Raw genomic sequence first — 57,671 nt, forward strand, 5'->3', positions numbered from 1 at the left:
TTATCGACAGAGGCTTTTCGCCAAATCCTAACCCGGAAGACCGGACATTCTCACTCGATACGATCCCTCATGAGTATCCGGCCTATGGCAACGGGGATTTTAGAAAGCCGGTATACCAAATTCAGCTGGATAATGGATCCGCAGTGTCTGATCTTCGTTATCAGTCTCATCGCATTTATCAGGGAAAACCTGCGTTAGAGGGCTTGCCCGCCACCTATGCGGAGAATGAGAATGAGGCGCAAACGCTGGAAATCGTCATGGAAGACCAAGCCATAGGACTGACAGTAACCTTGGTCTACACGGTATTTAGGGATTTAAATGTCATTACTCGATCCGTACGCTACCACAATCAGGGTAATGCTTCCATCAAGCTGCTTCGGGCTTTAAGCGCAAGTGTGGATTTCCGCGATAACGAGTTCGAATTACTAACGTTGTATGGCGGCCATATCAACGAGCGAAATATCGCAAGGCGTCCGCTGGTGTCGGGTATGCAGGAGATCGACAGTCGCCGGGGGGCCAGCAGTGCGCAGCAGAATCCGTTTATGGCTCTGCTCCGCAAAGGAACGGATGAGGACCAAGGCGAAGTCTATGCGTTTAATCTGGTGTACAGCGGAAATTTTTTGGCTCAGGTCGAAGTCGACCAGTTTCAAACTACACGGGCAGCGATCGGAATCAATCCCTTTGATTTCTCTTGGCTGCTGGAGCCCGGGGAAGCTTTCCAGACACCGGAAGTCGTCATGGTTTATTCCTCTCAAGGCTTAGGCGAAATGTCCCGGACCTACCACCAGCTGTATCGCACCCGCTTATGCAGAGGCGCATTCCGTGATCGGGAACGCCCCATCTTAATCAATAACTGGGAAGCGACCTATTTTGATTTTGACGCTGACAAAATCGAGCAAATTGCCAAGGAAGGTCAACAGCTCGGTATCGAGCTGTTGGTACTCGACGACGGCTGGTTCGGAAAGCGGGATGACGACAACACCTCATTAGGAGATTGGGTGGTCGATAAACGAAAGCTTCCGAACGGAATCAACGATCTTGCAAGCCGCGTTCGAAGCTTGGGAATGGAGTTTGGTTTATGGTTTGAGCCCGAAATGATCTCCATCGACAGCGACTTGTATCGCAAGCATCCGGATTGGTGTTTGCATGTGCCGAATCGTCCTTATACTTTCGGAAGAAACCAGCTGATTCTAGACTTATCCCGTAAAGAGGTATGTGATTACATCATTGACGCGGTATCCACGGTTCTCAGCAGCGCACCGATCACTTACGTGAAGTGGGATATGAACCGTCATATGACGGAGATTGGATCTGCGGCGCTATCGCCGGCAAGACAGCGGGAAACGGCCCACCGCTACATGCTGGGACTGTACCGTATCCTGGAAGAGATTACGTCCGGTTTCCCTGACATTCTGTTCGAAAGCTGCTCCGGCGGCGGGGGACGCTTTGATCCTGGTATGCTCTACTACATGCCGCAAACCTGGACGAGTGATAATACGGATGCCGTCAGCCGCTTGAAAATCCAATATGGAACAAGCCTAATCTACCCTATCAGCTCCATGGGCTCCCATGTATCGACCGTTCCAAATCATCAGGTGCACCGGGTGACCTCGCTCGATATCCGCGGGCATGCGGCTATGTCGGGCAACTTCGGCTATGAACTGGATTTGACGAAATTGTCGGAAGAAGAAAAGCAAATCGTCAAACAGCAGGTGGCGCTCTACAAGGAAATTCGGCCTTTGATTCAATACGGTACGTTTTATCGGATATTAAGCCCGTTTGAAGGGAACGAAACGGCTTGGACTTTTATATCTGAGGATCAATCCGATGCCGTCGTCTGTTATTTTAGGGTGCTGTCCCAACCAGCCGAGCCTGTGCGCATTCTCAAATGTAGAGGGCTGAACCCGGACTTTGTTTACAGGCATGTCGATACGGGCGAGGTATACGGCGGAGATGAGCTTATGAATGTGGGGATTACGATCCCTCAATTAACCGGTGATTTTAAGAGCCTTCTCTGGAGATTTACGGTTAACGAAGTTTAGTGATCATATATCAAAAAAAGCCCGGTACCAATGCGGTACCGGGCTTTTTGTTACGGCGCTAAGCGAGTTAGCGGATATCCCATTTATGAAGCGACTCGATTCGGCAATGTCCATTGGAATAGGCCTTAATCCCAAGCGCTTCCGGCCCGGGATAAATGCGTCCCGTCATTACCTTTTCACCGTCTTGAATAAAGACTTCGACAGAGGATTTATCTACAAAAATCCGAAGCGCAAGCTTTCCGTCTATGAGCTCGACTTCAGCGCTTCTCTCCCCTTTGGGTCCAATCCCCGCACGGTCGCGGTTAAACCGGAAAAGCTTGTCGTCCGGACGGTAAGACAGCACCGTCTCCTCCTCGCCGTGAACGCGGAGCTTCAGTCCGAATTCTTCCGCTTCTGACGCTTCGAAAACAACCTGCAGCTCATAGCAGTCTCCGCCGGCCTCCATATCCCGCTCCCCTTCCAGGGCCACATCATGGATCTCATAGGCGCTGCAGCGGTAGTCAGCAATTTCCTCCACGGGACGGAATAGGAGGCGATCTCCGTCGAGCAGCACTTCTCTCGGCAGGCTCATCGCACCCGCCCAGTGATGGCCTTCCTGCGTCGGCATATGGGTCTCCCACATATCCATCCACCCGATCACGATTCTTCTGCCCTTGTCATCCATGGTCGATTGCGGGGCATAGAAGTCGAATCCGTGATCGACCTGCGCATAACGGGCGTAGTGAAAACGTCCCCGTTCCGTATCTAACTTGCCCAGCATATACATCGTGGAGTGCAGGTTACGATATTCTTGTCCTTGGGCTGGCATGCGCTGTGGAGATAGCATGAATACGTCCTGTTCGCCAAGCGTAAACAGATCCGGGCATTCCCAGTTGTCGCCAAAACGACCGTCGCTTCTCGCGATTTCATTGACGTACGTCCAATGAATCAAGTCGTCGGAACGATAGAGCAGCACCGTCCCGTTGCCCGCGCCGTCGTTCGATCCCAGCACGACATAATACCGGCCGTCCCGCTCGAACACCTTGGGATCGCGGAAATCCTTTTGGCTTGCCGCTGGAGGAATTTGATCATAGCCGATGACCGGATTGTCATCCCGTTTCTTAAAGACGACGCCGTCTTCAGATACGGCAATCCCCTGCGATTGCTTATAATCCCGGTCCTTATCCGGTCCCGTCATCACATGTCCGGTATACATCAAATACAGCTTGCCGTCTTTCTCGATGGCGCTCCCGGAGAAACAGCCGTCTTTGTCAAATTCGGTGTCCGGCGCCAACGCAACCGGCAGATACTCCCATTTAATGAGGTCACGGCTTACCGCATGCCCCCAGTGCATTGGTCCCCATACCGGTTGGTAGGGAAAGTGCTGGTAAAACAAGTGATACTGCCCTTTATATTGAACAAAACCGTTCGGATCGTTCATCCAGCCAAACTCACTCATGAGATGATAATGCAGCCGGTAATCCGAACGAAGGAGATGTTTATTGTCTGCAATAAAACGGTCGGCTTTATCTGTAGTGTAAAGAATAACGCATCCTACCCTTACTTTTTATTTGATGGAGCCCTGCATAACGCCTTGTATAATATACTTCTGGGCAAACATGTAAACCACAATGACCGGTAAAATCGTCAGAACCAGTCCCGCCATCAGCGGTCCGTAGTCGACGGAATACGTGCCGTAGAAATAAAAGGTCGAAAGCGGGAGTGTCCGCTCATCAGGCGCAATAAGAACAAGCGAAGGTAAGAGAAAGTCGTTCCAAATCCACAATACATTCAAAATAGCGATGGTAACCGTCGTCGGCATTAACACCGGGAGGACGATCCGGAAGAACGATTGGATTCGCGTACACCCGTCCATCATCGCCGCTTCTTCCAGCTCTGCCGGTATGCTTTTGACAAAACCATGATAAATAAACACCGCGAGCGAGCTTCCGAAGCCGATGTACATATAGATTAATGCCCATTTACTGTCCAGCATACCGATCGATCCATAAATTTTCACAAGCGGGATCATGATGGCCTGGAAAGGGATGATCATAGAAGCGACCATGATCATAAACGTATACTGATTCAATTGGTTATTGTTTCTTACAAAATAATGGGCCGTCATTGCTGCAAAAACCGAAATGAGCAGAACACTGCACACCGTAATGATAAAAGAATTCGAAAAAGCGGCCACATAGTTCATTTTTCCAAAGGCGTCTATATAATTATCAAAGCTTAATGTCTCCGGAAGCGATAACGGGCCTGAAGTGATCGCTCTGTTTTCCTTAAACGAGTTCATCAGCACGATGGCGAAAGGAAAAATAAATAATACCAGGCACGCCGACAGAACGGACACTTTGATCCAAGGGGAAGTCGATTTGCTGCCTACCATTACGCCTCCACCTCCATTTTCTTGCTGAAGTACACCTGCAGCAAGGTAATCGTCGCCACGAGCAGGAACAAGACGAGTGCTTCCGCTTGACCTACGCCGTAATCGCGGGACAGGAAGGCTTTGCCGTACACATGCATGGATACCATTTCGGTGCTTTTAAAGGGTCCGCCCTTCGTAAGGGAAAGGTTCACGTCGTAAACCATAAATCCCCGCTGCAGCGACAGAAACACACAGACGATAAAGGAGGGAACCATCAGCGGGAGCACCATTTTTCTCAGCTGCGTCCATCTGCTCGCTCCGTCGATGCTTGAAGCCTCCAGGATATCCTTCGGAACGTTCATCAAGCCTGCAATATAGATGACCATCATATAGCCTGCATACTGCCAGACCGTAACGAGAACCAAGGACCAGAACGCCTTGTCAGGGTCCGCCAGCCATGAGGCGCTGAGCCACGGAATACTCCCTTTCTGGCCGATATACACGAGCACGTTAGAAAAAATAAACTGCCAGATAAATCCGAGCACAATGCCTCCGACCAGGTTAGGAAGAAAAAATCCGGCCCGAAACAAGGTCTGACCTCTCAATTTGTTCATTAATGCATAAGCGAGCAAAAAGGCCACGGCATTAATCAGCACCACCGTGAAAAATACGTATTTCAACGTCAAATAAAAAGATTTCCAAAAGGCCTCGTCTTTAAATACAGCTACATAGTTCTGGAAGCCGACTAACGAGTGCGTTATTGCTATGCCGTCCCAATTCGTAAACGTCAAGTAAATCCCGTAAAAGAACGGAATCATCATGACGGTGATAAAAGCAAACAAAGTAGGTCCGGTAAACAACAGCCGAGTGCGCAGCCTATTCCAGAGCCCTTTTTCCGCAATCATATCTATCCCTCTCTAACTTCATGGTGTGTAAAGAAGAAAGCAATGGAGAAGACATCCTTTGTCTTTTCCATTGCCGCTCTCTGTCTGTTGGCTTTGGGTATCTGATTACAGATTACTTCACGGATTTCCAGTAGTCCTGAATTTCTTTGGCCAATGTGGCGCGGTCTCCTGCTTTAGCCAAATACTTTTGCATGGAGGAGCCTGTTTTCGCCCAATGATCGGCCGGCAGCAGACTCATGGATTCCGAGGTTTTTCCACTCGAGATGTACTCCTGAATGGATTTTGCCAGTGGATCCTTTGCTTCCAGCGTGATGTTCTTGAATGCCGGAATAATGTTGGCTTTGTTTACAAGGAAATCGTGCCCTTTCTCGCTGTAAACCATCCATTCCAGGAACTTCTTGGCAGCCGCTTGCTGCTCAGGTGTGCTTCTTTCTTTGTCAATCACAAGACGCTTGGATACAGCAGAGGAAATTTGGGTGTTTCCAAAGTCTTCTGCGTTGTTGCTGATCGGCACCGGCAGGAAGGCATATTGCCCATTCGCGGTATCGAATGCGCTAATTTGCGGCCAAGCCCAGTTCCCCATAAACCAAACTCCAACCTCTCCTTTACCGAGAAGCTCAGGACCTCTCTCGTAAGTGCCGGACAGCGGGGATGCCTTGTCAATGTTGTACTTCGTCATCACGTCCAACGTATCGATCAAGCCGTTAAATACTTTGTTGCCGGACAAATCAACCGTACCTGCTCTCAAACCATCCACAAACTTGTTTACCTCGGCGGAATCAGGAGACTGATTCGCATAGGCAAGCGGAAGATAATGCGCTCCGAGCGACCAGTCCATCGGGGAAATAATTAAAGGCGCTTTGCCCGATGCTTCAATTTGCTTAAACAGGTTTTCCAGATCGTTCGTCGTCTTTATACTCGAAGGATCAAAAGTACCGCCAACGGCTTGGTCAACTACTGCCTTATTATAAATGAAGCCGTATCCTTCGATAGCTAATGGGAAGGCATAGTTCTTGCCATCAAACGTCGTCAAATCCGTACTTTTGGCTACGGAATCAGCCATCCACTTTTCACCGTTCAGATCAAGAACGCGGTCCTTGAACTTTTCAACATCGGCGGTGTCCAGCATAGTGATTGTAGTCGGGTTACCGGCGGCATAGAGCGCGGAAGCCCTTTCAAACGGAGATTGACCTGCCGATACAGGTATAATCTCAAGCGTAATGTCCGGATTTTCTTCATGGAACGCTTTTGCCGCTTCCTCAAGCTGCGGCAAAATCTCGCCTTTCGAGTTGAGAAATGTAATTTTCACTCCGCTGGACGGATTTGATGATTCGGTCGATGAAGGTTCCGATGAACTACTGCAAGCGCTGACAATCATAACGACCAATAGCGATAGAATGAGTACTTGAAATGCCTTTGTTCTTTTCAACTCATATTCCCCCAGTTCAATGTGTTAGGCAAAAGATTTAATCGCTTTCAGATCGTATTATAAACCGCTCAAATTCGTATGTCAATCGTTTGACATGTCAATCCTTTAACATACGATTTTCGATTTCCAGTTAAACCAAAAAAAACCTGATGGCGCTTTAAAGCGGTCAGGTTTTTGCGTTGTCTTTGACATTAGGTCATTGTTACGTCGTTGCTCTTTCCACCAGTTCTACAGCCAGTACATTTTCTCTTACCAATGGCTCATCGTCCATTTGTTTGCGGATCAGCTCCACAGCCAAACGGCCGATCTCGCCGATGGGCTGTCTCACCGTAGTAATGGCAGGAGTCAACCAGGATGCCGCTTTCACGTCATCGTATCCGACGATACGAACATCACCAGGCACATGCTTCCCTGCTCTTTCGCATTCTTTAACGGCAAAAGCCGCGATAATATCACTGGATGCGAAGACGCCGTCAATGTCTGGATGCTCCTGGAACAAGGAATGAATAATACGTTCATATTGCCATTGATCAAACACGTTCATGTCTGTCTGGATCGTCAGGTGTTTTACCGCATGCTTGGAAACGATGTGTTTAAACGCCTCACTTCTCCGGTTCGCGAGAAGATCTAGCTCTAAATTGCCGCAGATATGTGCAATTTTTCTGCATCCTTTTCGAATTAACAGCTCGGTGGCCAGCTCCCCTCCTCTGTAATTATCGGAGGAAATATAAGGGATCTTCTCTCCAATCTGCCTATCTATGGTGACAAGGGGAGAATGCAGGTTCATGTATTCTTGCACTTCCAGTGTATGACTTCCCATAATAATGCCATCCACCCGGTTCCGCCGCAGCATCTCGATGTAGTCCTTTTCTTTCACCGGATCCAAATGCGAATTGCAAAGCAGCACCTTGAAGCCGTTCTGGTAAGCATGATATTCCACATGATTCGCGAGCTCCGAGAAGAAAGGGTGTGAGACGTCAGGAATAATCAACCCGATAAGGTTCGACTGCTTCCGCAGCAGCGAGCGTGCAATTTCATTCGGTTGATAACCCAATTCATCCATCGTTTGGTACACTTTGCTCCGGGTCGCCTCGCTGATATAACCACGGTTGTTCAACACGCGGGAAACCGTCGTTACGGATACTCCCGCCTTCTTCGCCACATCATGAATAGTCGCCATAACTACCTCTTATCACGGTTTAAGGATGATTGTATATCTCAAAACTATATCTTAATGATTGCAGTTGCAGAAGGCAAGCAGTAAAGATAGTCACATGTGGACAACTTGAGCTGTGGATATGTGGATATAGATCAAAAAATATGTATACAATGTGGATAAGCTTCCTGTGAATGATGTGGATAAATCTGTGGATAATATTAAGCTTTATCAGCAGCATACCTTGTCAATGGTTATGGTGATTTAAGCAGGACGGGGGAATTATGGTATGATGTAAAGATCATGAACAGCATGGAAAGGAAGAATGAACCATGAACCACACAACGACCAAAAAACAAGATATACTGGACGCCTTCTATTTCCGACATGCCACAAAACAATTCGACCCGACGAGAAAAATATCGGAGGAGGATTTTCGATTTATTTTGGAAACAGGGAGATTGTCTCCAAGCTCCGTCGGTTTTGAGCCATGGAAGTTCTTAATCATCCAAAATGAACGATTGAGAGAAAAGCTAAAGCAAGTTTCCTGGGGAGCCCAGGGACAACTGCCAACCGCTAGTCATTTTGTGATTATTCTCGCCCGTAGAAACGTAAGATACGATTCTGATTATGTATTCAACCTGTGTAAAAATGTGAAAAACATGACCGATGAAGCGCTGGAACGCATCCCGACCGTGTATAGAAAATTCCAGGAATCAGATCTTCATTTGCTTGAAAATGAGCGCACCTTGTTCGATTGGGCTTGTAAGCAAACGTATATCGCCCTTGCCAATATGATGACCGCGGCGGCTCTGATCGGAATCGATTCCTGTCCTATCGAAGGGTTCCAATTTGATGAGGTACATCAGATCCTTGATGAAGAAGGCTTGTTGGAAAACGGGAATCTGGATATATCGGTGATGGCAGCGTTTGGATACCGGGCTCAGGACCCGCACCGTCCAAAAACAAGACAAAGCATAGAGGATATTGTTCAGTGGGTAAAGTAAGCAGCATAACCGCGTCAAAAAAAACGCTATAAGGAGCAGAGTCGTACGAAACGACCTAGTCCAGTAATGATTTACCGGAGCGAGGTCGTTTCATGGCCAAGCCTTTTTTCGACAACATCGATCACAGCGAGCACTCCAAGTAAGGAAACACCCACAGATATAGGAATGAGCCAGGAGTCAGAGCTCTGCATAAAATAAGGGATAATAGCAACGGTTAGTATCGGAGGAGCATACCAATTACCTTTCTTAATACACCAGATGGTTAATAGAATGGTAACCAGTAAAGAAAATGCGCTGGAATTGAGTACGGATAGCAGCACAAAGGCTATAAGTGGGATTTCGTGGCTTCCCATAGAGCATCGCATAGCTCGGGTGCTTTCACTTCATGCTTTGAAGTCGTTATTTTCCATTCGTTAGATTGGCGATCAATACAAACCGAATGCTCGTATTTATGTATATACGCCAGCATTTGTCCAATCGTCAGCAGTGGAAGCGACCTATCCTTCTGAACGCCGCCCAGGTAATAAATCATCTCTTCTTGTCCGCTGAAGAAGATGTATTCTCCTTCTTGCGGAATCCATTGATTACGAAGCTTTACTTCTTGTTCTTTAGAAAGCTGCTGTAAATGAGCGGCACTAATTCTCTGGATCATGACATCTTCCTTTCGTTATCTCTATATCCTTGCTTTTCCGTTTATATTAGGACCTCTTCTCTACTAGATTCTTAAGATCTCGACGACTTTTCCGTCTTTTGTTTTCATAATCATGATTGATCAAATCTCCTTATCTCAAGGAATATCCCTTCGCGACAGCGCCCCCTTTAAAGCTTACTTACCACATCAAAAAACCCGTAATGAGCAGCATGATCGTGGATTCATCCAACGGTCACTAGCTATTAACGGGCCTAAAAAATAAAAGACCCGCTATACGGGTCAATGTATATACATTTATTCGCTAAAAACGAATTTGACCCATCTAACTGCTGACGAGGTTAGCTGTCGGGCTCGGGAAAGATGGTTCCCTACAATCTTGATTCGCCCCAAAAAAATGGTTCCCCCGCTTTCCAATTAAGGTAATCGGAAATTAAGCGTATTCTAATAATACATAATAGTTAAACCTTAGTCAATCAAAGAAACACTTTCACTACTATTTATACCATTTTTTTGAAAAGATTCCTTAGAGGAACTCCTGTAAATTATCACATCCTCCCTTTTTTATCCAAAATATGATTCTGAGAGTACCAATAAAAGTAAAAGCAGCATGATCACCCAAATACCTAATCTATTCTTCTGGGGATCGGCAGGGACTTTCGTTTCCCCATCTTATGCTTTATCGTTCTTTCCTCCTGTGCCGCCTTCCTTGATCCGCGGCGGGTGTCCCCTTGTTCTCTGCTGCCTTATGGATTAGAGCTTCATTACATTAAGAACATTGTATTGCTGAACATCTTTCACTTCACTTCCACAACCGCCCATTTTGACGCTGCCTGTGGGAACAACCGTTCCTTCATATGTTCCAGAAACCGCCCCGTCAGCCGAAGAATAATCTATTCTCACCACCATGGAATGTCCTTCCTCCTTCAACACCGTGCCTTTCTTGTTGTAGTCAATCCAACTCCAACCTTCACGAATGAATATCTCACGCTCGACCATTTGCTCATATTTTCCAATACCGCCCCACCCCCGGTATTTTCGGGAAATATGAGCAAATGGCCCTTGACGAAGAACAAGCGTGTCAAGATCTTCCGGCTCCACTTGAGCCCAATAGCGCCCTTCGGGCAAATCGGCGATCGTAGGCGCATGCCGATGACCGCCAAAATGACTGACGCGCCAGACTCTGAGCTTTCCAGACGATTTCGCGGCATAATTCTCTTCAAGTATTTTATACATTGGGTAACCAAACTTACCGCAGCACACATCATGACTTCCATGTGTACAGACAAACAAATCCCTAACATGATCACCATCAAACGCATAGGGTTCAAAACGATCCATAGGTTCGGAGCCATTTAGAAGCGCCTCAGCTAACACGTTTAACTCTGCTGCGGGAACGACATATTCTTTCTTCTCATACCCTGCAAACGGGGAAGATGGCTTCTGATAATACATCACTCTTCTGTATCCTGCGGGTGAGGGATGAGCATCCGATACAAACGACAAAAAACGAAAATCCTGCTCATTCTCCGCTGCCCTTTTGAGTACTTCAATAAAGCCCTTCGGAAAATGCTTGGAAGCTTTGACATCATAATCCCAGGGAACCGGCACTTCGACGAACAAATAACGTTCATGCATGGCTGCCGAACCGATGGGATCCTCCCGAACCATTTTGGAGACCGAAGCACACAAGTCCTGCTTGTTGCAATCACCCACACACTTATCTTCAATAACAGATTTGGTTTCCACTCTTAGCCTCCTAGACCATTTAGATCGTTCATTTTCACCAACCCAAATGATATTGATAATTATTATCATTATAGTCATGAGTATATGGTAATGATAATCAATATCATTGTCAAGACTTCTCTAACCCACTGCCCAAATTAAAATCCGAGGAGAAGCAGGTTATCCACCCTGAATCTCACCGGCTCGATCATTCATTTCTGTCTTTTGGGAATCCGTAAGCCAATAAAATGAATCCAATAAAGAGAAAAAACCAGACAAAAAAGTTCTCAAAAAAATGGGAGTAATTCACGGTTCTATCCGTTCCTATTCCGCCGGAAGCATACCCTGCTGCCACCATGGCTGCAGAAAGCTTTTCAACAATTCTTTCCGCAGTGTACAATATTCCACTTGTGATCATAAAGATCATTCCCGATACCTTATATACGTTATTTCCCACTGTGCTCCTCCTTCTTATATGACCATTCATTTTTTCACTACTCATTAGACGCTTTTACTATACCGAAAAGTTGCTGCTTTGCTGCAACCAAATGATTCGCTAGAATAAATTATTCGTGGTATCTGGGGTGGTTCGAATATACGCGAGCTAATTTGTTCGCTTTAAAAATGTCCTTGTGGGCTTTGTATATGTTTCCGGCAAACGCTGGAGCTGCTGGACAGTTACACATAGCTTTTAATTATTAAAGACACACTACAGTGGGTGAACTACTCGCTACACACTTTAAGGGTCAACGATGACCAGAAGGAGCAAAGAATATGGCAGATGAAACATTGGAAACGTATGCTAAAGTTCAGGCTAATAATGATCGGTATAAAGAAAGAACCATCGTAGAGGACGGTACAACAAATGCGATCCATAATCCCGATGAAGATGCCATAGCTTCCATTAAAGGGCACATCGAAAGACAAGACCAAGAGGGCCGGTAAAATGACAGAGCGCATCCCTATCTGTAAACCTAAAAATGAGGAGACATTATCATGAAAGATAAAACCAAATCAGGAATAAACAATTTGGAGCAAACGACGGACGCAGAAGGACTGGCAGAGGAAGTTAAGCCCAAGGCCGAAAGCGACGTGCAAGCCAAACAAAATTACAAGCTGGACAATATGCATATTGAAATAAAGAATGATTAATTCAAGATCGATAATCCTCTCCAACGAGAGGTTTTTTCAAGGCGTTTTTGCAATGCAATAAGGCCGGACTATGCTATAGCTGTCTTGTCATCCACCGCTAGGCGTAAGGAGGGTTAAGTAGATGAATCTTGAATTGGAGCAAATGACACAGTGGTTAGAGCAGTGCCGTGGTCAACAGCTTCTTATCGAGAAACGTGAGCAGGACGACCGGGATCTCATTAAGCTTCGGCTCGAGCGAGTCTCGCTAGGCCATCCTGCGCTCGCCCATGCTGACGATTATATTGCCGAGAGCGAACTCGTTCTGCATGGGGTAGGCAGCATTATCTTTACGCACGACCATTCGCGGCTACCGGAGAACCAATACGAAATTCCGCTGCTTGGTAATTGGCGAGGATCGGTTCAAGAGGATGGGCTGCAGCTGGTTACGGACCGTGCCGAATATACGATTTCCAAGAAGGGATAGTTCATTGAAAGCAGGACAAACATTCTACGATTAAAATCGTTCGTTATTGACAGTAAAGCCCTCGGGTCTGCGCTGGCGGCAGACCTAAGGGCTTATTTTCTTAAATCTGCTGGACCTTGGAAGATCCTCGTCTATGCTGATTTCCATACAATACAAAAGCAATAAGCCCTATGGGTGGTATTTTGTATAGATTCTGGGGATAATTCATATGATTACATTATGTAAAGAGGTGTGAATGATTGGATAAACAGTTGCTATTACAACATGTAGAAACAGCGATTAAATCCTCAACCAAAAATCCTGATTTAATGGCAATATCATCCCTAAAACTAGCTGATATCATGAAGGTTCAACCATCCGATATTGAGCAGGGGTTGGCTGAGTTAGTGCAAGAGGGCAAATTAAGAAAAGAGCCCGTCCAGGGTTCTCACAACGAAATCTTTTTGCTGCCTAATCATTAATGGAGTTCTCGTGTTCCAAAAACAGCAGAATCGAATAAACCGTTTCTGCTGTTCATCAACAATCGTTTAATGCACAATCTTATAAAACTGAAAATTATTTTTCCCGACTTTCTTAGCTTCGTACATAGCGATATCCGCATGCTTCATTAACATTTCGCCATCTTCCCCATCATCCGGATAAAGTGAAATACCTATACTGGGTGAAATATGAATCGTATAGGAATGAATAATCGATGGAGCACGCAGTGCTTCTAATATTCTTAAGGCATCTTTCCTTACTTTTTCTTTATTCGTATCAGATATCAATATAGTGAATTCATCACCTGCTAAACGTGAAGTCGTATCCTCCTGTCGTACGCTATTTTTAATGCGCTGTGCAACATCCTGTAACAAAAGGTCGCCGACCCCATGCCCGAAACGATCATTCACTTGTTTAAATCCATCCAAATCAATAAACATGACCGCTACCTTTTGACGATTCAGTTTGGCTTCCATTAACGCTTTATTAAGATAATCCATAAACATACGTCTATTCGGTAAACCTGTCAAAATATCATGATAAGCCATCTGATGAATGAGTATTTCTGCCTTTTTGCGTTCAGAAATATCTTGAAAGAAAACCTGGACATACTGCTTTCCATTGTGTGTGATCGGCATAGCCATGATTTCAACATCAATGATTTCCTTATCTAATCGAATAAATTTCTCTTCTATAAATGACACATGCGTATCCTGTTCCCGGATGGTCTTCCATCGTCTCTTTACAATTTCATGATAATTAGGGTGTATGAAATCCAAAATATTCTTGCCGATTAACTGCTCCCCGGTTTCCGCTCCCAGAATCTTCAGACCGGTAAGATTCACATATCTAAATTCACCAAACTCATGAATGGCTATTCCATTCGGCGATAACTCAACCAATCTGCGATATCTCTCTTCGCTTTCTTTTAACTTTATCGAAGAATAACGATCCATAGAGCCACTCATTAAAATGAATATAAGAATAAAAAACAAGGATGCTCCGACACTTAAAGCTGAAAATAAATTGACCCCTACGCTTAATTTCTCTTCATATAGGTGAACATTCGTATCAGGTATAAAATGAGTGGCTGCCATTCCCGTATAATGCACACATGAGATCCCACCACCTAAAAAAATCGCGGCTACTACTTTGATCCAAAGCTTGCGATTAACATGTTCATCAGCAAACCGGGAAAATATCCATAGTGCTACATTTGACGAAACGATGCCGATCAGAATGGACAGCAAAAACAACGTCTTATCGTATTCGATTTGGGCCTTTATATGCATGGCTAGCATTCCCGTATAATGCATAGATGCAATACCAATCCCCATAATCAAGCCACTCAGCAGCAAGTACCATTTATCTCTTATACGTCGAGATACCACATAAAAACAAATACTAGATGAGATGATTGGAAAAATCACCGAGAGTATGAGTAAATACAAATCATACTCAACTTCTTTATAATTTACATAAAAAGCCAACATTCCAATATAATGCATCGTCCAAATTCCGCCACCCATGGCAATCGAGGCAGTACTAAGCCAGTACTTACGAATTAAACCATTTCCCGATTCCTTGATTCGATCGAGAAGATCAAGAGCTGTATAGGATGCGAATATCACTATAGTAATTGAAAGTAGAACCATTGCTAAATTATAGCTGCCGTCCAGATGATTCATCCAAAGCCCGTCCCTTCTTCCCCTATGCCTTATGGTCTTTTATTTCCCTTATCATTTTTTGCGTGGACATTTCCCCTTTATACCCGGCTTGATTAATATAAACAATTTCCCCCAATTGATGAACGATAATCGCATCGGGTGCGATTTCCACCAATTGAAGGTACCTTTCCTCACTTTCTTTAAGATCCGCTTCATTTTTTTCGATCCGTAATGTCTACGCAAGAGGCGATGACCTCCACCATGCGCCCACCGCGAACAACGGGACGTAAGGCGGATAAATAAAAGACTCCGTTTAATTCTCCTTCATAAGTTACTCTTTCTCCTGCCCATGCCTTTCTATAATTCCCCATCTCCCTGTGTATGAATAAGCCTACCGTTCTGTTCTTTAAATTTAAAGGTCATCCCTTGTTGAAGGCGCAATGTGGGCTAGTTCAGCATCCGTTTTTCCATGATAGGATATATATGTAACTCTTGTATATTGTCATCTAATTCTATTTCCATTGGTTCCTTCATTATATCTCCCAGCTATGACGACGTTTGCTCTTTCATAAAGCTAAATGCGTCTCCATCTTTCAATGGGTGTGCAATCATTTTATCAGAAAAATATTAAGAATGTATGAGAATAGAAATATGAAGCCCCCCATGTTTGGTTCCCTCAATTTCCCTGATGATAACCCATACACTTACCCGAATCTTATGAAATCATTGATGAGCTTCAGAGAAATGGTTATTATGGTATATGATTCGTTCAATTGTTCCTTTTAGAACAGCTGACCGATAGGCGTGCCTAATATTTTTATCCCGAAAAGAGAGGAAATCTGCATTCATGGCTTTATGGGGGACAATCATCAACGCTCTTGCTATTATTGCAGGCGGTTTATTGGGTAGCCTTGTGCTGCCCCGCATTTCAGAAGGAATCCGCAATACCGTCATGCAGGGATTAGGGATCTCGATAGCGGTTCTTGGCATCACGATGGCGCTTAAATCGGAGAATTTCTTAATTGTTATTATAAGTATTGTAGTTGGGGGCATTATTGGGGAAGTCATGAGAATTGAATATCGACTTAACCAGCTCGGCCTGTGGGTGGAGAAACAATTCCATCGTGAGGAGAAAGCCGATCCGAATACAGGCAGTATCGCGGAAGGCTTCGTCACAGCAACACTGATCTATTGTATAGGTGCGATGGCCATTCTAGGTTCGATAGACAGCGGACTGAGGCACAACCATGATATTTTATACACCAAATCGATATTAGACGGAATATCCGCCGTGATTCTCTCATCGACTTTAGGCATTGGCGTCACGCTTTCAGCAGCCCCCGTTTTCTTATATCAAGGGACCATTGCGCTTACGGCAACATTATTTACCCTGTTTATCAGCGATGCTGATTTAAGTGCCATCATCACGGAGGTTACGGCCGTCGGAGGGGTATTGATTATTGGCATTGGTCTCAACATACTCCACATCAAAAAAATAAATGTCGCCAACTTGCTCCCATCTATTTTCATTGCAGCAGTCATCGTTCTGGGTGAATTATCGCTGCGTTAGCAGAACCATGCTTGATCTATACATTGCAAGGCACGCAAGAATCCCTAGTGGACCCGTGCGTGCCTTGCTTTACTATGACTTGGTAACTGTATAAACGTATCCACAATATCCGGATCGAATTGTCTTCCCTTTTGTTCAATTAAGTATTCCAAGGCTCTCTCTTGACTCCAACAGTCCTTATAAGACCTTCTGCTCGTTAAAGCATCATATACATCTACCACGGCAACAATACGGGCTTCTATAGGTATATCCGCCCCCTTTAGCTGATAAGGATATCCTGTACCATCCCATTTTTCATGATGAAACTCAATAATATGTTTGGCAATCGCGAATTCCTCATGGAACAATTCATCATCAAGTCCTTCGGCAATTTTGGTTAATATATCAACGCCAATAAGCGGATGAGTCTCTATGATCGCCCGTTCGTACGATGCAAGCGGACCGGGCTTGTACAATATCCCCTCAGGCACACCGGACTTTCCAATATCGTGTAATATGCTTGAATTGATCGTTTGATGTAAAAACTCCCTTGATAAATTCAATTGCAATCTTAGATTATGCTGTAGAAGTAATTGTTCTGTAAGTTCTCGAACACGGATCAGATGCTCCTCAATCCCCGGGTCCCGGATTTCGCAGGAAGTAGCCAGAACCTGTAACAGGGTTCTTTGAATTCTATCCTTTCGCGCTTCCGCAATGTACATCCCTTCGGTTAACTGCTCAAGCTCCCGAAATATACCCACATAATAACCGATCCCATCCAGGATGAAAGGGGTGATGGAGATGGAGGAATGCCAAAGCTCCCCGCTCTTTTTTTTGTTTATAAATACACCCGACCAGGACTGATCGTTATGCAGCGTTTGTTTTAAGCTTTGGTACATATGATCTGGAGTAAATCTGGATTTCGTAATGCCGGCGCCTGATCCAACGACCTCTGTTTTGGAAAAACCGGTTATTTTTTCATATGGCTCGTTCACATCGATGATTATATGATTTCTGTCCGTTATCATAACCGCATCGCTTAAGCACAAAAATTGGCGTAATATTGGATTCATCCTGCTTCTCCCTCTAGTTGTCATGGTTTACGCACAGCTTATTGCTTCAATTGCTCCAGCTCTGTGGTTACTTTCTCGATCATTTGGACAAACGCCGACAGCTCCTCGGAGCTTGCGGCTTGCGTTTGTGCTTGCATGCTCGTCTGCTCAGACTCACTCTTTACTTCTTTAAGCAAGCGTGAAATGACTGCAAGCTTGGAGTGAATTTGTACTAGAGCCTCCTTGGATCTTCCAGCAAGCTTCCGAACTTCTTTGGCAACCACATTAAAACCAAGGCCATGCTCCCCCGCGCGTGCGGCTTCAATGGCCGCGTTAAGCCCCAGTAAATGAGTTTGCCCTGATATCTCTTCCATGAGTGATCCCATATGGTGAATGTGTTGAATTTCCCGGGTCAGCTCGTTCACCGAGTCAAGTGACTTCTCCTGCGATTCCGCCGTACGGATGGCGGTTTCCGCCACAGATTGGGTGCTGCTGCTTAGCTCGACCATCATAGAGGCTAATTCCTGCACCGCTGAGTTAATGCCGACTAAGAGATGGCCGCGTTCATCTGCCAGTCTTTGCACTTTTTTCTTTTCATCCGCTTCATATGCTTCAAGCACAAGCTGCGAATCCAAGTTAAACATTTTGGTCATGGCATTAATAACCGGCAGCCAATTGTTTGGAAGCACATTCTGGAGGTGGGATGCCGCCAGATCCAGATAAAGCATGTACGTTCCCAAATACCACTGCGTCGTTAAACCAATTCTGGAGTGCACGCTCCCGATAAAAAGTCTTTTTTCTATAAAAGACTCGTCGATCTTCCCGTCCGTCAAGGAGAGAAAGTACCACCTCTGCGTTTCTTTCAATCGATCAATCGTGCTATGTGCTTCAATAATCGCCCTGAGCTCCGGACGAAGCATAATGCGGTCATAAAGCTCGTCCACCAAAACGTCTACTATCTTCGTAAATTCTGCCTTTTTGCTTTGTAAAAGGAATAAGTCATCCGCTGTTATGCCTATGTAATCAATTTGCTCTTTGCGTGTATCTGTTAAATTCATGTTCAACCCCCAAGTGTCTTATGTTTGTAATTTTTCGCATTGGAGCGCCTGTTGATAATCTTCGCAGGTGTCGATGCTCACGATAAATCGGGAATCAATCCCCTTATCCACGAAATCCGACTCTGGAATACCCCGCCAACGAAGGGACTTCAACAGCTCCGAAAGACGAGCCTCCTCTTTCTCCAATAAATCGGCTATTGGACCCGCGCAAGCTTTGTCATAGACGGCGTGCAGCGGATATAGACTGCCGTTCATATAAGGAAGAGCCGCATCGTAACCATTTTCTATTGATTCCAGCAGCAATTCGGCCGCTTTTATTGAAGGAAACGGCATCTCGCAGCCGACCACCCAAATTTGACCGTGCTTGGCCAAACTAAACCCGGCATGCATGCCCGCAAGGGGACCTTTACCGAAAAAATAGTCGGTGATGATGCGGACCTCCTTGTTCAACAAACGCAGCAGCGGAGCCGGATCCCTCGTGACTACGATCACTTCCTGGCAAATCTCTCTCATGATTTGGATTTGCCGCTCAATAAGCGCCCCTCCTCCAAAAGGAAGCAGTGCCTTCGGATCGCCGTTCATCCGTGTATTGGGTCCACCGGCTAGAATGAGACCTGTCAGCATGGCCATTTCCTCCTTGCCAATCATTTTCTCTTGTTGTGATCATCCCGCATTCGAATCGCTCAGCATTTGTTCCACTAAGGGTAATACGATGTGCTCCTCCATTCTGAAATGCTCCTTGAGAAGCCTGCAGCCTTGCAGAAAGCAGCCGACTGCTCCCGCCACCATACCCGCATGCGGGCGGATTCCAAAATCATCGAGCATTTGAAGAAACGCCTCGAGGTAGGCGGTTCCTAGCTCGTGATCTTTTTCCATGACCCAGATCGAATCCTTGATCATGGGCACGTGCTTGTTATAAAAATATTGGTCTATCAGAGGTCTCAGTTCTTCCTCTTCCCAAGCCGAATGACGCTCCAGCTCATTCATGTACGCGATAAGCGGCTGCTTGATGCGCCGAATTTCATGCGCCACCGTCAATACATCCGGCATCCGGTCGGCTCGATTCACCGCCGCCTCGAGTTCTGCTATGGTTTGTCTTAGCTTCAAGTGCTCATCCTTAAGCCGTACCAGCATCATAACCCAATCCGATGGACGCACAGCGTCCAAGAGCCGATCCGTCTCCTGTTCCATCAATCAGACCTCCTTCAATGTGGTGGATTCAGCATATCGCACACCTTGGAAATTAACTGTGATATTTGTCACACCGCAAGCACAAAAAGACTGCAAGAGCTCTAGACAAGAGCCGATGCAGTCTTTCATCCTTTATTCGTTTGTAATACCGTCTTCATTCAAAGTTTAGAAGCCCTTTTTTCAGGGCAAACTTGACAAGCTCCGGGCGCGTCTTTAGCTTTAGCTTTTCCATAACGTTGCTTTTGTGCGATTCCACTGTCTTCACGCTGATGATCAGCTGATCGGCAATCTCTTTGTTGGAATAGCCCTTAGCGACAAGCGCCAATATTTCCTTCTCCCGTTCGGACAGGGTATCGTAGGGGCCTGTGTTTTCACCTCGTTTTAGCCGTTCCAGATACTCACCCATTAGACGTTTGGTCGCGCTCGGATACAAGTAAGCGTTCCCTTCCGCTACGGATTGAATGGCCGCAAGAAGCTCTTCGTGCGGCGCGCTTTTCAAGATATACCCGGACGCCCCGGCTTGGATCGCCCTAAATAAATATTCCTCGTCATCGTGCATGGTCAATATAAGCACCGCCGTTTCCGGCTGCTCCTGCTTAAGCTCGGCGGCAGCCGTTAGGCCATCCTTACCGTGCGGCATACTTAAATCCATCAGCACGACATCCGGTTTCAGCTCTCCGGCAAGGCGAATCGCCTCGTCTCCATCCGCCGCTTCCCCCACGACTTCCATGTCATGCTTGCCGTGAAGCAGTAGGTTCAACCCGGATCTCACAACCGCATGGTCGTCAACCACGATGATTCTTATCATGTGTTGCACCCCCTTTTATCTAACCGGCCGAAAACCGTTTCAGCATCCGTTAGCTTACTAATCCGGTGCGACGCTAGCGTCACCGCGGCCATATCATCCCTTGTAAATAGGCGTCCCTTTCTGCAACCAACCAATACCACACCGCGATTTTCCCTTTGTACGACAACGGGAGCGGTGACGGCGGTTCGCAGCCTTTCCGCAAGCATAAGCGGGCATTCACGAAGCAGTTGGCCCATATCGATATCGTTCCATGCTATCGTTCGTCCGACCCGAATCGTTAGACCGCCCACACCCTGTCCCGCTCCAAACATCATCGTTTCACTCCGCTCGGTCTCGTTCCCGGACACCAAAGTCCAGCGAAACAGCCGACCATCCCCAACCCCTAAGGCCAGTGCGGCAAAGTCGCCCGATACCGATGAACGAATCATCAACAACTCGCTTAGGATCTGGTTGTGCTCCATGTCCACCCGCTCCCCCTCCTTCCATGCTGCTTCACGCCAACCATGAACCCGAAACGCCGAACACTGTGCTTTCATTGTACCCGCTGCGGCTTCATTTGTAAGTCAGGGAAAACCCTGATTTCCCCATCGGGAAATCGGTCGAAATTCAGGATTTTCTCCCCCTAATATCAGAGGATTCCCCGATAACGCCAGGTCTTTAAAATTGATATGATAAATGCATGAGAACGAAGAGGAGGATGATACGGATGATCCATCATTATCCGGTTAATCATACATCGGAAGCCGCTCCGATTCAATCGCAGGGCCTGCAGCAGTATTTTACGCTAGAGAATGTCGAACGGCTTACCGGTATCATGTATTCGAAAAAGGTACAAAAAGGCTCCGGCCTTTTCTGGGAAGGCGATAAGGCCGAATATTTATATTACATCAAACAAGGCCGCGTCAAAATCACCAAATCGGCAGATAACGGCGGTTCCCTCACCTTGTATTTGCACCACGTTGGAGACTTGATCGGCTATGGAGACGGCATGACGGATTCGGCTTACCTCCTTGGCGCTGAAGCAATTGAGGATTGCGACCTTGGCCTGATCCAACGTAAGGATCTGGAGGTTCTGCTTTGGCAGCATGGCGATCTCGCGGTAGAATTTATGCGCTGGCAGGGGATGATGCACCTGCTGACGCAAACCAAATTCCGCGATTTGATGATGTTCGGTAAGCCCGGAGCACTGTGCTCTCTTCTCATTCGCTTAAACAATTCCTACGGGGAACCCTTCGGTGAGTACAGCCGCATATCGGTCAAGCTGAACAATACGGAAATGTCCGAGATGATCGGCGCCACCCGCGAAAGCGTCAACCGGATGCTGAGTGACCTGAAGAAACAAAACACCATCGACATCGTGAACGGTCACTTCATCATCAAGGACTTGGCCTATCTGCGCGATATCTGCCACTGTGAAAACTGCCCGAAGCATATCTGCCGCGTTTGATGCAAAACGATGTTTTAGGCCCCTTAGATATACAGGCTCAAAATTCTCTTCTCCTGTGACGCAAATCACATCGCAGCCTTTCCGTTTGATGTACAGTTAAGACGTGGAAAGGAAAGGCAATTAATTTGAGGAGATGGTTACCATGATGAAATTTTTAAGAGAACAGGTTTATGCCGCCGGCCTGCTTCTTGTTCTTCGCATCTATGTGGGTTGGATGTGGCTGACATCGGGTTGGCACAAGCTAACGGGTGAGTTTGATGCGACAGGCTTCCTGAACAACGCAGTAAACAAACCGGTTCTCGATAGAGCGACCAACGAGCTGATCTACCCTAATTTCACTGCATTTCTGAATCTTATTGCACTGCCGAATGCGAAAATCATCAACTTCTTAATCCCTCTAGGCGAAACGCTGGTCGGCCTCGGCTTGATCCTTGGCGCATTTACTACCGCAGCCGCCGGCTTCGGATTACTAATGAACTTCATGTTTCTCTTCGCTGGGACGGTAAGCACCAACCCGTGGATGATCCTGCTTGGTGGAATCGTGTTGGCCGCGGGGGCCAATGCCGGCAAATTCGGTGTCGATTACTACTTGCTGCCCCTGCTCCGCAAATTATTCCATCGAAATAACAAAGACGGACGCGACACCAAGGCTATGACCGGCATGAAAGTTCTAACCCATAAATAATTGATTGGAAGGATCGGGAAGCGACAAGCTTGCCTGGTCCTTTTATTTTCCTATTCACTTTCTTCTTCGCGGCGAGCATTGTCTCGATTCTTCCTTCTTTGCTAAGATAAGAATGTACCCGAAAGGAAGGATGATCGCGTTGAATCATAAGCCAAACAAGCCCCACCCTGAGGTGATAGGCCAGAATGTTGCTGAATTACAAGAACAGCTGGACACCTATATTACCGATCCACCCTTTCGCGATCGCCTGAAGCAATCGTTAAAGCAGCTGGCAGACGTGAAATTTGCGCTCGATGAATCTTCCATCGTTGCAGTCACCGACCATCGTGGAACGATTCAATATGTGAATGATAATTTTTGTGAGATCTCGAAATTTGACCGCGATGAACTGATCGGTCAGGACCATCGGATTATCAATTCCAGCTTTCACAGCAAAGAATTCATGACCGATTTGTGGAGAACCATCTCCTCTGGACAGGTATGGCGGGGAGACATTAAGAACAAAACGAAGGACGGCATGTACTATTGGGTAAATACCACCATCGTGCCTTTCCAGGATGACAACGGGCGTCCTTATCAATATCTTGCAATTCGCAATGAAGTCACCCAGCTCAAGAAGGTAGAGGAAGAATTGAAGCTTATGATGGGTCATGTTATGCAGGTACAGGAAGACGAGCGCCGAAAATTTTCACGGGAGCTGCATGACGGGATCGGACAAAGCCTCTTTTCCCTGCTCATTCAAATTGACCGTTTAATCGGGGATACCGGTATGCAGCAGCTAAGCGGCCTGCGAAGCAGCGTAGCCGGAATTATTGAGGACGTGCGCGGATTGGCCTGGGAATTGCGCCCCTCGGTCCTGGACGATCTTGGGGTCGTTCCGGCCATTCGTTCCTATATTGAGAGCTACTCCAATCATTACGGCATCAAGGTTTATTTTGACTGCAATCTCCGCAAGCGGTTGGAGGCCAACAAAGAGACGACCATTTACCGGATCATTCAAGAGGCTTTAACCAATCTCGCAAAATACGCGGAGGTTTCGGAGGCACGGGTGAAGTTTCATGAGTTCGATGATTATATTGAAGTCCGTGTAGAAGATCAAGGAATAGGCTTTACCCGGGAAACCGATGCCAAGGGTGTGGGACTTTTCAGTATGGAAGAGAGAGCCCGCTCCGTGCATGGTCAGATTACCATCCTATCCAAGCCCGGAGAAGGAACTAAGGTCACTTTAATCGTTCCAAAATAACATCGTATGGGAAATAAAGTGATTATTTAGAATATTCTTGTCCTAATAGAGATTCATGATCGATATCCTGCTGTTGAATTTTCCTAATTAAGGTGGAATGATCCAACTCCAACAATTGCGCGGTTTGACGAATCGACTTGCTTTTTTTCAACGCTTGTATGATGAGATTTTTTTCAAATTCCATCCTCGCTTGGCGCAGGGGAACTATCGTATCCCTATACTGCTGCGATGCGGGGGTTGTTTCCAAAAAATCGGGCAAGTCATCTACCGTAATTTCTTTACTTTTGGATAACACGATCATGCGTTCTATGATATTTTTTAACTGCCTTACATTACCAGGCCAATGATATCCCATCAAACGGTTCAATACAACGGGACTCATCTCGATATCCCGATCATACATTTGATTGAATTCATTCAAAAAGTGCGCCGTTAATATAGGAACATCTTCCTTGCGTTTTCTGAGCGGAGGTATGGTAAATGGGATGACATTAATGCGGTAATACAGATCCTCTCGAAACGTACCTTCTGCCACCATCTTTTCCAAGGATCGGTTGGTGGCGGCAATCACCCGCACATCCACAGGTATAGGCTTACCGGAGCCGATGCGCTGGACTTCTTTTTCCTGCAATACTCTAAGTAATTTTGACTGCATGGCAAACGGAAGCTCTCCGATTTCGTCCAGAAAAATCGTCCCTTTATGAGCCATTTCAAACAATCCGGCTTTCCCTGTCGATTGCGCACCTGTAAAAGCGCCTTTTTCATACCCAAAAAGCTCCGATTCAATGAGATTTTCAGGAATCGCTGAACAATTTACGGTCATATAGGGTTGTTTGACTCGCAAACTCATTTGGTGAATCCATTTGGCCAACACTTCCTTGCCTACTCCGGATTCTCCTAGAATAAGCACCGTAGACGATGTGGCTGCCACATGCTTGGCCGATTCAAACAACCGGATCATATTCGGGTCACGCACAATGGGGCCATTGTCGATCTGTTGAAATTTTAATAATTCCGTCTCATAGTGTTTAATTAATGCGCTTTTCTGTTCAATTTCTTGCTGGAGTTCGGTAAGGTTCGTGATATCCCGAACACTGCATACGATCCTCCATAATTTCCCTTGATCATTTAATACCGGAACCCCCGTTACAAGTAAACGCTTTCCATTCACTTTATTGATGATCGTTACGGTTTGTAAGGTTTCCATGACGCCGGGAATGGCAGATTGTGACAGCACTCCTGCTTCAACCAATTCCTGAGCGCGTTTACCGATAACATCTTCTGCGTGGATTCCGGTTAATTTCTCATAGGCCTTATTCACCAACACAGTTCGGCCTTCGCCATCAGCAACCCAAATTCCATCAAATAATGAGTTCACAATGGTGTGCCATTCACTCTCTCTTGCAGAGGGAAGGCTTGACGCGTCCAACTCCATGCTCGTCAACCTCCAATTCCGGGAATTACATTCATATGATGAAAACAAAGACATCCATAATTATAATGGAAAGGAAGACAAAAGGGTATCCCTCAGGCGGGACCTGGAAATCTGACGGAACCAAAAACAGGGGCAATTTTGTCATGAGGACAAAGAAAAAAATCGGTGACCAAGATCACCGTTAGGTTCTGTTCTTATTATATTCCTTTTGCTCTATTAACCGCTTAAGATCGCATTGAGGTTCCCGTCCGGGTCTTTGAAAAACATTTTGTTCCTCCCTTCCAAGTCACTTAATTCTAATAACGTGATATCCTCTCGTATCAACAGCCATTTAATTTGCTCATATCGAGCGGGATCTACTTCAAATAAGATATGTGGATCACTCAAAGAAATCGCAAGCTGATTTTGTTTCTCTTTTTTTATCGTCCTGGGAATAATATCAAGGATCATTCCGCCAATGTTATATCTTATTAATTCTGAACTGGAGGAAATCTCCTTCAAACCCAAAGTCTCTCCATAAAATCTGATGGACTCTTTGAAGTTAGAGCTCGATACGACAAATCGAATACCCAGAACATGCTCAATTGGATTTGGTATTCCCACCTAACCGTACCCCTCTCCTGTCAATTAATGAAAGCATTTATCGAGATTTAGAAAAGAAGCGACCCACCACTTTGAGCCGCTTTTGAACGATCCTAAAATCATTTTCGTGACCGATTACAACCTCAGCAGACGTGCCGCATTTTCTCCTACAATCTTACGTTTTTGACTGTCGCTGAGACCCGCAGTGTTCATCACAAAACCATACGGATCCTCTTCGCCCATATCAAAAGGAAAATCCGTGCCAAGGACGATCTGATCCTCACCCTGCACATCGACCAAAAATTTCAGCATTTCCGGGCGGAACACGATGGAATCAAAGATTAATTTTTTAATGTCCTGAACGGGATTCTGTTCAAGATGAACACGCGATTCCTGGCGCACACGATGGCCGTGCTCCAATCTTCCCATCTGATAAGGGATAAAGCCTCCGCCGTGGGCGAAATAAAGCTTAAGATTAGGACATTTTTGCAGCAGTCCTCCCAAAATAATATGGGAAATGGCCACAGAAGTGTCTATCGGATTACCCAACAGATTGGTGAGATAGTACTTTTCAAGCCCCGCTTTATTGCCGATGTAATAAGGATGAAAAAACACCAGCATACCCAGTTCTTCCGCCTTTTCAAAAAAAGGCATAAATGACGGATCGTCGAATTGGCGTCCTTCCACGTGGGAGCCGACTTCTACCGCCCGCAGTCCCAGTTCGTCATGGCAGCGCTGCAGCTCTTTAACCGAAGCCTCCACATCCTGCAGCGGTACAATGGCCATTCCGGCAAAACGACCCGGATTCGCTCTGACAAACTCCGAAACACTATCATTATATACCCGGCACACCTCAGAGGCGGTTTCAACGTCAGTCCAATAGTAAAACAAAGTAGGCGGTGCAGACAGCACCGACAGTTCCAGGCGTTTGGCATCCAAGTCTGCGATTTTTGTGCGGACGTCATAAAAACTGTCAAACAAAGGATAGGCAAACCCCTCTTGATGAACAAAGAACTCCCTGCCCTCTCTTTGTTCTACCTTGATCCGGAAACGCGTCGGATCTGTTTTCACTTTTTGAATAAAAGCCTCCGGAATATAGTGACTATGAATATCGATTTTCATTGTTTTTTCTCCTCTCGTCTAGTTCTTTCGTTATATTGCTTAGTTTAATCGTTTGGATTCATCACTTTCTGAATACCAGTCCGCAGTCTTGCCTGTAGTGTTCACAATCACACTTCGCACTGCCGTATGATCATAGTAAGCCTGAATCGCCGATTCCCGCCCATAGCCGCTATCCTTAAAGCCTCCCCAAGGAGAAGCAGGATCAATGCGATGATGATCATTAATCCACACCATACCAAACAACATTTGACTGGATACCCGATGCGCACGCTCCACATCCTTGGTCCACACGGAAGCCCCCAAGCCAAAGCGGGTGTCGTTGGCGATACGAACGGCATCTTCTTCATCGTCAAACGGGATCACCACCGTTACAGGTCCAAACACTTCCTCCTGGGCGATAGCAGCACGGTGATCTTCCGTAAATAAGACCGTGGGTTCGATATAATACCCCTCTGCCGGTGCATCTTTGGGGATCGACCCGCCGGTGACGATGGCTGCCCCTTCTTTTACCGCGTTATCGAGCATCGTGAGAATACGATCGCGGGATTTACTTGAGATAACCGGTCCAAGCTGTGTGGCAGGATCGGAAGGATCTCCATAACGGATTTTCGATGCTTTTTCTGCAAATCGCTTCAAAAACTCCTCGCACATCGATCGTTGCACGAGAATACGAGAGCCGCAAACGCAGGTCTGTCCCGCTCCGATGAAAGCGGCAAATGCCGCACCATTCACGGCACGCTCCATGTCCATATCGTCAAATAGGATGACCGCGCCTTTGCCTCCTAATTCCAAAGTGGATGTGGCAAAATGGCTGGCCGCCGCCTGCCCGATCGACCTCCCGACCTCTGTCCCGCCGGTAAACACCACCTTCTTGATATCGGGATGAGCCGCAAGAGGTGCCCCCACATCTAATCCCAAGCCGTTGACGAGATTGATCACCCCTTTAGGGATACCGGCTTGCTCGGCAATCTCGACCAGCCGAACCGTCGTGAAGGGAGTCAGCTCCGAAGGTTTAATGACGACACTATTACCTGATGCGAGAGCCGGTGCCAGACATTTGGTTAAGATCAAGAGCGGATGATTAAAGGAAGTGAGGATCGCCACAACCCCAAGCGGCACCCGCTGCGTATAATTGATGTAAGGGCCTTCCACTGGAATATTGTCCGTGCACAAGGTCATAGCCAGGGATGCATTATACCGGAAAAACTGGGGCAGTCGTTTCAATTGCGCCCGCGTCTCCTGAATCGGTCTGCCATTATTGAGCGTTTCCAAGGGAAACAGTTCTTCAAGTCTTTCCTCCAACAAATCGGCTATACGATTCAGTACCCGAGCTCTCGCCGAATGCGGCGCCCTGCTCCATCCCCCTTGCTCGAAGGCTGCCTTTGCTGCTGCTACGGCACGGTTCACATCCCGCGCATCGCCTTTGGCGACATGACCGATGACCTGACCATTCGAGGGACTAACCACCCCCAGCGTATCTCCGCTCTCCGATTTACAAAAGTGCCCATCAATAAACAAATCTGCTGTTAATAACGTTTTGGCTTGTGACATCACCAGCACCGCCTTCTTTATAATTCTTTTCGCATGGAAGAAGAAACAATCCCCAGCTCTTCACGATACTTTGCAACGGTTCTGCGGGAAATATCGATTCCCTGTTGATTCAACATCCGGGTCATCGCTTGATCCGACAACGGCTTTCTTTTGTCTTCCTGTTGAATGAGCTGTTTTATTTTCGATTTTACGCTTTCTGATGAAACGCTGCCTTCTCCGCCAGACGCTAATCCTGTACTGAAAAAATATTTTAATTCAAACACCCCCCTGGGCGTCTGAATATATTTTCTCGTTGTAGCCCGACTGATGGTAGACTCATGCATCTCTAATTGCTGTGCAATTTGCTTTAAGGTAAGCGGGCGAATATGTTCTACACCATCATCGAGAAAGCTGCGCTGACTGTCCATGATGGCGCTGGAAACGCGATAAAGCGTCTGACTTCTCTGCTTTAAGCTGCGAACCAGCCATTTGACCTCGTTATACTTTTCGTGAAAAATCTGCTTATCCTTAAGCTGCTTCATCGACTGCCGTGAGAGCTGTTCATAACAAGCATGCATCGTTACTTTAGGCAACGCATGGTCATTTACGGATACGACATATTCTGAGCCCAATTTCTCCACCTTCACATCAGGAACAATGTATTGAGGCGCTTCCTGATGAAATACCGTCCCGGGTTTCGGGTTCAGGGAACGAATCAGATCCAGCATGCTTTTGAGCTCTTGCACATCCGTATGAAGCGAACTGGCCACCTTTTGATAACGATGACAGGCCAAATCATCTAAATGATGCTCGATGATTTGATAGGCCAGAGGGTTCAATATACCTGATCGGCTTAATTGCAGCACTAAGCACTCTTGCAAATTTCTGGCCCCTATTCCAGCAGGCTCAAGCTGCTGAACAATGTGCAGCGCATGCTCAATCTCTTCGGCACGCAGGTTAAGGCCATGCGCAGCTTCCTCTATAGAAATATCCAAATATCCCTTGTCATCCAGATTGCCGATTAAATAACGGGCGATTTCTCTCTCTTTCATGGACAGTCCGGGAATGTATCCCAGCTGCTGGTTTAATTCATTTTCCATCGTGAACCGCTCGGCATCCGAAATGCTCTCCATCCAAGAAGACGTTTCCAAGTAGGATTTCGGCTCGGAACGGATGTAATCTGTATCACCATCTAGCGACGGTCGTTCGGGAGTAACAGCTGCTGCAGAACCGATTCCTCTGCAAGCCTGTTCGTCGATCTCAATAAAAGGGTTATCATTGGCTTGCTGCTGTAAATACTCGATGAGCTCATGAGCTGAATACTGAAGAATATTAACCGATGCCCTAAGCTCCTGAGTGAAAACCAGCTTCTGTGCGGTGGCTTGCGTCAGTCCTATTTTCATTTCCATTCACCTCACTGGCTGCATTACGAATGCTAAAGCACTTAGACACTGCTTCTAAAAATTAAGAATAATGAACCGCTCATCAGCAATAAGGCAAGAAGTCTTTGCCAATCAAAAGCAATTCGCGGTACACCGAAAAAGCCAAAATGGTCAATAATCATACTGATGACAATTTGTCCGCTAATCATAGCCAACAGCATCGATGCCGCTCCGATTCGGGGAACGCTGATGATCGTTGTAAAAATGACCGCTGCTCCCATGAATCCTCCGACCAGCTGCCACTTGGGAACTGTAACGACCTGGAGGATATTGCCCTTGCCAAAAAACAAAACAATGATCGCCAAAATTAACGTACCCACTGCAAAATTGACAAAAGCGCCTTCCAACGTACCAATTTTTTTACCCAGAGCACTATTGATGGAAGCCTGGGCTCCCCATATAGCCCCTCCAACAATCGTTAGCAGGAAAAACCAAAATTGCGTCATCCGTTTGGCCTCCATTTACTCTCTGCAACTGAACTTCTATCCCCCGCTACCCCATAATACTTGGAAGCCAAGTCGATAAGGACGGAAACATAAAGAGGATCACTACGAGCAAGCCCATCATAAGCACAAATGGAAAAGCCCCTCTAAAAATGTCCCATATACTCACCCGATTAGAGAGGGCCGAGCTCATGGAGTAGACGACCAAACCAAATGGGGGTGTTAACAGTCCCATCTCCACCACAACAATAGCGATAACACCAAAAGCGATTAAGTCATATCCGATCGACTCAACAAAAGGCAGCATTAAAGGCATCGTAATCAATAAGATAGAAGTAGAGTCAATAAACATCCCTAAAATCAGGATGATGAGCATGAAAATAACTAACAGCAAGGTCGGTGCTACAGAGAGTTCATTGACAAAGTTATCAATCGTGTTAATAATACCGGTCATAGACAGCATACGTGAGTACATCTGTGCCGCAATCAGCAGCAATAGTACACTCGCGGAGGTATACCCGGTTTCGATGAGCGTATTCCAAAATACACGCAGGTTCATCTTTCTTCTGACAATCACGAGCAGCAAGGCACCAAAAGCACCTACGCCGCCGGCTTCCGTCGGTGTAAAAAAGCCGGTATAAATTCCTCCGAGAGCTACTACAACTAATACAATAACACTCCACGGTTTAACAATGGTTTTGATATCTTCTTTATCCAGCTTCTTCTTTTCAATTTCCCCTCCGCCAACGAGCTGCGGCTTTAATTTAGCCATTAAGTAAATGCCCGCGCAATAGAGCAAAGCCAGAAGGAGACCGGGAATGATTCCCGCGATAAACAGCTTCCCTACAGACACTTTAGACAACATGCCATATACGATAAACAACAAACTTGGGGGAATGAGCATGCCAAGCACGGAGCTTCCCGCAATCGCTCCAAGAGCCAGCTTTTTATCATATTTCAATTTCAACATGGGATCGTAAGCCAGTTTGCTAAATACGGCCGCAGAAGCAACACTCACGCCGGTAACCGTAGAAAACACAGCATTGGAGCCTACCGTCGCCATACCCAATCCTCCGCGCACCCTTCTTAAAAGAACGTGAAAGCTATTAAAAATTTCCGAGCTTACTCCGGACATATTAGCCAGAAGACCCATGAGAACAAACAGAGGGATAACGGCGTAGACATCGGAACGGATTCCATGGAACGCTGTCGAGCTAAGAATATGGACACTGGCAACAAAATCACCTATGGTTAACCATATCCCAATCACACTCGAAATCGAAAGGGCCACCGCTACATGAACACCTAATAGAACGAATACCATTAATAAAACGATCATAAGTAGACCCATTAAGATGACATCCATGGTTACCCCGCCTCCACTGCTGTACTGTCCGATATGCGTTCAGTCATTGTTTCATTGCGTTTAGTAATATCATCATAAATAGAAACTGCGAATTGCAGGACCATAAACAGACTGCCTAGTAAAATAAGCAAGTACGCGGGAAACGTAGGGATTCGCAAAGAACCCTCACCTTCATAAGCACCACTGGCTAATGCTTCCCATGCAGGCGACCATGTGGAATAAATAAGCAGGCAGAACAGTACGAAACCAATGAGATTGGAGAATATTTTAAGAATTAACTGCCCTTTTGGCGGGAGAATATCAACTAACACATTCGTCTGAATATGCCGTCCGTTCTTAAGAACATGGGCCAATTGCAAGAAGGTAATCCCAACGATCATATTTCTCAATAATTCAGGTGTCCCCGTAAAGGGTTGATTGAATAAATTACGTCCCAGAACATCGATCATGATAATTACCATTAAGAAAACAATTCCCGCTGCGCCGATAAAACTCATGGTAGACACCGTACCATCATATATTTTTCGGATTTTTGATCGTCTTTCCATCGTATGCCTCCCTAGCCTGCGTTTGATTCGAAAGCTTTGACGAAGCATGGCCATCCATACTCCGTCAAAGACCCTATTCTATGAATTACTTGATCGTGTATGGTGCCGGGAATTGATAGCCCGCATCGATTTGCGCCTGGATATAATCCTTAACGATTTGTGTACCCGGAAGGCCGGCTTGATTCATTCTTTGAGCATATTGATTAGGGATATCCCCTACCATTTGCGTCCACTTCGCCCTTTCTTCCTCAGACAATGTGGAGATAATGGCTCCTTCTTCTTTCATTTTCTCCAAGCTTTCTTTGGTTACCTTATTATTTTCTTCCACCAGCTTTTCAGAATAATCGCTCGCTACGTCTTGCATTACTTTTTGAACTTCTTCAGGCAGCTTGGACCACGAGTTTTGATTCACCGTAAGCGCGCCTATGATAGCGCTGCCAAATCCAGCCTGGGTATAATACTTCGCCTGCTCATGCAGTTTATATCCATACGTGGAGCTTGCATAGATGATGTAGCCTTCGAACACACCCGTTTGCAGCTGTTGATAGACTTGAGGGAGACTGCTTTGTACAGGTACAACGCCAACGGGCTCAATCCATTTTAAATTTGATCCAATGGCCCCGATCTTCTTCCCTTTGAGCTCATCGATATTAGTTATCGGGACTTTGGAAATCAAATCATATGATTCGGTAACACCAAAAGCGAGAACCTTTTGATTGGCTTTTTCATATTCCTGTCCTAATTCAGGGTATTTATCAAAAATGGCATGTACAGCTTTATTTACAACCGCAGGATCCGGACTGGAGAACGGTACATTGTAACCCATATTACTGATCATCAATGCAGACGGTTCCAGCGGTGAAACTACAAAGGCCATGTCGAGCAGCCCGGATTGAACCGCTTCCAATTCTTCTCCTGGTGCGGCAACGGTGCCTCCGTACGTTTCCGTCCACTGAATTTCGTAATTCGTATTTTGCAGAGCCTTACTCACCTCAGGCACGAAATATTCCTTAACGACCTTAGTCCAAGGAACCCCCTCGGCCGTGTACCCCGAACCGATCCGCATCTTGATCGTTTGTTTGCCTTCGCCTGACCCATTCTCACCGGAACCGCTTGCACTACCACATGCAGTAAAAAGAGCGCTAACCAAAATCAAACATAATGACATCAATACCATGCTCTTCAATGAAATCTTTCTTTTCATTGCCATCCTCCTCATTATAATGATTGTTCAGTCATCTTACTTTCATGAATGGCTCTCCATCTGTCCGCAACCTTTTGGTAACGCTTTCACCCCCTGGTGTTTTCCCCTTAATTTTCTCTTCATTATTCCTTGTGACTGAAGCATTGCACTGCTTCTTCAAAGGTTGCTTATCATACAATCTTTAAAGAGCAATTTTCATGCCAGCTTCACTTTTTTACAATCATTATTTTAAAAAAAGCCTCGCTTATTCTCTTTATAGCTTACATTTGTCGTTCTGAACTGTAAGTTAATTTAAAGCCTGCTCTGAAACCAATTATGATATTGGTGTTTTTTTGCAATTATGGTTCGAAAAAACACCAGCATTTGCTGCCTAAGCATCCTTTGTCCGGAAATTTCCATTCTTGGGGGCCGCCTTTGATCCATAATTCTACATGAATATCAAAATCTCAACAAGAGTTTATTTAAATCAACAATGGATCATGAGGTGTGATAATGCATTCATTTCCCTCCACAAATGGTGCAAATTTCAACCAGTTGGTTCATTAATGCACCATAAAGAGATTGAATAACCGTGAATGATGCTCCCAATGGATCACCCTGCTCATCAAATGCGAGAAAATACGTTGTTGTGGCTTGAATTTATCGATTGTTTGGTGTTTCGAGTGAAGTTGGCATGAAAAATGCTATGAATGTAATTGTCACTTAAAATTTGAGGAGGATGGTCATGCAATTAACACATAGCAGAGAAGCTCAACATATTCTTGGTGTGGTCAAACAATTAGCTAAAGAAAACTTTGCCGCCCGTGCAAGCCAATACGACCTTGAAAGTCGTTTTCCTTATGAGAACTACCAAGATTTACGGGAAAACGGGATTCTCTCCCTGGTAGTCCCCGAAGAGTACGGGGGGCTTGGAGCCAACTCCCGGTTAATGGGTGAGGTTCTTAAAGAATTGGCGAAAGCTTGTGGCTCTACCGCAAATACATTTAATATGCATTGTACGGTCATCAATATCTTGAAAGAAATGGCAAGTGAGGAACAAAAGCAGCGATTGTTCAGGGAAGTGGTTGAGCACGGGAAATTGTTCGCTTCCGTGACCAGTGAACCTACCAGCAGTTTAAGAGGAAATTTCAAGCCAAGCACCATCGCCCGCAAGGTGGATGGCGGTTACGTGGTATCCGGTGTAAAGCATTTTGCCTCATTAAGCTCTGCTGCCGATTACTTTAACACGCTATGTCTGATCGAAGGGTCTGCTTCTGTCGAGGATGGACTCATCATGCTCACGATTCCTAGTCACATTCCGGGGGTTACGATTGAAGAAACCTGGAATGCCATGGGAATGCGGGGAACGGCCAGTAATACGATTCATTTTCAGGAATGTTTTGTTGAAGATTGTAATGCCATCGGGGAGCCCGGGGATGCCGTTCGTAAAAATGTGAGCGACGGTTATGCTTTTGGCTTCGCAGCCGTCGGTATTGGCCTGGCGGAAGCTGCTTTGGACTTCACCGTCAGCTATGCGCAAAACACCACATTTAAACCGGAGATTCATCCGATCAGCCACTATCCTACCATTCAGCATCGGGTAGCCGAAATGGCTGTAGAAATTGAAGCGGCTAAACATCTGCTCTATCAAGCTGCGGACGCTCGCGATTTTGGGAGCGCGGAAGATCGGGTTCTACCTGTCACGATTGCCAAATATGTTGGAACTGAGGTTTCGATTAAAGTTACCGATTTAGCGATTCGCGTTTGCGGAGGCAGGGCCTATATGAAAAAATTCCCTTTAGAAAGAATTCACCGCGATGCCCGGGCCGGAATGGTCATGCCGCCTAATAACGACAAGTGCTTGGAAATCATCGGGAAAGCAAGCTTAGGTCTTGATGTGAACGCCGGTTGGTTAGAGAAAAAATCATAACAGGAAAGGAGTGGTTTCTTGAAAACGGATACAAATGCTTTGTCTCCAGCGGTAATCGATCAGCTGCAAGGAGAAAAATTGATGTTCGCGGTCACCGCCAATGAAGATAATGAAATCTATTCAACGGCGATCTCCTGGTTAGCGGCGGTGAACGACCATCTGATTCGCTTTGCTATTTCACCCAAGTCACCCTTAATTCGCAACATAAGTCAACGTCCAAAGATGCAAATCTTATTTGCCATACCGGAGCACACGCTGGCCATAACGGGAACAGCCCGCGTTCAGTCCGATCCTATTCCCGACATGCCGTTTCCGATGCTTTGCGTAGAACTCGCCATTAATAGAGTGGATGACATTATGTTCTACGGGGGAGTGGTTACCTCCGAGCCTAAGTACATGAAAACGTATGCTGCCGATTTGTCTAAAAAATTAGACACGGCTATCTATACCGCTTTACGAAAACCGGAATAAAACGAAAAAGGAGCGATGAATCATGAAATTGTCTCGAATCGATCATGTAGCTTTCTCCGTAAAAGATGTGGCTCGATCCAAGGACTTTTACAGCAGAATTATGGGCTTGCCGGAAATTCCAAGACCCAATTTCAGCTTTCCCGGCGTATGGTATAAATTAGGCGATATCATGATCCATATCATTCAAATGCCTGATCAACCCGAGCAGGCCGATCGAGCACAGCTGTCTGCACAGGATGCTCACGTCGCATTTTTTGTTGAAAATGTAGATGATCTCAACGAAATCATCCGAAAAGTGGAATCCGAAAATATTCCGTGGTATGAGCTGGAGAATGCCCCCAGCGGTTTGCGCCAAGTCTTCTTTAAAGACCCCGATGGTCATATGGTTGAAATCGTAACGCCCAACCCTGAAAGCCCTTACTATGAATCGGTCTATTTGAAATATTATGTATAAGGGACTTCTGTAACAGCAGAATACAGAAAACGTCTGGCGATCTTATGGTTCGCCAGACGTTTTTTTTAGCATGGGATTACCAGACAGCCACTTCGCCATCGGTTCTCGGTTCAGTCGCTCCGGATAACACGCCGGTTTCAGGATCACGCCATATGATTTGACCGCGGCCAAATCCGTCTTCGTTTAATGCAACCTTGATCTGATGACCTTTCCGTACTAAAGCTCTGGCTATTTCGCTGGAGAAGCCCGCCTCGACCTCAACCGTTCGATCACCGGTCCACAGCCAGCGCGGCGCGTCCAAGGCAGCCTGGGGATTTAAATGGAAATCGATCGTATTCATGATGACCTGAACATGCCCCTGCGGCTGCATAAATGCTCCCATGACGCCAAAGGGCCCCACGGGCTGATCTCCTTTGGTCAGAAAGCCCGGAATAATCGTATGATACGTTTTCTTGCCTGGCTTTAACGCATTGGCATGATTAGGGTTCAGCGAAAAGTTATGTCCGCGGTTTTGCAAGGAAATGCCTGTGCCCGGGATGACGATGCCCGACCCGAACCCCATATAGTTGCTTTGGATGAACGAGACCATATTCCCTTCCCCATCCGCCGTGGCCAGATAGACGGTTCCTCCCTTTGGCGGATGACCCGGCTCGGGAGTAAGAGCTTCTCCGCCAATCAAGGCGCGGCGTTCTTCTGCGTACCGGTCGCTTAACAGCCCAACTACCGAGACCGCCATCTCCGAAGGCTGAGTGATATATTTCAACCCGTCTGCAAAAGCGAGCTTCATGGCTTCGATTTGCTTATGATAGGTTTCCACGCTCTCCTTCTCCGAGAACTCAAACCCCTTCAGGATATTCAAAGCATGGAGCGCCACCAAGCCTTGACCATTAGGCGGAATTTCCCACACATCATAGCCGCGGTAATGGATCTTAATCGGATGAACCCATTCAGGGGAATAGGCCGCTAAGTCCTCCTTCCGCAGAAAGCCGCCGTGCTTTTGGAAAAAGGTGTCGATCCGGTCGGCGAGCTCCCCGCGGTAGAAGGCTTCGCCATTCGTCTCTGCAATCAACCGCAGTGCAGCCGCATGCCCGGGTGAGCGCCAGATTTCCCCCGCCTTCGGCGCTCTGCCTGCCGGAGCAAAGGTATCATACCAATGCTGAAATTCCGGCCCTTTGAATTCTTCTGTATACGACTCATAATATTGCTGCCAACACTTTGCCAGCGTCGGGGAAACCGGGTAACCGCTTTCAGCATATTCAATCGCCGGCACCAATACCTGTGTTAACGGCAGTTTACCGAATTTCCTGGAGAGCTCAGCCCAGGCGGCAGGTGCACCAGGTACCGTAACAGGGATCATACCGCGCTTGGGCAATTCCTGGTCATAACCCGCAGCTTTTACCGCTTCAATCGATAGCTTTTGCGGTGCCGGACCACTGGCGTTGAGACCATGCAGCTTTCCATCAACCCAGACTAGAGCAAAGGCATCCGACCCGATTCCGTTCGCTGTCGGCTCGACGACCGTTAAGCAGGCTGCCGTTGCAATGGCCGCATCAATGGCATTCCCGCCTTCTTTTAAGATTTGTAAGCCGGCCTGCGCTGCCAGCGGCTGAGATGTGGCCACCATCCCTTTTCGTCCATAAACCACATTGCGCCGCGAAGGATACGGATAATAGTGAGCATCGTTGGTTACATTCATCATTTTCCTCCACTATATTAATAATTGACGTGCTTATTATTTCATGATAGCAATGATTAATAGTAAAAAAAAGCCAAAATTTAATGTAAACTTTTGAAGCTTATGCTTTAAAAACATAAAAAGCACCCGTCAGGTGCTTCTACATGAAATGAAATTATTTCATTCCCATTTGCTTAAAAAGATTCATGAGATCATTGGAGACTAAAGCTAATACTTGCTTTGCAACCGCCTCATTATTTGCTGAAATAGCGTTAGCTATTGCGACTCTTGCTTTCTCATCTTCAATCCCCTGAATCAAAATCGACTCCAATTCGGATGGATCCAGACCTAATTTAATCATTTCATTACCCCTCCCCTTGTTCTTCTCCTATCTTACACTAGTCAAAGAACAATTTCCAAACGACTTTAGTCATTTTTCTTCTTTTCTGAAAGAATAGGAGGAGTTCAGATCAGGTTTCCCCGTAAACTTAAACTCGCCAGTTATCCCTTGAAAGAAAATGCCGGAAGTCCTTTGACATGAGTAGTAACGCTAAAAATTCCCCCAGCCAACGGCTGTTTAACTAATTCTTGATCATCGATTCCGATGCGTGCCGTCGTAATGTACAGGACATCCAGATCTTTACCTCCGAAAGCGCATGACGTGACTTGAGAGGCTGGAACTGCGATTTCGGATAGCTGCTCCCCCTCATCCGGATTCCAGCGCGTAACCCGATATCCGCCCCAATGGGCGATCCAAAGCATGCCTTCCGAATCCATAGTCATCCCGTCGGGCAGTGCATGATCCCCGGTCAAATCAATGATCACTCTTAGATTGCTCAGCTCTCCTGATCTCATGTCGTAATCAAAGGCAACCACCTGTTTTGTCGGCGAATCGATGTAATACATTTTACGGTAATCGAGGCTCCAGACAATACCATTGGAGATACCGATTCCACTCAGCATCTTCCTAACGCTAAGATCCGTATCCAAATAATATAAGGCGCCCGACCGCTCTGCTTCGTTCAAGTTCATGGTTCCGGCCCAGAATCTGCCCGCGGGATCGCACTTGCCGTCATTAAATCGATTCTCCGGCTGATTTTGTTCGGGATCAATGATAGGGGTTAGTACTTCCGTTTCCAAATCCAGCGTGTAAAACCCATTCTGCAGGGCCAGCATCACACCGCCCGCTTCTCTGGGCACGACGGTCCCCACGAATTGCCCGATGGGGATTGAACGATCTGACTTGCGTTGCGGGTCGAAGATATGCAATGCTTTTCCTGTAACATCCACCCAGTAAAGCACCTGCATTTTAGCGTCCCATATCGCGCCTTCACCAAGACCGGCCTTAGCATCCAATACTAGTTTACATTCCACCATTATGGTCCCTCCCCATACAATGTGCCCTCTTAACATCGGTATGAGATCGCTGCTCAATCCATCGAAATATGCGCTTCCTTCTTACGATTTCAGCCGTATTTCTTCCAACAGATTGGTCAGTTCTATCCATATTTCTTCATCAATGGGGGTAACCGCAGCTTTCCAGCACCCTTCCACCTCTTCGGCGGAAGAAGCTCCAATCAACGTGGCGGCTAATCTGCGCTGCCGCAGACTGAATTGCAAGGCGAGTCCGAGAATAGAAACATCTCTCTGCTTGCACCAATCGTACAGCCGAAGCGCCGCAGCCACCTCATCCTTTGGCGGGGTCCACCGGGATGTACCGATACTAAGCGGATCGCGACCCGATAGCAATCCCATGGCCAGCGCAGCTCCACCCACGACGCTGACCGCGCGGGATTCCGCATCATCGCATACCCCTTCCAGTACACTTTGCCGCAGCAGGGTATAATCATTGACAGTCAGAGCCATATCAAGCATTCCCGTATCGATCGCGCGCCGAATCAAATAATGATTCTGCACGCCGATACCGATCGCTTTAATGATCCCTTGCCTCTTCAAGTCAATTAACGCTTCCAAAGCCCCATCAGGTCCCAATGCTTGATCCAGATGGTATGGCAATGGATCGTGGATCAAACCTATGTCCACATCATCCAAGCCAAGCGTCCGCAAGCTGTTATCGATACTCCAACGGACAGCGTCCGCAGAATAATCTTGATACCGGTCCCGGTGAGTGCCCACTTTGGTGGAGAGATAATAACTTTGCCGCGGAACGCCGCGTAAAGCTAAACCCATTCGTCTTTCCGAATCCAAGTAATACGGGGAGGTATCCAACCAGTTCATGCCCAGCTCCAACGCTTTCTCGACAGCGGCAACTCCGGCGGTCTCGGAAACTTCACCGAAGATCCCTCCAAGCCCTGCGCCCCCCATGCTCAATGCGGTAACTGCCATATCCGTTCGTCCGATCCGGCGTTTATCCAAGGGATGAGCAATTTCCATTTTTCTTCCCCCTTACCCGCTTCTATAGCCATTTATCGAAGAAATCAAAAGCTTTCCGGCCGCTGAATTCATGCGCCCCTTCGAAAATATCGAACACCAGACGTTCTTCCGCGCAGGCGCCGCGGTAAATTTGACGAAGCCGTTCATGTGCTTCTATGGAAGCTTCGATTGGAAACCCGTCATCATAAACGCCATTCTCAATAAGCAGCGGTCTCGGTGCGATCAAACCGGGCAAATGGCGATATATCCCCTTTGAGCGAATTGGACCGCATAGTCGTAATTGTAGAGTAGAATGATATCCCGGTGCTCCTGTGTACTACGGACACCGACGACGGAATCCTTGCCGAACGGTCCGTGACCGTGAAGGCAAAGGATTGTTCGATACCGCCTATCTGGATCTAGATCGGCTCGCTTTACTACAACAGCGGGAATCGAGGCCATGCTTTCCGAATTGAATACGATTTTTTCTTTAATCAATCCCGCTTCCTCGATTTCCCATATCGTTTCCGCTTCCAGCCCTACCGCTTGAGGGAAACTGCCCAGCAATTCATAAACTTTGGCTCGCAATAATGCCTGCCACTCCGAAATATCCCCACCTCGATAAGCAAGCAAGGGATCGTTTTTTTTGCCGCACTCGATAAAATAATCCAGCAGGGAATAATCTCGGCCGGCCATGTTCATTTGGGCTCCTTTCCATGGTTAACTGGCAAACAAAAGCTCTGGATTATCGAACAATTCTTTCAAAACCAGGGCGCCCGAGCCGATCAGATTGGCTTTCGATCCCAGTTTGGAGAACATGACGCGCACCCTTTTCTTTGGTACCGGCAGCGCTCTCCGCTGAATGTGCTTTTCGATTTCGCTGATCAGGCGTTTGCCCAAGTTGCTCATTTCGCCATGGATAATGATCAACTCCGGATTCATCGAATTGACAAGATTGACGATGCCGACTCCAAGATATTTGCCCAAGCCTCGATGGCCATTTTGTACACGACGGTATCTTCTTGACGGATCGCCTCAACGATCAGTTCGATGGTCAATTCATTCTGCTTTTCCATCATGTCTTTCAGTTTTAGCGTACGGGGCAAATGTTCATGAATTCTCGAAATGAGGGAATTCGAGGAAGCGTACATCTCCCAACAGCCGAAATTTCCGCACTGGCACTTCAATCCATCCATTTGAATGGTCGTATGCCCAATTTCTCCAAAGCTGTCGTCTTTGCCCCTCATAATTCGGTTGTCAATTATCATCCCCGCCCCGATACCAACGTCCGTCATGAGGCTGATAAAGGTATCCACGTCTTTGCCTTCCCCAAACATCTTTTCGGCCAGCACCTGGTTGCGGCATTCGTTATCCACCCAAACCGGCAGATGAAACGCGGAAGACAAGCTCTCTCCCAGTGTAAAGCCGTTGATAAGCTCGAAGTTGGTTGACGCCAGAATCGTTCCGGTCCTCGTCTCGACAAGTCCCGGGCACCCTACCCCGATTCCTTTTACAGGAATGCTTAATTCGTTCGCTTTTAGTATTAAAGTGCCCGCCGCATCCTTCATTTTGGCAAGAATCGTTTGCTGCGTATCCTTCGTCGTGAGTGATACGCGCAGCTCATACAGAAGGTTGGCCGAAAGATCCAAGAGCGCCGCTCTTAGGGTAGTCACGTTAAAATGCAGGGCAAGGATGCCTCCACCCTTGGCATGAAAGTCGATTAATTTGGGACGCTTTCCTCCCTGGTCTGTTGAACTGCCCATGCCGCTTATTTTGACATATCGTTCCATAATCAATTCTTCCACCAAAGCGGAAACCGTAGCCGTGCCAGCTCGGGGGCAAACGTAATACCGCTCAAAAATTCAATCATAGTTTTCTCAATTTTATAAATATTCTGTTATTAATAATTTTTACTTAATCTTGCCATTGTTCGAATTACATCAAGCAGTAGACTCCGACTTCTGCTGGTAAGTCTAATTCTCTCTTTTTATTGCTTCTGCCCTCAGTAATGCCGACTTGTTAGTATTTCATGAAATTTATCTATTTTAATTACATCAAAGTTAAAACGCTTATAAATACAATATATAGATTTTATATGAATCATAGTTTTTACCTATAAATAAGTTGAATATCAATTTTAAGTACCTAATCCTTAGCGATTTACTTGGTACATATATAATGCATTTAAAAGAAAACGAAGTGCATCCCTTAGATGCACTTCGTTTTTTGCCCGACAATTTCCGGAAAACTATTGAGATTGGTTAACCCGATCATACAAACGAAAGTTTACGAATGAAAGTCCTGTCCGGAACGAACTTCTTTGACATAGCCGGCACGAATCACAAAATCGCCGAAATGTTCGCCTTCTCGCCGTTCCTTCGCATATTGAGTAACAATCGGTTTCAGCGACTCCAGAATCTCCGCTTCGCCGATGTTTTCCTTGTACAGCTTGTTCAGTCGGTTTCCTTCAAAACCACCGCCCAAATACATGTTGTATTTGCCGGATGCCTTGCCGATGAACGCTATTTCCGCTAACATCGGTCGGGCGCATCCATTCGGACAGCCGGTCATGCGAATGACAATCTCCTCGTCGCGCAAGCCGGCCTCCTCCAACATCGGCTCGATCTTATCAAGCAGCGTGGGAAGGTAGCGCTCCGCTTCGGCCATCGCCAACCCGCAGGTTGGCAAAGCCACGCAGGCCATGGAATTTCTCCGCAATGCGGAATAGTGGATCCCATCGGTTAGTCCATACTCCTCGATCAATTCCTCAATCTTTTTCTTTTTCTGGCTGCTTACGTTGCCGATGATCAAGTTTTGGTTCGGAGTAAGCCGGAAATCCCCGGAATGCACCTTCGCGATTTCCCGTAGACCGGTCATCAAAAGGTAGTTATCCTCGTCTTTGACCCGGCCGTTCTGGATAAAGAGTGTAAAATGCCATTTTCCGTTGCTGCCCTTCACCCAGCCATAGCGATCCCCATTGTGGTTAAAGTGGTACGGACGAGCTTCCTCAAGCTTCCACCCTAGACGATTGCTTAGCTCATTGATGAACCAATCTATGCCGCGGTCGTCGATCGTGTACTTAAAACGCGCATGCTTACGGACCGAGCGATCGCCGTAATCCCGTTGGATCATGACCGTCTTCTCCGCAACGTCGATGAGCTGCTCCGGCGAGCAGAACCCAATCACTTGGCCCACCTGGGGATAGGTGCTCGGATCGCCATGCGTCATCCCCATGCCGCCGCCTACCGTGACATTGAAGCCCTTCAGTTGTCCTTCTTCGACAATCGCGATGAAGCCCAGATCCTGGGAGAATACGTCTACATCGTTGGATGGAGGGACCGCTATACCGATTTTAAACTTACGCGGCAAATAGACAGGTCCATAAATCGGCTCTTGCTCTACCCCATTATCCTGACTGTCCACCATTTTTTCGCCGTCAAGCCAAATCTCGTGATAGGCTTTGGTCCGAGGATCAAGGTGCCGGCTGACCCGGCTCGCCCACTCGTAAACCTCGGAATGAATCTCGGACTGGTACGGATTCGGGTTACACATGACGTTGCGGTTTACGTCGCCGCAAGCAGCTAACGTGCTTAACAACGCATCGTTTACTTCCTTTATCGTCTTCTTCATGTTCCACTTGAGTACGCCGTGCAGCTGGAAGGACTGTCGAGTCGTCAGACGAATCGTTCCGTTGGCATATTTCTGTGCGATTCGGTCCATCATCAACCACTGCTCAGGCGTAACTACCCCGCCAGCCGCACGTACGCGCAGCATGAACTGATAAGCCGGTTCCAGCTTCTGTTTTTGCCGTTCGTTGCGCAGGTCTCTATCGTCCTGCATGTAGCTGCCATGAAATTTCATCAATCGATTATCATCTTCGGGTATGGAGCCCGTGATTACGTCCTCGAGAGTCTCTTCAAGGCTCCCCCGCAAATAATTGCTCCTGCTTTTAATATGTTCTACATCGCTGTGCGGCGCACTGTGCGGTGAAAGTAAATTATTTTCTGACATTTTGGATTTTCTCCTCTCGCGATCTTCGGGACTCGGACTTAATAAACATCCCGCTGATAACGTTTCTGCTGTTGCATACGGGTTAAATATTCCGCGGCTTCCTCCGTACTCAAGCCGCCCTCTTGTTCGAGGATCGTTATTAGGGCTGCATGGACGTCATGTGCCATCTTCTTCTCATCGCCACACACATACACGCAAGCCCCTTCCTGCAGCCATTGGTAGAAGTCGCGGCTCTTTTCAAGCATCCGGTGTTGTACGTACACTTTCTCGTCGGTATCACGGGAGAACGCGACATCCATGCGTGTCAGCACGCCATCCCTCAGCCAACGCTGCCATTCAACCTGATAAAGGAAGTCTGTGGAGAAATGCTGATCGCCGTAGAACAGCCACGTTTTCCCTTCGGCTCCGGTCTCTTCCCGTTCTCCAAGGAAGGCTCTGAACGGAGCGACGCCAGTGCCTGGTCCAATCATAATGATCGGTGTATCCGGGTTCTCAGGAAGCTTGAAATTAGGGTTATGTTGAATATATACCGGCAACGTTTCGCCCGGCAGCACTCTCTCCGCGAGCTGAACGGAGCAGACGCCGTATCTATCTCGTCCTTGGGTCTGGTAACGAACTGTTCGGACCGTGACGTGTACCTCATCCGGGAATGCTTTCGAGCTGCTGGCGATCGAGTATAAGCGAGCAGGCATCTTCCGAAGGATCGATACGAATTCGCCCGCAGGCACACCCTTAAGGGAGTAATCTTGCACCAAATCCAATAAATCCCGCCCGTTGAGATACGTCCTAAGTTCTTGTTCGCGTCCCGCCTCCAGAAGCTGTTTCAGTCCATGGTTCGAGGTAAGCTTTGCCGCTTGCTCCAACAACGGCTTGGTCAGCACGGTGATCTCATAATTGCGAAGCAGCGCCTGTCGCAATGGCCGCTCTTCGCCATTCTTATTAATGATAACGGGCTCCTCCACTTTCCAGCCCATCGCTTCGATCAACTCATCCACAAGGCGAGGATGGTTTTCCGGATAGATGCCTAAGCTGTCCCCCGGTTCATACTGAAGGTTGGATCCCTCAAGGGATAACTCGATGTGGCGAGTTTCTCGGTCCGATCCGCGGCCGTTCAGATTCAAATTCTCAAGAACCTCGGTCTGGAACGGATTCGATCTGGAATATTCCGGTTCCGTCCCACTAACGACCGCCGCGCCGGCTGCAATTGCGATTGCCGGGGCCGCGGACGCGCCACTTAGGGAACCTAAGACCTTATTCATCCATTCTGCAGCAGGCTCCTCAAAATCCACGTCGCAGTCAACACGCGGGGTAAGCCGCTTAGCGCCCAGCTCCTCCAAGCGCTTGTCGAAATCCTTGCCCGTTTGGCAGAAATACTCGTAGGACGTATCTCCCAGTGCGAGCACGGAAAACTGCATGCCCTCCAATTGTGGCGCTCTCTTGCTGTGAAGGAACTCATAGCAAGTAATGGCATTATCCGGCGGCTCTCCTTCCCCGTGGGTGCTCACCACAATGAGCAGGTTTTGGACCTTCTTTAAGCCATTCGGCTTGAAGTCGCCCATTGAGGAGAGCGTTACTTGAAAGCCTCGCTCTTCCAGTTTTTTGGACACCTTCTTCGCCAATCCATGGCTGTTGCCTGTCTGCGATCCGAAGAGCACCGTAACCTCCTTGGAGGTTACAGCATCATTCGCTGCCACTAGCGGAGCAGCGCCAGACGTCACCGCAGCTGCCGCTCCATGTAAAGCCGTAAGATATCCGCTAAGCCAAATGCGCTGTGCTTCCGTCAGCATAGGCAGAACGCGATTCAGCAGTTCTGCTTGCTCCTGATTAAAAGGACTGTTTGTTACTTGAAGATTCAACAATATCCACCTCGCATAGATGCAATGATATTAATTCCCAGTATACCTATCGTATTAATTTTTTTCTCTCTTGAGCCTATCACAGCAGGTTCAACAGGTCAATTAGAATGACCTTATAGGATTGATCAGTTATATTGATAAAGTTATAAAACCTATTCTTTAAGGCGTACTAACCTGCAAATGTTGAATAAGCCTTTGCTCATTTTCTCTTGCATCATCAACATGAAAGACATGCGAAGATTTGTCCGACCAATACAATTTTTTACCTTTCGGGGCATCAAGCGTTTCGTAATAACGGGTGATGAGTTCGGGCATGACATGCTCCGAAATAGTAAAGTCGTTACTTTTGAATAATTTCATACGCTCCCCACTTCAGGTTTGACTTTTATAGTAGCTTAGCTGTACAGGTGTGAACCGCTGGATTATCCCAAATGTCCATTTCAGTTACTTACACTATATATATGGTTCTTCCTAGCCTCTACTGAATCATCTAGCTATCAGTGTGCTGATACTCGCTTGCTTTCCGATCCCTTCTCCGGCGGAACCGATCGTTTCAGAAAGAATGAAGCTGTCCACGCGATGGCTACCAGCCCGAATGCCAGCAGGAATGCGCTTTTCATTCCAGCCATCATGGCTAGATTTTGTAGTGCAGACTCTTCTTTCATACTGGGCGCATTGTCCACAAACTGTTTAGAACTATTTGTCATAACGGTTACAAGCAATGCTGTCCCAACAGCGCCCGCCACCTGCTGAAGCGTACTGATAATGGCTGTACCGTGCGGATATAACGGAGGTGAAAGTTCGTTCAAAGCGTTGGTCATGACCGGCATCATTAACATCGAAATGCCCAGCATCAATAGCGTATTCAAAATCATAATCGTGCTGTATGAGGTTGACAATGTGATAAAAGCGAATTGCCACAGCGTATTGGCCATGAGTCCTAATCCGATGATGGCAAGCCACTTGGCGCCAAATTTATCAAATAATCGACCCGTAATCGGCGACATAATCCCCATAACAACACCTCCTGGCAGCATGACCAGACCTGCCTCCAGCGGACTGTAACCTAACGCGTTCTGAAGAAAAATCGGCAGCAGCATCATAGCGGAGAACATGGCCATCATGACGATCATCATAATCAGCGTCGACATCCTAAAAACGTTGTATTTAAATGTTCTTAGATCTAGCAACGGTTCTGCCATCGTCAATTGTCTCCATGTAAACAGCACTAAAGAAACGACGCCGATGGCAGTGGGAATAAGGACTTCATTGCTCGACCAACCCCCGTGTCCTTCACCGGCACTACTGAAGCCGTACACGATCCCCCCGAATCCAAAGGTGGAGAGAAGAAGCGACAACAGATCAATCTTCGGCTTCGTCGTCTCCGTCATATTTTTAAGCTTCAACGATGCAAATATGATCACAAACAACGCGATCGGCAGAACACTGTAAAAGAGAACCCGCCAGCTGAAATGCTCGACAATGATCCCAGACAGAGTGGGGCCTATCGCAGGAGCAAATGTGATCACGATGCCAATCGTACCCATAGCCGAGCCTCGTTTATCAATAGAAACAATGGCAAATACCACATTAGTTAATAAAGGAAAAAGAAGGCCGGTTCCTGCCGCTTGAAGCACCCTTCCTATGAAAAGCACGGCGAATCCTGGGGCGATAGCCGCTACGAATGTACCCACCGTAAACAAGCCCATGGCCGTAAGGAACAAGCTTCTTGTCGTGAACCGCTGAATTAAATAAGCGGTCACCGGTATAAGTACACCTATAACTAACAGATATCCAGTTGTCAACCATTGCGCAGTGCTAGGTAAAATCCCAAGGTCCCCCATAATTTTGGACAAGGCTACGTTTAGGAGCGTTTCATTCAAAATGGCTACGAACACACCAAGAATCATTACCATGACCACTAAAAAGTTGTCTTTGCTCCCAAATGTCCCTCCGTTATGATTTGATTCGTTATGATTTTCCACTATCTTTCTCCTCTCATCGTATCATGCCACGAGAAACATGGTCTTGGCTAAAAGACAACCCTTGGGTTCTTCTTCCTCCGCGTCATTGAGTCACTTTCTCGGGCAATTTTGATTTCCGTCATGAATGATTTTCAGATCCTCTCTATTCTAGCATGATCATATGAAATGATTTCTTATCGATTGCTATGTTGGACAACACTACCCTTACTATTCGATCCTAATAGCAAATACCAGTCAAAACACAAAAATAAAGTGTTAGACTGGTTATTGTTTATTTCACTATCATGAGGTCGTCTGGTTGGCCTCATCATTCGGTACTTATCCCATAACAAATGAAAGAAACGTAGTAAAAGTGGACAAAGATGTTGAATTAGCCTTATTAGGCCCTTTAGGCTGTAATATTCAAACAGGTAGTGGAACAGTATTAAACAAATTAAAACCGTCTTTTGGTAGTTCTATTGCTATTTATGGTACGGGTGCAGTAGGTTTGAGTGCTATCATGGCAGCTAAACTTGCTGGATGTAAAAAATGATTTCACTCAAATAAATGATGCATTTGAAGATTCAAAAAAAGGGTTAGCTATCAAACCAATTGTGAAAATTAGCTGAGCAGGAACTCAGCCATTAATATAAGTTTTTGCAGTTGCTGTTATTCTTAATTAAGAATAAGATTGCATTGGTCTTCTTTAAGTATAAGAACATTTGGAATGGTTCGTCTCGTTCCCCTAAAGCTTTATATCGAGCAAACCTGATTTCTACCGTTGTGCTTTGCTTTATAAAGGGCTACGTCGGCTTGCTCGATCATATCGTCACGGTTGTTCTTGGATAGAGATGCAACGCCTATTGATATGGTAATTTTAATTGTCGTTCCATCATTTAATACGAACGAATGGTCTTGTACAGCAAGTCTGATTCGCTCCGCAATAATAAGTGCATGTTGGTGAGGGCAATCAAAAAGTAGGATGGAAAATTCTTCTCCACCAATACGCGAGATGACATCGAAATTGCGAGATGTATTTTTAAGTAATTCACCGACCTGTTTTAACAAATAGTCACCATTTGGATGCCCATATGTATCATTTACCTTTTTGAAATAATCTATATCAACTAGCATTAATGTCAAATACTCATTTTTCTCTATTGCATTTTTCAAACTCGTATTGAACACGGTATCAAACGTGCGGTGATTGTTCAATTCAGTTAAAAAATCGAATGTTGCTTCCTTTTCCATTCGTAAGGAGTAACTCTTTGCTTTAGCTAAAAAAAGTGATAGGTACGCCGCGAACACGCCTCCGATAAACATCATAAAGATAAACAGCACTGCAGGATCAAGCCCTTGCTTCCCGAAATTTATAAAAAACACGATTGAAGTAAGCACATTGGCTATTAGTAGAGAATACAACCACTTTTTCCAATAAGAGAAGTACATACTGCAAATCATACCAACACCAAGAGAGACTACAAAGGTATTCGCGGCGGCGACCAGAGTATTTGGAGTGATTGACCCGAAAGCAAATAAACGCATCACGCTTATAATTAGCCCTGCTATTAAGGATGAATAGAGCCCCCCTCCAATAGCGGAAAGAATTATTGCAAGATGTCTAAAATCTAGGATAGTATTTTCAAAATTTACCTTAAAAGCCATAAGCAGGATTCCTAATAACCCGCCTACAAAGCCGATCTTTATCTTCTCAAAAAATGTTGGAGTTTCACCAAGATTTCTTTTTTTGAATATGACTAGGCTGGTTGTAAATAAAAATGCTGTAAGAATAGCAAAATTAGCGATTATATCTTGTATAGTATAAAAAAGCCCATCCCTCAATATCATATCCCCCCACGAAGTCATCTAGTTGAATTACTGCCCGATATTTTTGTAACCAAAAACAGGGATAGCCTAATGCGCGGCAGCCGGACGATCTTATTCTATGTACCTTGCTTGTAATGATCTTTAGCAGTAATCTCCAGAAAATGATCCAAAACCAGTGGATCAAATTGACTGCCTCTCCCAGACTCCATAATTTTCAAGGCATCATGATATGACATAGCATCTCGGTATGATCTTTTGGAAGTAATCGCGTCCCATACATCACATACGGCTATAATCCGCGCCTGTAGTCCAATTTGATCGCCCGATAGACCATAGGGATAGCCTTTCCCGTCCATTCGTTCATGATGATGCATGACTCCTCCTAAAATAAGCTCCGCATACGGGAGATCTTTAAGTATTCTTCTTCCAAGTTCCGGATGCTGCTTCATTAGACGATATTCATCATCCGTCAATTTCCCTTCTTTATTCAGGATGCTTTCCGAAATCCCAATTTTACCAATGTCATGAAGCATGGCTGACCATTTCAATCTCATCAGATCATCCGTTTCTAAGCCCATACGTTCCCCAATTCGTACTGACATATCGCCTACACGGTGACTGTGCCCACTCGTATATGAGTCTCTGACTTCAATAGACTGGGCGAGTGAGTCGATCAGCGCAATACTAAATTGTCCTAATCGCACTTCATGAGTTTCGATTTTGTTACGCTGATGACTTAGTACGGAAAATAATTTACCCATCATTGCACCACAGATGATAAAGAAAAACATGCGTACGAAGCTGTCAGATAATGGTTCACTATAATGGTTTGCAACGTCTTCGGGCATAAAGGGACCTACTAAGACTCCTGCGATCACCCCTACCGAAATACCGCCTTTTATTCCCCAAAATAGGGCAGCAGGAATGATCGCGAGATACAAAGAATCTGTATATGGAGCGTTCGTCCCGTTCGTAAAATATACAAGTACCCAAGCAAGGATTAATAAACATATAATTACTGCGTATTGGTAAGTTCCACGTATTTTTATCATACTTTGATTGGTTCCCACTTTCCATATTTTCACTCACTCTATCATATAAATGTTAGAAAAGATTAAGGATTAAAAAGTGGACGCGCTTGAATGAAGCTGCTCGTTACTTCAATAAATACAAAAGAGGAGCTGCTGTTAGCATGCTCCTCCATAGTCGTTTTCCTTTAACTTAATGATCATTGTATTTTTATTCGTATTATTGTATATTTATAACAACGTAAGTATTACATTAGCTATTTATAACGTAATAACGACTATTCTGAGCTGCATAAAAAAGGATTGATTAAAATGGATAAAGTAGAAAAAGTAAGAGTATTATCAGAGTTGTTTGAATTAATCAACATGTATTATGTTGACCGAGACCAACCAACCGAGGAGAACAATTTTTTTAAAAAAGTGGAGTATTGTTGCAGTCTTTTAGACTTAGATTTTAATGAATTAAAAAAAGAATTTGAACTAGAGATGTTTTAGTTGCTTCTGTATAAACATAGGTTACTTAAACAAATAATCCCCATTACAGGGATCTTAAAACACAAATATTTGTTACGCCGGACATTATTGGCACTCTGAATTTGTCGAAGGACAAGAACCTAGGATCTTCGATGATTTCCGATTTCTCGCAGCGCGTTCAACTCCTAGATTAAGCTTGCAGGATTCGTTTTAAAACGAACGGACAAATAAAAAAAGCGGATGGTGAAGCATCCGCTTGGATGGCAATCAAACCGGCGTTACACTCCAACCCATAACAATCGGTTTACACAATCCTCCTCGCCATGTATTTTCCTATACCATTTTCCAATCCTGTTACGTCCCTATTCTGCCCGTTTGTTTGTTTTTTTGTAGAATTGTACAATTTCATCTGCTGGAAGTGGAGGACTATAATAATAACCTTGTCCTGCATTACACTCGTTCTGCTTTAGAAAGAGGGCCTAAAAATAGCTATTTTTATGACTATATAACACAAGTTTCATTTGAAAATAGCACATTAATTTATTGTAATTGTTTTAGCGGTTTCCAGACATGCTTCACTTCTTATGGATTTGTTGTGCGTACATACGTAATGTAGTCAACATTCACGGCTTCATGTGATTCTTCTCTGAGGGCTCTGTTAATCTGCCCCCGATGATATTGCCCGTGGAGAGCTACGTGTGTGAGAATATCCCGGATGGACGTGCGAAAAGGAGTACCGCTCTGATTCTTATATGTAATCAAGTCATTCAGTTGTTCTTCTTTAAGCAAACTTATGTATCGTCTATAATGCTGTTCGTTTTCCCGAATAAGTTCCTGCATATCAGAAATATCTGCATCTACCCATATAGGCAGATGCGAACTGTCCTTCCCTTCAAGTCGAGTCAGCCAAACCCGTTCGGCGTATATAACATGATGAAAGAGTCGGGAAATTTCCATCTCAAGGCTATCGAGTGAATCAAGTTTACTCAAGATGCGATGATTTGCCCAATACAAATGATCCAGCATACGGTAAATTGTCTCCACGTATCACAACTCCTTATATTGTTTTGGATTAGACAACTAAGTTACACAACATAATGCCTCTAGAGGAAGGAAGCATCCGAACCGCATTAGCCCATAACCATAATCAATACCTGCAGGATCTTCATCAAATGTTTCTACAAGAATACGTGGGAATATAGCACTTTTCCCTGCTTTTGTTCCCTTTATATTTCTTAATGCCGACAGGTCTAAACCACTTCTTACAATAAGAAATCTTCTAATATACTATTCACTACGATATCGCTTTCATTACTCAAAGATAATAGGAATACGTTTCTTGCTATCAGTTTCGCCTTCTATGATTTTCTAGAGCGTCGCACTATTCATGTACCCAAAAAGCCACCTAGGGTAAGTGTCTTAATGAGCTCATTTCCAATGGACATTCACCCATTATTTTTCAATGACATATAGATATTTCGTGCAGAAGAACATTCGAAGGATTGATGTCAATAACAAAAACACGAAGGCTTGCAGGTGAATTATTTTGCCTTCCTCCCCAAAAAATCACACTTCAACAAGCTCTTATCCCTTTTATCGGTCTTGATGCTGCTTTATTTGAAGTAGCTTTTCCATCTGGCATAGACGTTGAACTTACACTTATACAAGTTGGCAAGAATTTTGTGAAAACTCGGCAGGGATTGCAGGAGAAAACGTTTAGTTTTAACGAACCTTTGCGTATCGGAATTTTTCGTCCAAGACCGCGAAAACCGCTAACTCGTGTAGTGGTTGAAATAAGAGGACTAGATCCATCTGTAAGCAGAATTAATGAAGGTGATTTAGTTCGAATCGGTTTGGATTTTATAGAAATTACGGGTGAAACCTTTATAAGACCAGGCGTAAACGCCTTCTATCCGTTGAATGATTTTGTTACAATTGAAAGCCGTGATCCAGAAGAATGAAAAAATAATTACATTAATTCTAAAAAAATATTCCATAACAAAGTCTTTGGTCTTTTCTTCATAATCCCCGCTGTCCGCACTTATAGAGGTTGACTTCTCTGGGACTCCCTCTGTTTTAAACCCGTTGGAACGGCCAGCCTTACTTTCATGTTATTAATGCCTGTTTTCATTAAACAAAGCTATTCTCACTCACTCATTGCTCTCCTTTCATTCCAAACCGTAATATGTACTTTATATGTTTATTATAAATTCAACTTCAACAAAACGCATTACCGTTCAAAAAAAAGCGTATACAAAGAAAAAACCTCATGGGAGATTTTTTCTTTGTATTTATTTATTTGTACAATGCGTCCATCATGCGTTCGAGCACAATAATCGCCTCAGCTCGCGCCGCTCGCGCCAGTGGACGGAAGGTTCCGTCCGGGAAGCCGTCCAACAGACCATAGGTTTTAGCTTGTTTAACGCTGTTCTGCGCCCACGGGCTGATCGCCGTATGGTCCGTAAACAACGACACTCCGGCGGACGGAATGGTGACGGGCGTTTGTTGAGCCTTCTTATAAGCATGCGCCTTGTCCAGCATAACGGCCATCTGCTCCCGAGTGATCGGGTCGTTCGGCCGGAAACTTGAGTTCGTTACTCCGGTGACAATACCGGCGGCAAATACTTGATAAATAGCTTTATGATACCAAGCGTCCAGTGTTACATCTTCGAAAGGTCGAGGAGCGCCCGTTTCTTGTAACCGAAGCGCACGGGCCAGAAGTGCAGCGAACTGCGCACGCGTCACCGTCCCCTGCGGATCAAATAGCGTATCCGTCACGCCGTTTGTAATTCCTCGTCCAGCCATCCTTTCAATGTTTCCTTTGGCCCAATGCCCTTCCACATCACTAAAAGCTATGGATCGTTCCATCGCGGCATACTGTGAAAAATGGAGCGCATGAAAAACGATGGTTCTATCCGGCTGCAGTTGACCTCCGGTGTATTCCCAGCTTCGGCTGGATGGATTCCACCAATAAACGCCTACGTTATGCGGATTACGGATTTGGCTTGCATCCACTACAAAGGAAATTCGGATCGGCTGGGCAAAGTTCTTTATGCTTCCATCGCTGTCCGACAATTCAAACCGGTAGCTTCCTAACACCTGATTAGTTCCCTGTGTTGACCCCAATGGAAATGAATGTGGCGTTGCGGACGATATAGAAAACTTCCAACCGGAACCTCCGCTGCTTTTTATAACAGCAGGCGGCACCTCCAATCTAACCCGGTCTGAACGAATAGTGATCGCTCTCCCGGCCTTGTTAAGCGCTTCTAGGATAGGAGGACTTAAGATCACATCCACACTTTCATTCCCGTCGATAGTAGAAGCGTCTATGGTGATCGGACCATTCCGTACAGCCAATTCGCGGTCAATCCTTTCCTTGGAAACCTCAACGATCGTCCGGGTTTCCATAGAAGGCGTGATCGCGATTTTTTTCGGATCGCTTACCGGTGTTGGCGTCGCTTCCGGTAACGGTGGCGCTGTTGGCGCTAGGCCTCCGCCGCCTCCGCCTCCACCTCCACCGCCCCCGCTCCTTGGCAATGGCCTTTCATTCGTTGGCTGAGGCGTTGGATTATCTGACGGAACGGAAGGCTGTGCAGGGACCGGTGCAGGAGCTGGCGATGGATCCGTTGGCTTCGGTGAAGGTTCCAGTGAAGAAGGACTCTCCAAAAGCTCCGCTGAAGGTGATGCTGCAGGCGTTACATCATACCGGAATTCACGTTCCTCGCTTGCCGTATCGTTGGCTACTGTTAGCGACTTCACCGTCACCGGCCCCGGCTTGTCCAATACAATCGCTTCGCTATAAAGGTTTGAGGAAGGTGACGGTGCAGATCCATCCGTCGTGTAATAGATGGACGCGCCGGGAACGTTTGAATTTAGCCTGATTTCCGTACCTGCTGGGAGCGTGCCGGAAGCATGGCTCGCCTCCGGGGCCCCCGGCAATCTTTCGAACGTGACCCTATTCGAGCGAATAAATTCCTGTTCCGCGCCGTCATCCGAATAAACTTGGTAGCGTCCGTAATCTATCGGGAGGGTCAGGGTGCCGCGCCCGTCCGTAAGCGTAACGGTTTGTACAGGGTCCGGCGTCCATAACCCGCTCGTAAAGCGCAGCCGGCTGATATTCAACCCGGCGGCCGCAGCATAGGTCGATCCCGAAACGGTTCCATAACCATCTGTTGCGGTAAGCGTAAAGGTACCGTTCGGTTGGTTTGCCGTGTAAGACATTTGCAGCTGTAGCCGGGGAAGCGTCAAAGCCCTCTTGGCATTAATCAGTCCACTGCCATAATAGTCCTTCGCATTCAGGCGGTTGCCGTTTCTATAAACGTTTCCCAATTCGGGCATACGAACGGCGCTATCCGTCACAATATCATACAATTGCTCTTTACTTAGCGATGGGTTCGCCGCTTTGGCCAAGGCCGCAAGGCCCGTGACAAAAGGGGTCGCCATGGAGGTGCCCGATTTAAATTGATAGCCTCCCGGAACCGTACTCAATATGTCAACGCCGGGGGCTGCCACCGAAACGAACCCGATATTCGAAAAGTCCGCCACTTTCACATCTTCCTCCAACCTCCCGGTCTGCGACAAGTAATCGACGGCTCCCACGCTAACGACACCGTCCGTACCTGCCGGAAAACCGGTATGATTGAAATAGCGCTGCGTATCCCCAATCGGATTATGTAAATTAAACGGTTCGCTTCCAACCCAGTGATTGCTGTCATTACCCGAAGCCGCAACAACCAATACCTGATGATCTATAGCATATTGAATGGCCTCAGACTCGATCCGGTCCCAAGCAACCGCCGGCCTTCCAGCCTCGTCCAAAACCAATCTTCCCAGCGCATCCCTTTGATAGCGGTCCCGGCTCAAGCTCAAATTAATGATCGAAGCGCCACGGTCAACCGCCCACTTGATTCCGCTGGCTATGGTCAAGGTATTGCTTACACCATTAGCGTCTGCTACCTTGACCGGGATGATCTTGACGCCGCCGGCTACTCCGGCCACGCCCTCCCCATTGTCCGTAATGGCCGCTGCGATACCGGCGACGTGAGTGCCGTGTCCGTGATCGTCATTCGGATCCGTGTCATTGTTGATGAAATCATATCCGTTGATCTGCCCGCCAACCCGGTCTATCGACGCCGACAGGTCGGGGTGGCTAAGGTTCACGCCGGTATCAATAATGGCGATTTTGACCTGGCTCCGCCTTTCTGCGCTTATTTGCTCCCAAGCATATGTCGCTTCGATTACAGATAAACCCCACTGCTGGGCATAACCGGGATCGTTCGATGCGGCAGATGACACCGATAGCGGATTGGCCGAAGGTTGGAATTGAACCGTGTCAGATACGCCGCCATCGGGCAGCTCCAGACGGTATACATACACCGGCTGGGCGTATTCGACATTAGGATCATCATTTAATTCTTCCACCTTGTGCCATACATTTTCCTGCAAGGGGAGATCGATCGTCTTTACACTTCGGTCTTCGGATACCAGTGGGGGAACAGAGCGTATACGGGAGTTATTGTTGACGGGCTGTTTATATTTGACGATGACCTTCCCAGGGACAACCTCCGGATTGGTGACGGGATATTCCGTAACAGCTTCTTCGGAAAAAACAGGATGAACGCCGACCCCTAGCTGTGAGGCGAGTAATGAAAATAAGGTGATGATTCCAACCCATCGCTTGATTCGTATCATTTTCATTCTTCCTTTCCCTTCACTCTAGTACTCTGTATGTAACCGGTTTACCGTATGTAAGTTTTGCATGCTGCCAAACCTATTGGTTCTATGAATCTTTTTTAACCAATTCTATTACTTTGAATCTATGAACTCATTTAAAATTCGGTAAATCGATTCTTAAGCCCGACGGCAGAAACCACCGAAAGCCTGCGAAACGAAA

General features: G+C 46.3%; 55 protein-coding genes, 1 pseudogene and 1 riboswitch (1 of these 57 running past the window's edge). Of the genes and pseudogenes, 16 read left to right on the plus strand and 40 right to left on the minus strand.

All coding sequences use genetic code 11. The features are described from left to right. Positions 1 to 2,042: the 3' portion of an alpha-galactosidase gene (locus tag JOE45_RS13605; RefSeq protein WP_210023302.1), read on the plus strand. It extends 151 nt beyond the left edge of the window; the window shows 2,042 of its 2,193 coding nt (coding positions 152–2,193); its start codon lies off the left edge, out of view; its stop codon occupies positions 2,040 to 2,042. Positions 2,043 to 2,109: 67 nt separating this feature from the next. Here JOE45_RS13605 and JOE45_RS13610 read toward each other — a convergent pair whose 3' ends face one another. The 5 genes from JOE45_RS13610 to JOE45_RS13630 all read right to left on the minus strand — a co-directional run bounded on the left by JOE45_RS13610 (position 2,110) and on the right by JOE45_RS13630 (position 7,909). Further along, positions 2,110 to 3,567 carry a glycoside hydrolase family 32 protein gene (locus JOE45_RS13610; protein WP_210023301.1) on the minus strand — a complete coding sequence of 486 codons (1,458 nt, stop codon included), beginning with the start codon at positions 3,565 to 3,567 and terminating at the stop codon, positions 2,110 to 2,112. A 21-nt stretch (positions 3,568 to 3,588) separates the two neighbouring features. Then, positions 3,589 to 4,416, minus strand: coding sequence for a carbohydrate ABC transporter permease (locus JOE45_RS13615; protein WP_210019700.1), 828 nt, complete (start codon positions 4,414 to 4,416; stop codon positions 3,589 to 3,591). Further along, a complete protein-coding gene (locus JOE45_RS13620) occupies positions 4,416 to 5,300 on the minus strand; it encodes a carbohydrate ABC transporter permease (protein ID WP_210019699.1) in 885 nt (294 codons plus the stop codon). The genes JOE45_RS13615 and JOE45_RS13620 overlap by 1 nt, the downstream gene beginning before the upstream one ends. Before the next feature lie 112 nt (positions 5,301 to 5,412). Continuing rightward, on the minus strand, positions 5,413 to 6,678 hold the full coding sequence (locus tag JOE45_RS13625) for an ABC transporter substrate-binding protein (protein WP_461479672.1): 1,266 nt from the start codon (positions 6,676 to 6,678) through the stop codon (positions 5,413 to 5,415). A gap of 253 nt (positions 6,679 to 6,931) precedes the next feature. Further along, positions 6,932 to 7,909 (minus strand): LacI family DNA-binding transcriptional regulator, encoded by a 978-nt coding sequence (locus tag JOE45_RS13630; RefSeq protein ID WP_210019697.1) that lies wholly within the window; start codon positions 7,907 to 7,909, stop codon positions 6,932 to 6,934. A 308-nt stretch (positions 7,910 to 8,217) separates the two neighbouring features. Between JOE45_RS13630 and JOE45_RS13635 the strand changes: the two genes are divergently transcribed. Further along, positions 8,218 to 8,892: an NAD(P)H-dependent oxidoreductase gene (locus JOE45_RS13635; RefSeq protein ID WP_210019696.1), complete on the plus strand. Its 675-nt coding sequence runs from the start codon at positions 8,218 to 8,220 to the stop codon at positions 8,890 to 8,892. A gap of 325 nt (positions 8,893 to 9,217) precedes the next feature. On the opposite strand, the gene JOE45_RS13640 is transcribed toward JOE45_RS13635, so the two are convergent. From JOE45_RS13640 to JOE45_RS13650, 3 genes are all read right to left on the minus strand, one after another. After that, positions 9,218 to 9,544 carry a hypothetical protein gene (locus JOE45_RS13640; protein WP_210019695.1) on the minus strand — a complete coding sequence of 109 codons (327 nt, stop codon included), beginning with the start codon at positions 9,542 to 9,544 and terminating at the stop codon, positions 9,218 to 9,220. Between the two features lie 312 nt (positions 9,545 to 9,856). Then, a riboswitch (cyclic di-AMP (ydaO/yuaA leader) is annotated at positions 9,857 to 9,991 on the minus strand. 303 nt (positions 9,992 to 10,294) lie between these two features. Beyond that, positions 10,295 to 11,290, minus strand: a complete 996-nt coding sequence (locus JOE45_RS13645; RefSeq protein WP_210019694.1) for a sucrase ferredoxin — start codon at positions 11,288 to 11,290, stop codon at positions 10,295 to 10,297. Positions 11,291 to 11,477: 187 nt separating this feature from the next. Continuing rightward, complete coding sequence (locus JOE45_RS13650; protein ID WP_210019693.1) at positions 11,478 to 11,726, minus strand: hypothetical protein; 249 nt, start codon at positions 11,724 to 11,726, stop codon at positions 11,478 to 11,480. A gap of 317 nt (positions 11,727 to 12,043) precedes the next feature. Between JOE45_RS13650 and JOE45_RS13655 the strand changes: the two genes are divergently transcribed. The 4 genes from JOE45_RS13655 to JOE45_RS13670 all read left to right on the plus strand — a co-directional run bounded on the left by JOE45_RS13655 (position 12,044) and on the right by JOE45_RS13670 (position 13,345). Beyond that, on the plus strand, positions 12,044 to 12,214 hold the full coding sequence (locus tag JOE45_RS13655) for a hypothetical protein (protein ID WP_210019692.1): 171 nt from the start codon (positions 12,044 to 12,046) through the stop codon (positions 12,212 to 12,214). A 51-nt stretch (positions 12,215 to 12,265) separates the two neighbouring features. Further along, positions 12,266 to 12,421 (plus strand): hypothetical protein, encoded by a 156-nt coding sequence (locus JOE45_RS13660; protein ID WP_210019691.1) that lies wholly within the window; start codon positions 12,266 to 12,268, stop codon positions 12,419 to 12,421. Positions 12,422 to 12,542: 121 nt separating this feature from the next. Further along, positions 12,543 to 12,884: a protein YmzB gene (gene ymzB, locus JOE45_RS13665; protein ID WP_210019690.1), complete on the plus strand. Its 342-nt coding sequence runs from the start codon at positions 12,543 to 12,545 to the stop codon at positions 12,882 to 12,884. 239 nt (positions 12,885 to 13,123) lie between these two features. Further along, entirely contained in the window at positions 13,124 to 13,345 is a 222-nt protein-coding gene (locus JOE45_RS13670; RefSeq protein ID WP_210019689.1) for a hypothetical protein, read from the plus strand. 66 nt (positions 13,346 to 13,411) lie between these two features. Here JOE45_RS13670 and JOE45_RS13675 read toward each other — a convergent pair whose 3' ends face one another. Beyond that, entirely contained in the window at positions 13,412 to 15,052 is a 1,641-nt protein-coding gene (locus tag JOE45_RS13675) for a diguanylate cyclase domain-containing protein (RefSeq protein ID WP_210019688.1), read from the minus strand. An 826-nt stretch (positions 15,053 to 15,878) separates the two neighbouring features. On the opposite strand from JOE45_RS13675, the gene JOE45_RS13680 reads away from it, so the two are divergent. Further along, the gene (locus JOE45_RS13680) at positions 15,879 to 16,601 is read left to right on the plus strand and encodes a DUF554 domain-containing protein (RefSeq protein ID WP_210019687.1); all 723 of its coding nucleotides are present in this window, start codon (positions 15,879 to 15,881) and stop codon (positions 16,599 to 16,601) included. Between the two features lie 44 nt (positions 16,602 to 16,645). On the opposite strand, the gene JOE45_RS13685 is transcribed toward JOE45_RS13680, so the two are convergent. From JOE45_RS13685 to JOE45_RS13710, 6 genes are all read right to left on the minus strand, one after another. Beyond that, positions 16,646 to 17,653: an HD domain-containing phosphohydrolase gene (locus JOE45_RS13685; protein WP_210019686.1), complete on the minus strand. Its 1,008-nt coding sequence runs from the start codon at positions 17,651 to 17,653 to the stop codon at positions 16,646 to 16,648. Positions 17,654 to 17,691: 38 nt separating this feature from the next. Further along, positions 17,692 to 18,690, minus strand: a complete 999-nt coding sequence (locus JOE45_RS13690; RefSeq protein ID WP_210019685.1) for a globin-coupled sensor protein — start codon at positions 18,688 to 18,690, stop codon at positions 17,692 to 17,694. Between the two features lie 18 nt (positions 18,691 to 18,708). After that, positions 18,709 to 19,314 (minus strand): molybdenum cofactor guanylyltransferase, encoded by a 606-nt coding sequence (gene mobA / locus JOE45_RS13695; protein ID WP_210019684.1) that lies wholly within the window; start codon positions 19,312 to 19,314, stop codon positions 18,709 to 18,711. Positions 19,315 to 19,353: 39 nt separating this feature from the next. Further along, entirely contained in the window at positions 19,354 to 19,881 is a 528-nt protein-coding gene (locus JOE45_RS13700; RefSeq protein WP_210019683.1) for a hemerythrin domain-containing protein, read from the minus strand. Positions 19,882 to 20,035: 154 nt separating this feature from the next. Next, on the minus strand, positions 20,036 to 20,689 hold the full coding sequence (locus tag JOE45_RS13705) for a response regulator transcription factor (protein WP_210019682.1): 654 nt from the start codon (positions 20,687 to 20,689) through the stop codon (positions 20,036 to 20,038). Next, positions 20,686 to 21,156 carry a GAF domain-containing protein gene (locus JOE45_RS13710; RefSeq protein ID WP_210019681.1) on the minus strand — a complete coding sequence of 157 codons (471 nt, stop codon included), beginning with the start codon at positions 21,154 to 21,156 and terminating at the stop codon, positions 20,686 to 20,688. The genes JOE45_RS13705 and JOE45_RS13710 overlap by 4 nt, the downstream gene beginning before the upstream one ends. A gap of 239 nt (positions 21,157 to 21,395) precedes the next feature. Between JOE45_RS13710 and JOE45_RS13715 the strand changes: the two genes are divergently transcribed. The 3 genes from JOE45_RS13715 (at position 21,396) to JOE45_RS13725 (ending at position 24,064) form a co-directional block, all read left to right on the plus strand. Beyond that, positions 21,396 to 22,136, plus strand: coding sequence for a Crp/Fnr family transcriptional regulator (locus tag JOE45_RS13715; RefSeq protein ID WP_210019680.1), 741 nt, complete (start codon positions 21,396 to 21,398; stop codon positions 22,134 to 22,136). A gap of 142 nt (positions 22,137 to 22,278) precedes the next feature. Further along, positions 22,279 to 22,821, plus strand: a complete 543-nt coding sequence (locus JOE45_RS13720; RefSeq protein ID WP_210019679.1) for a DoxX family protein — start codon at positions 22,279 to 22,281, stop codon at positions 22,819 to 22,821. A 139-nt stretch (positions 22,822 to 22,960) separates the two neighbouring features. Then, on the plus strand, positions 22,961 to 24,064 hold the full coding sequence (locus JOE45_RS13725) for a PAS domain-containing sensor histidine kinase (RefSeq protein ID WP_245246966.1): 1,104 nt from the start codon (positions 22,961 to 22,963) through the stop codon (positions 24,062 to 24,064). Between the two features lie 22 nt (positions 24,065 to 24,086). Here the strand turns inward: JOE45_RS13725 and JOE45_RS13730 are convergent, their stop codons facing one another. The 9 genes from JOE45_RS13730 to JOE45_RS13770 form a co-directional block, all read right to left on the minus strand. After that, positions 24,087 to 25,499: a sigma-54 interaction domain-containing protein gene (locus JOE45_RS13730; RefSeq protein ID WP_210019677.1), complete on the minus strand. Its 1,413-nt coding sequence runs from the start codon at positions 25,497 to 25,499 to the stop codon at positions 24,087 to 24,089. A gap of 216 nt (positions 25,500 to 25,715) precedes the next feature. Next, positions 25,716 to 26,102, minus strand: a complete 387-nt coding sequence (locus JOE45_RS13735) for a VOC family protein (protein ID WP_210019676.1) — start codon at positions 26,100 to 26,102, stop codon at positions 25,716 to 25,718. Between the two features lie 114 nt (positions 26,103 to 26,216). Next, positions 26,217 to 27,203 carry an amidohydrolase family protein gene (locus tag JOE45_RS13740; protein ID WP_210019675.1) on the minus strand — a complete coding sequence of 329 codons (987 nt, stop codon included), beginning with the start codon at positions 27,201 to 27,203 and terminating at the stop codon, positions 26,217 to 26,219. 39 nt (positions 27,204 to 27,242) lie between these two features. Beyond that, positions 27,243 to 28,754 carry an aldehyde dehydrogenase family protein gene (locus JOE45_RS13745; RefSeq protein WP_210019674.1) on the minus strand — a complete coding sequence of 504 codons (1,512 nt, stop codon included), beginning with the start codon at positions 28,752 to 28,754 and terminating at the stop codon, positions 27,243 to 27,245. A gap of 17 nt (positions 28,755 to 28,771) precedes the next feature. Beyond that, complete coding sequence (rpoN, locus tag JOE45_RS13750; protein ID WP_210019673.1) at positions 28,772 to 30,136, minus strand: RNA polymerase factor sigma-54; 1,365 nt, start codon at positions 30,134 to 30,136, stop codon at positions 28,772 to 28,774. A 41-nt stretch (positions 30,137 to 30,177) separates the two neighbouring features. Next, positions 30,178 to 30,621, minus strand: a complete 444-nt coding sequence (locus tag JOE45_RS13755; RefSeq protein WP_210019672.1) for a DMT family transporter — start codon at positions 30,619 to 30,621, stop codon at positions 30,178 to 30,180. Between the two features lie 46 nt (positions 30,622 to 30,667). Then, a complete protein-coding gene (locus JOE45_RS13760) occupies positions 30,668 to 31,984 on the minus strand; it encodes a TRAP transporter large permease (protein WP_210019671.1) in 1,317 nt (438 codons plus the stop codon). A 2-nt stretch (positions 31,985 to 31,986) separates the two neighbouring features. Next, positions 31,987 to 32,532 carry a TRAP transporter small permease gene (locus JOE45_RS13765; protein ID WP_210019670.1) on the minus strand — a complete coding sequence of 182 codons (546 nt, stop codon included), beginning with the start codon at positions 32,530 to 32,532 and terminating at the stop codon, positions 31,987 to 31,989. An 85-nt stretch (positions 32,533 to 32,617) separates the two neighbouring features. Then, entirely contained in the window at positions 32,618 to 33,736 is a 1,119-nt protein-coding gene (locus JOE45_RS13770) for a C4-dicarboxylate TRAP transporter substrate-binding protein (RefSeq protein ID WP_210019669.1), read from the minus strand. A 724-nt stretch (positions 33,737 to 34,460) separates the two neighbouring features. On the opposite strand from JOE45_RS13770, the gene JOE45_RS13775 reads away from it, so the two are divergent. The 3 genes from JOE45_RS13775 to JOE45_RS13785 are packed head-to-tail and all read left to right on the plus strand — an operon-like array spanning position 34,461 to position 36,570. After that, complete coding sequence (locus JOE45_RS13775) at positions 34,461 to 35,645, plus strand: acyl-CoA dehydrogenase family protein (RefSeq protein WP_210019668.1); 1,185 nt, start codon at positions 34,461 to 34,463, stop codon at positions 35,643 to 35,645. Positions 35,646 to 35,663: 18 nt separating this feature from the next. Beyond that, positions 35,664 to 36,116: a pyridoxamine 5'-phosphate oxidase family protein gene (locus JOE45_RS13780; protein ID WP_210019667.1), complete on the plus strand. Its 453-nt coding sequence runs from the start codon at positions 35,664 to 35,666 to the stop codon at positions 36,114 to 36,116. A gap of 22 nt (positions 36,117 to 36,138) precedes the next feature. Beyond that, entirely contained in the window at positions 36,139 to 36,570 is a 432-nt protein-coding gene (locus JOE45_RS13785; protein WP_210019666.1) for a VOC family protein, read from the plus strand. A 76-nt stretch (positions 36,571 to 36,646) separates the two neighbouring features. Here the strand turns inward: JOE45_RS13785 and JOE45_RS13790 are convergent, their stop codons facing one another. From JOE45_RS13790 to JOE45_RS13845, 12 genes are all read right to left on the minus strand, one after another. Then, positions 36,647 to 38,266, minus strand: coding sequence for a gamma-glutamyltransferase family protein (locus JOE45_RS13790; RefSeq protein ID WP_210019665.1), 1,620 nt, complete (start codon positions 38,264 to 38,266; stop codon positions 36,647 to 36,649). 154 nt (positions 38,267 to 38,420) lie between these two features. Further along, the gene (locus JOE45_RS13795) at positions 38,421 to 38,606 is read right to left on the minus strand and encodes a hypothetical protein (RefSeq protein ID WP_210019664.1); all 186 of its coding nucleotides are present in this window, start codon (positions 38,604 to 38,606) and stop codon (positions 38,421 to 38,423) included. A 140-nt stretch (positions 38,607 to 38,746) separates the two neighbouring features. Next, a complete protein-coding gene (locus tag JOE45_RS13800) occupies positions 38,747 to 39,622 on the minus strand; it encodes an SMP-30/gluconolactonase/LRE family protein (RefSeq protein WP_210019663.1) in 876 nt (291 codons plus the stop codon). Between the two features lie 81 nt (positions 39,623 to 39,703). Then, the gene (locus JOE45_RS13805) at positions 39,704 to 40,639 is read right to left on the minus strand and encodes an aldo/keto reductase (RefSeq protein ID WP_210019662.1); all 936 of its coding nucleotides are present in this window, start codon (positions 40,637 to 40,639) and stop codon (positions 39,704 to 39,706) included. Positions 40,640 to 40,661: 22 nt separating this feature from the next. Continuing rightward, a complete protein-coding gene (locus JOE45_RS13810; RefSeq protein ID WP_210019661.1) occupies positions 40,662 to 40,874 on the minus strand; it encodes a hypothetical protein in 213 nt (70 codons plus the stop codon). Further along, positions 40,862 to 41,314 carry a hypothetical protein gene (locus JOE45_RS13815; RefSeq protein ID WP_210019660.1) on the minus strand — a complete coding sequence of 151 codons (453 nt, stop codon included), beginning with the start codon at positions 41,312 to 41,314 and terminating at the stop codon, positions 40,862 to 40,864. The genes JOE45_RS13810 and JOE45_RS13815 overlap by 13 nt, the downstream gene beginning before the upstream one ends. Before the next feature lie 24 nt (positions 41,315 to 41,338). Beyond that, complete coding sequence (locus tag JOE45_RS23870) at positions 41,339 to 41,605, minus strand: ROK family protein (RefSeq protein ID WP_210019659.1); 267 nt, start codon at positions 41,603 to 41,605, stop codon at positions 41,339 to 41,341. Further along, positions 41,557 to 42,408: an ROK family protein gene (locus tag JOE45_RS13825; protein WP_210019658.1), complete on the minus strand. Its 852-nt coding sequence runs from the start codon at positions 42,406 to 42,408 to the stop codon at positions 41,557 to 41,559. Before JOE45_RS13825 ends, JOE45_RS23870 begins: the two co-directional genes overlap by 49 nt. Positions 42,409 to 42,904: 496 nt before the next feature. Further along, complete coding sequence (cysI, locus tag JOE45_RS13830; RefSeq protein ID WP_210019657.1) at positions 42,905 to 44,629, minus strand: assimilatory sulfite reductase (NADPH) hemoprotein subunit; 1,725 nt, start codon at positions 44,627 to 44,629, stop codon at positions 42,905 to 42,907. Between the two features lie 38 nt (positions 44,630 to 44,667). Beyond that, positions 44,668 to 46,485 carry an assimilatory sulfite reductase (NADPH) flavoprotein subunit gene (locus tag JOE45_RS13835; protein WP_210019656.1) on the minus strand — a complete coding sequence of 606 codons (1,818 nt, stop codon included), beginning with the start codon at positions 46,483 to 46,485 and terminating at the stop codon, positions 44,668 to 44,670. A gap of 159 nt (positions 46,486 to 46,644) precedes the next feature. Then, positions 46,645 to 46,845 carry a hypothetical protein gene (locus JOE45_RS13840; RefSeq protein ID WP_210019655.1) on the minus strand — a complete coding sequence of 67 codons (201 nt, stop codon included), beginning with the start codon at positions 46,843 to 46,845 and terminating at the stop codon, positions 46,645 to 46,647. A 137-nt stretch (positions 46,846 to 46,982) separates the two neighbouring features. Continuing rightward, positions 46,983 to 48,470 (minus strand): DHA2 family efflux MFS transporter permease subunit, encoded by a 1,488-nt coding sequence (locus JOE45_RS13845; RefSeq protein WP_348632535.1) that lies wholly within the window; start codon positions 48,468 to 48,470, stop codon positions 46,983 to 46,985. 304 nt (positions 48,471 to 48,774) lie between these two features. Here JOE45_RS13845 and JOE45_RS13850 point away from each other — a divergent pair. After that, positions 48,775 to 48,996: pseudogene (locus tag JOE45_RS13850) on the plus strand (NAD(P)-dependent alcohol dehydrogenase); the annotation flags it as partial. 206 nt (positions 48,997 to 49,202) lie between these two features. Here JOE45_RS13850 and JOE45_RS13855 read toward each other — a convergent pair. Both JOE45_RS13855 and JOE45_RS13860 read right to left on the minus strand, forming a co-directional pair. Continuing rightward, on the minus strand, positions 49,203 to 50,291 hold the full coding sequence (locus JOE45_RS13855; RefSeq protein ID WP_210019654.1) for a GGDEF domain-containing protein: 1,089 nt from the start codon (positions 50,289 to 50,291) through the stop codon (positions 49,203 to 49,205). 101 nt (positions 50,292 to 50,392) lie between these two features. Continuing rightward, entirely contained in the window at positions 50,393 to 51,328 is a 936-nt protein-coding gene (locus JOE45_RS13860) for an HD-GYP domain-containing protein (RefSeq protein ID WP_210019653.1), read from the minus strand. A 288-nt stretch (positions 51,329 to 51,616) separates the two neighbouring features. Here JOE45_RS13860 and JOE45_RS13865 point away from each other — a divergent pair, with 288 nt between their 5' ends. Further along, a complete protein-coding gene (locus tag JOE45_RS13865) occupies positions 51,617 to 51,799 on the plus strand; it encodes a hypothetical protein (RefSeq protein ID WP_210019652.1) in 183 nt (60 codons plus the stop codon). Between the two features lie 561 nt (positions 51,800 to 52,360). On the opposite strand, the gene JOE45_RS13870 is transcribed toward JOE45_RS13865, so the two are convergent. Further along, complete coding sequence (locus tag JOE45_RS13870; RefSeq protein ID WP_210019651.1) at positions 52,361 to 52,822, minus strand: DinB family protein; 462 nt, start codon at positions 52,820 to 52,822, stop codon at positions 52,361 to 52,363. A 461-nt stretch (positions 52,823 to 53,283) separates the two neighbouring features. Between JOE45_RS13870 and JOE45_RS13875 the strand changes: the two genes are divergently transcribed. Next, positions 53,284 to 53,739, plus strand: coding sequence for a hypothetical protein (locus JOE45_RS13875; RefSeq protein WP_210019650.1), 456 nt, complete (start codon positions 53,284 to 53,286; stop codon positions 53,737 to 53,739). Between the two features lie 334 nt (positions 53,740 to 54,073). Here JOE45_RS13875 and JOE45_RS23875 read toward each other — a convergent pair whose 3' ends face one another. Then, positions 54,074 to 57,469, minus strand: a complete 3,396-nt coding sequence (locus tag JOE45_RS23875; protein WP_210019649.1) for a S8 family serine peptidase — start codon at positions 57,467 to 57,469, stop codon at positions 54,074 to 54,076. Positions 57,470 to 57,671: the final 202 nt, after the last annotated feature.

This window comes from Paenibacillus sp. PvR098 (assembly GCF_017833255.1).
In the GTDB taxonomy this organism is placed as follows: domain Bacteria; phylum Bacillota; class Bacilli; order Paenibacillales; family NBRC-103111; genus Paenibacillus_G.

What these genes read in the sequence shown, in the direction of transcription:
- JOE45_RS13615 (WP_210019700.1), bottom strand. Translation starts at nt 4,416, where the DNA reads ATGGTAGGCAGCAAATCGACTTCCCCTTGGATCAAAGTGTCCGTTCTG.
- JOE45_RS13620 (WP_210019699.1), bottom strand. Translation starts at nt 5,300, where the DNA reads ATGATTGCGGAAAAAGGGCTCTGGAATAGGCTGCGCACTCGGCTGTTG.
- JOE45_RS13625 (WP_461479672.1), bottom strand. Translation starts at nt 6,678, where the DNA reads ATGATTGTCAGCGCTTGCAGTAGTTCATCGGAACCTTCATCGACCGAA.
- JOE45_RS13630 (WP_210019697.1), bottom strand. Translation starts at nt 7,909, where the DNA reads ATGGCGACTATTCATGATGTGGCGAAGAAGGCGGGAGTATCCGTAACG.
- JOE45_RS13635 (WP_210019696.1), top strand. Translation starts at nt 8,218, where the DNA reads ATGAACCACACAACGACCAAAAAACAAGATATACTGGACGCCTTCTAT.
- JOE45_RS13640 (WP_210019695.1), bottom strand. Translation starts at nt 9,544, where the DNA reads ATGATCCAGAGAATTAGTGCCGCTCATTTACAGCAGCTTTCTAAAGAA.
- JOE45_RS13655 (WP_210019692.1), top strand. Translation starts at nt 12,044, where the DNA reads ATGGCAGATGAAACATTGGAAACGTATGCTAAAGTTCAGGCTAATAAT.
- JOE45_RS13660 (WP_210019691.1), top strand. Translation starts at nt 12,266, where the DNA reads ATGAAAGATAAAACCAAATCAGGAATAAACAATTTGGAGCAAACGACG.
- ymzB (WP_210019690.1), top strand. Translation starts at nt 12,543, where the DNA reads ATGAATCTTGAATTGGAGCAAATGACACAGTGGTTAGAGCAGTGCCGT.
- JOE45_RS13675 (WP_210019688.1), bottom strand. Translation starts at nt 15,052, where the DNA reads ATGAATCATCTGGACGGCAGCTATAATTTAGCAATGGTTCTACTTTCA.
- JOE45_RS13680 (WP_210019687.1), top strand. Translation starts at nt 15,879, where the DNA reads ATGGCTTTATGGGGGACAATCATCAACGCTCTTGCTATTATTGCAGGC.
- JOE45_RS13685 (WP_210019686.1), bottom strand. Translation starts at nt 17,653, where the DNA reads ATGAATCCAATATTACGCCAATTTTTGTGCTTAAGCGATGCGGTTATG.
- JOE45_RS13690 (WP_210019685.1), bottom strand. Translation starts at nt 18,690, where the DNA reads ATGAATTTAACAGATACACGCAAAGAGCAAATTGATTACATAGGCATA.
- mobA (WP_210019684.1), bottom strand. Translation starts at nt 19,314, where the DNA reads ATGCTGACAGGTCTCATTCTAGCCGGTGGACCCAATACACGGATGAAC.
- JOE45_RS13700 (WP_210019683.1), bottom strand. Translation starts at nt 19,881, where the DNA reads ATGGAACAGGAGACGGATCGGCTCTTGGACGCTGTGCGTCCATCGGAT.
- JOE45_RS13705 (WP_210019682.1), bottom strand. Translation starts at nt 20,689, where the DNA reads ATGATAAGAATCATCGTGGTTGACGACCATGCGGTTGTGAGATCCGGG.
- JOE45_RS13715 (WP_210019680.1), top strand. Translation starts at nt 21,396, where the DNA reads ATGATCCATCATTATCCGGTTAATCATACATCGGAAGCCGCTCCGATT.
- JOE45_RS13720 (WP_210019679.1), top strand. Translation starts at nt 22,279, where the DNA reads ATGATGAAATTTTTAAGAGAACAGGTTTATGCCGCCGGCCTGCTTCTT.
- JOE45_RS13730 (WP_210019677.1), bottom strand. Translation starts at nt 25,499, where the DNA reads ATGGAGTTGGACGCGTCAAGCCTTCCCTCTGCAAGAGAGAGTGAATGG.
- JOE45_RS13740 (WP_210019675.1), bottom strand. Translation starts at nt 27,203, where the DNA reads ATGAAAATCGATATTCATAGTCACTATATTCCGGAGGCTTTTATTCAA.
- JOE45_RS13745 (WP_210019674.1), bottom strand. Translation starts at nt 28,754, where the DNA reads ATGTCACAAGCCAAAACGTTATTAACAGCAGATTTGTTTATTGATGGG.
- rpoN (WP_210019673.1), bottom strand. Translation starts at nt 30,136, where the DNA reads ATGAAAATAGGACTGACGCAAGCCACCGCACAGAAGCTGGTTTTCACT.
- JOE45_RS13755 (WP_210019672.1), bottom strand. Translation starts at nt 30,621, where the DNA reads ATGACGCAATTTTGGTTTTTCCTGCTAACGATTGTTGGAGGGGCTATA.
- JOE45_RS13760 (WP_210019671.1), bottom strand. Translation starts at nt 31,984, where the DNA reads ATGGATGTCATCTTAATGGGTCTACTTATGATCGTTTTATTAATGGTA.
- JOE45_RS13765 (WP_210019670.1), bottom strand. Translation starts at nt 32,532, where the DNA reads ATGGAAAGACGATCAAAAATCCGAAAAATATATGATGGTACGGTGTCT.
- JOE45_RS13770 (WP_210019669.1), bottom strand. Translation starts at nt 33,736, where the DNA reads ATGAAAAGAAAGATTTCATTGAAGAGCATGGTATTGATGTCATTATGT.
- JOE45_RS13775 (WP_210019668.1), top strand. Translation starts at nt 34,461, where the DNA reads ATGCAATTAACACATAGCAGAGAAGCTCAACATATTCTTGGTGTGGTC.
- JOE45_RS13785 (WP_210019666.1), top strand. Translation starts at nt 36,139, where the DNA reads ATGAAATTGTCTCGAATCGATCATGTAGCTTTCTCCGTAAAAGATGTG.
- JOE45_RS13790 (WP_210019665.1), bottom strand. Translation starts at nt 38,266, where the DNA reads ATGAATGTAACCAACGATGCTCACTATTATCCGTATCCTTCGCGGCGC.
- JOE45_RS13795 (WP_210019664.1), bottom strand. Translation starts at nt 38,606, where the DNA reads ATGATTAAATTAGGTCTGGATCCATCCGAATTGGAGTCGATTTTGATT.
- JOE45_RS13800 (WP_210019663.1), bottom strand. Translation starts at nt 39,622, where the DNA reads ATGGTGGAATGTAAACTAGTATTGGATGCTAAGGCCGGTCTTGGTGAA.
- JOE45_RS13805 (WP_210019662.1), bottom strand. Translation starts at nt 40,639, where the DNA reads ATGGAAATTGCTCATCCCTTGGATAAACGCCGGATCGGACGAACGGAT.
- JOE45_RS13815 (WP_210019660.1), bottom strand. Translation starts at nt 41,314, where the DNA reads ATGGCCGGCCGAGATTATTCCCTGCTGGATTATTTTATCGAGTGCGGC.
- JOE45_RS13825 (WP_210019658.1), bottom strand. Translation starts at nt 42,408, where the DNA reads ATGGAACGATATGTCAAAATAAGCGGCATGGGCAGTTCAACAGACCAG.
- cysI (WP_210019657.1), bottom strand. Translation starts at nt 44,629, where the DNA reads ATGTCAGAAAATAATTTACTTTCACCGCACAGTGCGCCGCACAGCGAT.
- JOE45_RS13840 (WP_210019655.1), bottom strand. Translation starts at nt 46,845, where the DNA reads ATGAAATTATTCAAAAGTAACGACTTTACTATTTCGGAGCATGTCATG.
- JOE45_RS13860 (WP_210019653.1), bottom strand. Translation starts at nt 51,328, where the DNA reads ATGATAAAAATACGTGGAACTTACCAATACGCAGTAATTATATGTTTA.
- JOE45_RS13865 (WP_210019652.1), top strand. Translation starts at nt 51,617, where the DNA reads ATGGATAAAGTAGAAAAAGTAAGAGTATTATCAGAGTTGTTTGAATTA.
- JOE45_RS13875 (WP_210019650.1), top strand. Translation starts at nt 53,284, where the DNA reads ATGTCAATAACAAAAACACGAAGGCTTGCAGGTGAATTATTTTGCCTT.
- JOE45_RS23875 (WP_210019649.1), bottom strand. Translation starts at nt 57,469, where the DNA reads ATGATACGAATCAAGCGATGGGTTGGAATCATCACCTTATTTTCATTA.